Here is a 55879-nt window from a genome sequence, read left to right as displayed (position 1 = left end):
GGGCAGATACAACAGGCCGTTGTTTCCGCGGCTCGGGTGAATACCCTGTTGCGTGAGCCGACGAGCCAAGCGGTCGTCAGCGACGCACAGATAGTTAGCGGCGATCTGCGCCTGCAACATCTGCGATTTGGTTACGATCCTGCACATCCGGTGTTGCATAGTATTGATCTGCATATCCCGGCAGGAAGTTTTTTTGGCATTGTCGGTCACACCGGCAGCGGCAAATCTACCTTACTAAGTTTGCTGCTGCGCTTCTATATTGCGCAGTCAGGCCGTATTGCGATTGATGATCAGGACATTACCAGTTTTAGTGATGCGCACTTCCGCGCCAGCGTCGGGCTGGTTCCGCAAGAGCCGTTTTTGCTTGCCGCAAATGCGAAAGAAAACATCGCCATGGGACGTGATATCAGTGATGCCGACATCATTGCCGCGGCCAAAGCAGCACGGGCGCATGACTTTATTCTGCAACTCGAACAAGGCTATGAAACACCTCTGGGTGAAGGCGGCGCACGCCTGTCCACCGGACAAAAACAACTGATCGCGATTGCCCGTGCGCTGGCAGGAAAGCCGCGTATCTTGTTTCTCGATGAAGCTACCTCACATATCGATAGCGAGACTGAGCAAGTCGTACAAACAGCATTGACCGAATTGCGCGGTAGCGTAACGATCGTTGCGATTGCCCACCGGCTATCGACCATCCGCGATGCGGATCAGATCGTCGTTCTGAATCATGGGAACATCGCTGAGCAAGGTACGCATCAGCAACTGATGGCGCTGGAACTCGGGATTTATCAAAAACTATATTTGCTGCAAACCTTAGAAGAGTAAGAACGACATGAGTGCTTTGATGAAAATGATCGTTGGCGGTATCGCCATCCTGACCGCCTGTTTTCTTGGTGCTCTGATTTACATATTTTTCGGCATCTTGCCCAATCTGCCTTCGCTCGATGCGGTCACTGATTATCAACCCAAAATTCCGCTCCGTATTTATACCGCCGACAATGCGTTGATCGGTGAATTTGGCGATGAGCATCGTGATTTTATCGCGATCAAAGATGTGCCGTTAGTGATGAAAAACGCTTTACTAGCCATCGAAGACAAACGTTTTTATGAACATAGCGGCATTGATTTTCGCAGTGCCTTACGCGCCGTACTGGCAGATTTACGCGGCGGCTTTCATCAGGGTGGCTCGACGATCACCATGCAAATTACGCGCAATATTTTGCTGACACAAGAAAAAACGGTCATGCGTAAGTTCAAGGAAATTGTACTGGCCTACCGGATTGAAGCAGCCTTATCAAAAGACCAGATCCTTGAGCTGTACATCAATCAAATTTATCTTGGACAGAGAACGCACGGCTTCGCCAGCGCAGCGAATACCTATTTCGGCAAATCGCTAAAAGACATTTCTATCGCAGAGGCCGCGATGCTGGCAGGTTTGCCGCAAAATCCGACCCGCCATAATCCCGCAGTCAACCCGCAACGCGCTAAACAACGTCAACTGCTTGTCTTAAAAGCGATGCAAGACGATGGCTATCTTACGCAGGCGCAGTTTGATCAGGCTAGCAAAGAAGAACTGCATATCAGCAGTCATCAGCAGTTTGATGCGCATGCAGACTATGTCGCAGAAATGGTCCGTCAGCAAATCGTCGCCGAATATAAGGACACCGCCTACACCAGCGGCCTCAAGGTTTACACCACGATTTATAAAGCGGAACAGGATGCCGCTTACGAATCCCTGCGCCGCAATGTGTTGGCCTACGATCAGCGTCATGGCTATCGTGGTCCAGAGGCATTTATCGAATTACCATCCGATGAAGATGAGCGGGACGACGCGATTGATGCATTGATGTTAAAGCATCCGGGCAATGATAAATTGCTCTCCGCTGTGGTCATCGAAGCCAGCCCCAAATTAGTCAAAGCAGAAATGGCTTCGGGCGACACCATCACTCTCAGCGGAGAGACCTTACGCTTTGCCGATAAAGCACTGCAGGCGAATGCGAACCGTGATTTAAAAATCCGTCCCGGTGCACTGATACGAGTCATGCAGGATGCAAAAAAGCGTTGGACTATCACCCAATTGCCTGAGGTCGATGCCGCCTTTGTCGCGCTGAATGCGCAAGACGGGTCCTACCGCGCCATGGTTGGCGGCTTTGATTTCAATCGCAAGCAATTCAATCATGTGACCAGTGCATGGCGTCAACCTGGCTCGTCCATCAAGCCATTCATTTATTCAGCTGCTCTAGAAAAAGGCTATTCACCGGCGACCATTGCGAACGACGTGCAATTATCGGAAACCAGTACCGAAGAACTCAAATGGGATCCACGTAATGACGACGGTAAATATGACGGTCCGATCACACTACGCACGGCGCTGGCACAATCAAAGAATGTCGTGTCAGTGCGATTACTGAAAGCCATAGGCGCAGGATATGCACGTGACTTTTTGCCTCGCTTTGGCTTTGACATCTACAAGCAACCACAGAATCTGACGATGGCATTGGGCACCGGCTCAGTCACACCGATACAGCTTGCGGCAGCTTACGGCGTATTCGCTAATGGTGGCTATCAGATTAAACCCTGGCTGATCCAGAAAGTCACGGATGCACGGGGCAAGATCCTGACCGAGAACAAAGCCCCTGCGATCGCACAGGAAGAATCTCGCGTGCTCGATAGCCGTAATGCGTTCGTGATTGACAGCATGCTCAGAGAAGTCGTCAGAACCGGCACGGGAGCGGCAGCAACACAACGCCTTGGCCGCCGTGATCTGGCAGGCAAAACTGGTACAACCAGTGATGCGGTTGATGGCTGGTTTGCCGGTTATGCCGGTGATGTCGTCGCCGTAGCCTGGATGGGATATGACGATCCTAAGTCACTGGGCGGCAGAGAGTTCGGCGCGACTTTATCCTTACCGATCTGGATCGATTACATGCGCCAGGCATTGTCCGGCAAGTCTGAAATCCAGCGGGCCGTACCTGACAATGTCAGCAATGCAGAAGGTGACTGGACATATAACGAGTTTCTGAATGACGCCGGTATCAAAACGCTGGACATCGATCTGCCGGTAATGCCACCGCAATAAGAATACTCTCACAGGGAAATTTCAGGACAAAAAAAGCCCGCTACGGGAGCGGGCAAAAATCCTACCTTTGGAGAGTATTTCAGGATTGGTGCCAGTATATTTCTGAGATATTACGGCGATATGACAAAGATGAATGGTGAAATCATTGCTCGCCATTCTCCCGCTTTCCGTCTGAAATACATTGCTCTTTTCCTTACAATCTCAGCATCGCTGTGTAATCTGTTGCAGCAATGCAAAGCGATACAAATGTAGATGTTTCATCTACCATGAGAAATTTTTCATGAAGCGACAAGATTCATCAAATTACAGGAGACGTAATGGACATTGAAGTCTTATTCCCTACGCTGGTCGGTATCTCACAAGCGGATGACGCGACCAACAATGCGATCAGCGCAGAAGTCTTGCAGCAAAGAGCGCTCATGGAAAGTCTACTTAGTCAGTCCTGGGGAGACAATGTGCTGACCTCATTTAATAAAGAAAAAAACCTCTTCGCCCACGCCAGTCTGCACACACTCCGAAAATTTATTGAAGATAATATTCTCGAATTCGTTAGCAAAACCCGCAAGGATCAAGCCTTTCAATTTGATCATACGTACACGCAGAGCTGGATCAATATCACGAAGAAATTTGGTTTTCAGGAACGTCATAACCACGAGAGAAACGTCGAAGGCCTGCCCATCAGTGGCGCCTATTATTTCAACACCAATCAACACGACGGCGATCTCGCGATTTTCCCGACGGATATGCATTACAAATTGTTTGGTAAATATGTGATTGAACCAGCGATAGGTAAGCTGGTCCTGTTCCGCTCAGATGTGTTTCACCGGGTGAGCGCGAATATGACGGACAACGACAGAGTATCGTTTAGTTTCAATTATTTACTGACTAAGTAAGTAGGTGTTGGGCTGGCGATGCGATGCGACGCCATGTCTTGCAATGCATTACAACTGCAACCCGATCTCACTTCTTTGCCAAATAAAAAAAACCCGCCAGACCACAGCGGGTAAAAGTTCTACTTTTTGGAGAGAGTAGAAATCAGGAATACATAGGGATAGTAAGACTAGTTACGGCTACAGAAGTTCGACAAAGACAAAGTTCCGACAAAACAGATACAAAAGACAGACAATTGAGTAAGGGCAAGATGTCTTTTTTTCTTCAATGTTTCGTCCTCGTTTGAGATTTCACTAAGCGAAGCAATCAAATTATTTTTGAGAAAAACTACGTCAGATTAAGCCGCGATTGCTTCTTCGGCATCTGCGCTAGTCAGCATTCTCAAGGCCTCAAATCCTTGCTTCAGATCGCGTTGTAAGTCATGCACCGACTCTAACCCGATATGCAGTCGTATCATCGGCGACTTCCATTTAGAGGCATTGAGGCTGCGGCAATTCGATGGATTGGTCGGCAGGATCAGGCTCTCGTAGCCACCCCAGCTAAAGCCGATGCCGAACAATTCCGTTCTGTCGATCAAGGCGGCGACTTGTTGTTCCGTGATGTCAGCCTGGAATACAGCCCCCATCAGGCCGCAAGCATAGTCAGGGTGAAAATCACGTTTCCATAATGCATGTCCTGCGGCACCGGGCATCGGCGGGTACAGAACCTCAGCGATCTCGGGTTGCGCTTGCAACCATTGCGCGATCTGCATGGCACTGACACGATGCACCGCTAGGCGTGCAGCCATACTGCGTAAGCCACGTAAGGCTAAGGCAGCATCATCGACACCGATCGACAAGCCAAGCTGTTTGTAGGTATCACGTAAGCGGCCCTGCAACTCGGCAGTAGTCAGGATCACGCCCATCAAAGCATCGGAATGACCGACGATGTATTTAGTGGCTGCATGAATCGAGACATCAATCCCCAATTCAAATGACGACCAGCCTATCGGCGTCGCCCAGGTGCTGTCGGAGACCACGATAGCGCCGCGTGCGTGAGCGACCGCCGCAATCGCCGGAATGTCCTGAATTTCAAACGTCAGTGAGCCAGGAGATTCGACAAAAATCAGCTTGGTATTTAACTGCATCAGGTTGGCGATTCCACGGCCGATCGAGGGATCGTAATACGTGGTGCTGATACCCATTTGCTTCAGCAGTCCATCGCAAAACAAGCGCGTGGGATCATAGGTAGTATCGACCATCAGCAAGTGATCACCGGGTTTGAGAAAAGCCAGCAGCGTCGTGGTGATGGCGGAGAGTCCCGACGGTGTTAGTAGGCAGGCAGCAGCGCCCTCAGCGGCGCACAGCGCCTGCTCCAGCGCATAGGTGGTCTCGTTGCCATGACGGCCATAAATCGCACGCGTGCCGGTCGCCGCCTTCAGTCCGGCGACATTCGGGAACAACATCGTTGACGCACGGATTACCGGCGGATTGACCGGACCGTGATGAGCTTTGCCTTTGCGGCCTGCATGAGTGAGCTTGGTCGCTGTCTGCCAGTGCGATGTGGGATGTGTCATTGTTGTTCTCAGATTGATTTAGATTGCTGTAATTACTGTAATTGCGCTAAAGGCGGAGTTTCTTAAAACAAATTCGCGGCGCCAAAAGCTGGGGCAGTGCATCGTCGTTTTTTAAATCAGGCACAGGCAAATCCTAACAATGCTGAGATGAAATTTTTTACCAAAATTTCAGCTAAATTTCATGTATTTGAGAAAATTTTTCTATAAAATTAAATATATGGATAAAAAAGATATCGAAATTCTTCATATTTTGCAGAAAGATGCCTCTATCGCTCTGACAGACCTGGCGCAGGCGGTACATTTGTCAGTCACCCCCTGCTGGCGGCGGGTGCAGAGACTGCAGGATGATGGTGTAATTCAGCAGCAAGTGGTGTTGTGCGATCCGCGCAAACTCAATTTGGGTCTGACTGTGATGGTGGCGGTCAAGGCAGCGCAACACAACGAAGCCTGGATGCAGCGCTTCGTCAGCGGTGTGCGCGACATACCGGAGATTGTGGAAATTTTTCGCATGAGTGGCGACATTGATTACCTGCTCAAAATGCATGTGCCAGACATGGCGGGTTTTGATATCGCGTATAAAAAGCTGGTTAAAGTTGCTGATTTACAGGATGTGAGTTCTAGCTTTGTGATGGAAGTCATCAAAAGCACCACGGCGCTGCCACTGGATTATGCGGTACTGAAAACGAGTAAATCCTGAAATCATTCACATTAAAAATCAAATTAAAAAAAATCCATTAGTCAACATACTCCTCTAGAGTATTTTCCCAATCCCTATTCAAATATTGCGGAATAAGGCTAGTTTTATACAACAAATGGGGGAGTATGCCTCCGTGATGCAGAAAGTCTGAATGGAATTACTGGAAAGAATTGTCTCGATTATTTTGCCGGTGTTTATCGTGATCGGCCTCGGTTACGCCTATGCGCGCTACAAAGGGGCTGGCGTTAAAGACGATATGGTGGCGGTCAATCGGGTCAGCATGGATGTACTGTGCCCGCTACTGGTCTTTACCGCACTGGCTGGCAAAGATTTTGATGTCGCACACAATGCCTGGCTGATACTGGCGGGCGTTTTGATTGCCCTGGGTTCCGGTCTGTTGTCATGGCCTCTGGCGCGTCTGCTTGGTTACGACGTGCGCACCTTTGTGCCACCGATGATGTATAACAATTGCGGCAATATGGGCCTGCCTCTGGCAGCACTAGCGTTTGGCGCGAACGGACTGTCTGCGGCCGTCGCCTTATTCATGGCATGCAATCTCGTGTACTTCACGGTCGGGATCAAAATCATTCAACGCGGCCATCCTGATCATCAAGGTTCATCATTGAAATTTTTGTTCAGCCCAATGATGCTGTCCATGATGGTGGGCATGGTATTCGCACTGCTGCATCTTCATTTGCCAGACTATTTATTCATCGCTATGAAAATGATGGGCGACGCCTGTATCCCCATCATGTTATTTGCGTTGGGTGTGCGCATGCTGGACATCAGTTTCTCTAGCTGGCGCATCGGCGTCGTGGGTGCATTGATATGCCCTGTGGCAGGTTTGCTGGTTGCGCTGTTACTCGATCCAATCCTGCCTCTCAACTCCGCTCAACGTGGCCAGATGTATCTGTTCGCCGCCCTGCCACCCGCCGTTTTTTGTTTTATGGTGGCAGAGCAGTATCAGCAAGAGCCAGATAAGGTAGCGTCCATCGTCTTACTCGGCAATCTGGCGGCATTGTTGTTTGTGCCGGCAGGCTTATGGCTGGGGTTGCGATAGACAATTACGCAGGCACTTTTATTTTTTGTCGTATAAAAGCTCTGCATCTGCACTGTTAATTTAGTTAAAATTCTTTCTTCTTATTTTTTGACTGTCATCATGAGCGACTACGTCCAGACCTCCATCCGTAACCATATCGGCTTTATTACCTTGGATCGTCCGAAAGCGCTGAACTCGCTATCTCTGGCGATGGTTCGCGCTATTACGGCCACCCTGCTTGCGTGGCGCGACAATGCCGGAATCCGTGCAGTATTCATTCATAGCAGTAGCGAAAAAGCCTTTTGTGCAGGTGGTGATATTCGCTTTTTTTATGATGTCGGCACGGCGACGCCCAAAGGTGACAGCGCATTGCTGGAAGATTTTTTCACCGAAGAATACGCACTCAATCATCTGATTCATTTTTATCCTAAGCCTTATATCGCATTGATGAATGGCGTTGTGATGGGCGGTGGCATGGGCATTGCGCAAGCCGGTGAAGGCTGTCGCTTGCGTATCGTGACAGAGAGTACCAAAATGGCGATGCCAGAAGTGAATATCGGGCTGTTCCCTGACGTTGGCGGGGGTTATTTTTTATCGCGTGTGCCGGGGCAAATAGGCACCTATTTAGGATTGACGGGTGAGGTGATCAATGCCGCCGATGCGCTATATGCAGGGCTGGCAGATGTGTATATCCCGACCACTGAATTGCCTGCCTTGATGGAGATGCTGGCGACCACGACAAGCAGCGATATACGCTTAAGCATTACTGAATTTGCCGAGACTTTTACTGGTCAGGTTAGTGCGGAGCAGAGCCAGCTTGCACAACATCGTGCGATTATTGATCAGCATTTCTCTGGTCATGATGCAAAGGTCATTGCCGCTTCTTTGGTCAGTGATCCGCATCCATTCGCACAGCAAGCAGCGAGCGTCATGCAGAAGCGTTCCCCGTTACTGATGAGTGTCACTCTGGAGCAATTACGCCGCGGGATCACAATGTCTGTTGCCGATTGCCTGCGCATGGAACGCACCATGGTAAGGCATTGCTTTAAGCATGGTGAAGTAATAGAGGGCGTAAGGGCGCTGGTCGTTGATAAGGACAACGCCCCTCAGTGGCAACCAGCCAGCCTGGCGGATGTGACGACAGAAATGGTAGCGTCGTTTTTTGTCGATGCATGGCCAGATTACGCACATCCTCTGCGACATCTGGATGAATCGATTTAGTCTAAGTCTTGTCAATTCGCATTGAGCAATAGAAAAAAGCGCTGGAGAAAAAATTCTTCAGCGCTTTTTTTAATCGAGATGATGAGGCAATTATCTCACTGCGACTTACTTCAGCAAACCAAACACTTTACCAATGATTTTGCTGCCGGCTCCGATAGGATCTTGTCTGATCGCTTTTTCTTCTTCTGCAATCATTAAATATAATCCATCTAAAGTGCGCTGCGTAACATAAGCTTCAACGGTCGCCTCTTGTTCGGAGACTACGCCAAATTTCTGCGCTTGCCCCATGACGGAATTGTACTTAGCAGACAACCCTGCTTTATCCGTTACCCCTTTGACGAGAGGTAAAAATTTTACACTTAAGGGTGCTGACGTTTTTTGTTTGAAAAAATCCGTCACCGAAGTATCGCCGCCAGTCAGGATATTTTTTGCATCGGTGACCGTCATTGATTTAACGGCATTCACCAATAACGGTTTTGCCATTGGCACTGCTTGCTCTGCGGCGCGGTTCATGGACACAACGAGCTCATCCAACTGTTGACCACGACCGGACATTTTCAAAATCGGACGTGCTTTTTCGAGCAGGGATGGCAGTTGAATTTTTACTTTGTCATTGTTTAAAAAACCGTTCTCCGCACCGAGCTTGGCAACTGCGGCAACCGAGCCTTTATCCAGTGCCGCTTTTAATCCTGCACTGGCATCTTGATTACTGAGATCATCAAGCGAGAAGGCAAAGACAGCGGAAGAAACCAGAAGCAAAGTAGATGCCGTCGTCCGGCGAAAAATTGATGTGCGCAACATAGAACACCCCTTAACGGAATACATAATAAAAATGGATGGAAATATTGGATTGGCTTGATCTCGCCACTGATAAATGGTAGTTACTGCGGGACAACGATACTACTCCGTATGAGGCAAGAGTCGCCTAGACTTCGTCCACAGAAAATAGACGGCGATGCTCAAGCATCGCGTATCGATCCGTCATACCCGCAATGTAATCAGCAATTTTACGCGCTTGCTGCGTGCCATGTGTAGCCTGGTCAGTGACAGTTTTTTTGATCTGATAGTCATCTGGTAGCAAAATGGGTTCGTCCATCATGACATTAAATAAATCCGTCACTACCCGGCGCGCCTTGCTGGACATACGGTTAACCATGTAATGACGATATAAATTCGCATGCAAAAACTGTTTGAGTAGTGTTGCCTCTTTTTGCATCGCATCTGAAAATGCAATCATCGGACTCCTGTTACGCACATCATCAAGTGATTGTGGCGCGCAGTCTTTGATGCGTTGCTCCGAGGTCGCAATCAAGTCAACGATGAGTGCGTTGATCATGCGTCGTATGGTTTCAGAAATTGCTCGGCGACCGCTGATACCAGGATAAGTCGTAGCGACTTCTGCACGAAATTTCGCATAAAAATCGAGCTCGTTTAATTGCGCTTCAGTCAGCAAACCTGAACGCAGACCATCATCAATATCATGATTGTTATAAGCGATTTCATCGGCGAGATTCGTGAGCTGCGCTTCCAGACTCGCTTGATTCTTCTGAATGAATCGCTGACCAACATCACCTAGCTTATGTGCATTCGTCAATGAACAATGCTTGAGGATCCCTTCACGCGTTTCAAAGCAAAGATTTAAACCATCAAAGGCACCGTAACGCTCCTCCAGAGTATCAACGACCCTCAGGCTTTGCAGGTTATGCTCGAATCCGCCAAATGCTTTCATACAGACATTTAACGCGTCTTGACCGGCATGACCGAACGGTGTGTGGCCAAGATCATGAGCAAGCGAAATCGCTTCGACCAAATCCTCGTTCAGACGCAAATTCCGTGCAATCGAACGAGCGATTTGAGCAACTTCGAGGCTATGTGTGAGGCGCGTCCGAAATAAATCCCCCTCATGATTAACAAAAACCTGGGTCTTATATTCGAGACGACGAAATGCGGTGCAGTGAATAATGCGATCGCGATCACGCTGATATTCTGATCGCGAACTGGAAGCAGGCTCCGCATGACTGCGCCCGCGTGATGTCGCAGATTGAGCGGCATAAGGGGCGAGATGCGTATCGGAAAACATATTATTGGATGCTAGCGCGCAGCGTTTCAAGCAATTTATCTTTCGGCACTGTGGTAATAAGGGGCGCACCTAGAGGCTTCAGCAGAATGAATTTAATTTGACCGCCTTCATTCTTTTTATCGACTTCCATCAACTCCAGCCAACGCTCCTCACCAAGATCAGGTGCAATTGTCGGCAAACATGCTGCCTCAACCAGCTTAGTGATCCGGACCTTGCTAACATAATCGATCAGACCAAGCCGGAAAGACAAATCTGCCGCCATCACCATGCCACAACCGACTGCCTCACCATGCAACCATTTACCATAACCTAAGCCAGATTCAATCGCATGGCCGAAGGTATGTCCGAAATTAAGAATAGCTCGCAAACCACCCTCGCGCTCATCCTGACGCACAACATCTGCCTTGATCTCACAAGAACGCGAGATTGCATAAGCGAGGCTTTCAGGATCCTTAGCGCGCAGCCGATCCATATTCGCTTCTATCCAGACAAAAAATGGTGCGTCAATAATTGCGCCGTGTTTGATCACTTCGGCTAAGCCTGCCGATAATTCTTTATCAGGCAAAGTAGTCAATGTCGAGGTGTCGGCGATCACTGCCTGTGGCTGGTAAAAAGCACCGATCATGTTTTTACCCAGAGGATGGTTGATACCAGTCTTGCCGCCAACTGAGGAGTCGACCTGCGACAATAAAGTCGTAGGAATCTGAATAAAAGGTATGCCACGCATATAAGAGGAGGCGGCAAAACCTGTCAAATCACCGATCACACCGCCGCCTAACGCAATCATTGTTGTCTTACGATCACATTTCGCCTCTAGCAACGCGTCATACACTGTCATCAGACTATTCCAGGTTTTATGTTCTTCTCCATCAGGCAAAATGATACTGACAATTTGCTTTCCAGAGACACGCAACAACTCCTCGAGGCGGGCCAGATACAAAGGAGCAACAACATCGTTGGTGACGATAGCAACACGCTCGCCTTTGATGTGGGATGCAAGAACGGTTGGGTCCGACAAAAGTGACTGGCCAATCGAAATTGGATAGCTGCGCTCACCCAAATCGACATGCAGAGTGTGATGGTTTTGTTGAAGCATTGTTACGCCTGGGATATTCGAGGAATTAGTACGCTGCTCAAGCTGCGCCAAGATAGATTGGACTAGAAACTGCACGTTAGGGCGACCAGTTTCAATGACCAAATGTGCGACTTCATGATAGAGAGGATCACGCTGTGCCTCGAGTTCTTCGAGCTTTTTGCGCGGATCGGCAGTTCTGAGTAAAGGCCGATTCTTATCATGACGAGTACGCTGCAAAATACTGCTGATACCAGCACGTAGGTAAATTACCGTACCGCGCTCTTGCAGATATTTTCTGCTAGCCTCACTTAGAATCGCTCCACCACCAGTCGCCAGCACAATGCCATCTTGAGAAGTAAGATCACGAATTACATCTGCTTCGCGCTGCCGGAAACTGGTCTCACCTTCAATTTCAAAAATCACAGGAATCGAGACGCCAGTACGCGCCTCGATTTCGTGATCAGAATCAATGAACTGCTTATTGAGCTTTTTTGCCAGGGCCCGGCCAACTGTCGTTTTGCCGGAGCCCATTAGACCTACTAAAAAAATATTACCTTGCATCTACAGCCCAACTTCTTTGATCGATCGCTGATAAAAAAATGCTATGGGGTATAAGTAACATCAACAGGAAAATTACGTGTAACCCCTAATGGTGTTGCGACTTGTACGTAAACATGACCATCATTAGACGCACAAGCATTTGCCGGGGTCAGAGTAATGGTGTGAGGAGTACCTCCTAGTGCCACATCAGCAGGTGCAACAACAGTTGCTGGAAAGATCTTGGCAGTTACATTAGTCGCGTCCTGAACAGTGAGCGTCGTACCGTTGGGCGCTGTGTAACCATTCCTATCAGTGACGACAACAACAAAAGATTGATCTTTACAAGACGCCTTGGAAAAAGTGACAGAACCAGGTAAATTCGTAATTGTTATCCCATTAGATGCACTATTAGTAAACTGTGTGGATCCAGCAATGGTATTTGCACCATCAGTTGCTGTTGCAGTAACAGTAACAACGGATCTATTTGGTGATTGACTGCGCCAAACAACACTGCAAGCACCATTTATCGTAAGGCATCTTGCATTATCCGCTACTCCACCGTCTCCGATGATTGCACCACTGTCTGTAGTAAATACTACTTGCGTGCCATTTGCAACAACACCACCATTTGCATCAGCTAGCAGTACAGTAATTTTATTTTGGATATTGCCAAAATCAAAACCCTCAATATTCACTTTTTCTCGTAACACCGTAAAACTAGTTTGTGTCGGCAATCCTGTAGTTACGGTAACGGTATCTGATAATGCACTGATTGCCGTGCCATTAACCGTTGCAACAACACGCAGTGTAGTTGGTTTTGTTCCAGAACTAACTGCCGCAGTAACCTGCCCAGTTGCATCGGTTGTACCTGAAATAGCAACTAAATTAACAGTTTCTGTACTTTGAGTTGAGAAGTTTACAGTTTTATTTGGAATTCCTACATTTGAACTATCAACCACTTTAAAAGTTAATAACGCTACTTCAGTTCGCCCATTACCTCCGGCGCCCTTAATTACGATTGAATTATTAGCTGGAACTGCCGATACAAAGTTGATCGCCGAAGCTACCGCGTCTGGAGGGGACCCAACCATAAAGTTAGCCTTACTTGATATTGCGGTTGTTCCCACAATTGTTGTAGTAGCAGTAACTGTCCCAGCACCCGTTCCAACTCCCGACTTTAAACTAACCTGAGCAATTCCATTTGCATCGGTCAGGGCTGTTCCGGTTGTTGGAGAAATTATAGCTATCGTGCTATCAAGAGTAAAAGTTACGATAGCGCCAACAACGGGAGCCCCCGTACTACCTTTTACGATTGCTTTTACAGTTAGTACACTGGATCCAGAAATTAAATTACTTGCAATACCGTTCGAGTCTACAAGACTAAGATCAACTCTTCCATTCGGATATTGAGAGGCATTGCTCCCCGAGGAAGTCCCAGCAGAACCACCACCACCACCACAAGCCGAAAGCAGAGAAACCAGCATAAATGAAATGATTAAGCGGAAGAAGTTTGACACGGATGATTCTTTACTAATTTGATTCATAATTTTTCCTAAGACCAAGACCAAAACTAAATCTATTTAGTTGTCAAACGATCTGTAATTATTTTTGGAGTAATAAAAACTAATAACTCAGTTTTGTCATTAGTTCGCCCAGTAGTCTTAAATAAATTGCCAAATAATGGGATATCGCCAAAAAACGGAATCTTTGTCACACTGTCACGCTCATTTTGTTGAAAAATTCCGCCTAAAACAACTGTGCCACCATTTTCAACAAGTACCATCGTTTTAACTTCTTTTGTATCGATTGCATAACCAGCGCGAGTTTCAACTCCAACACTGTCTTTGTGTACGTCGACATCTAATATTACATTCCCATCTGGTGTAATTTGAGGAGTAACCTCCAAACGCAAACTTGCCTTCCTAAAGAAGATTGAAGTTGCACCGCTACTCGTGGCAACTTGATATGGCAATTCCGTCCCTTGCTCAATCGATGCCTTCAACTGATCCGCAGTTACAACTCTTGGACTAGAGATAATTTTGCCTTTGCCATCGGCCTCTAATGCAGACAATTCCAAATTCAAAAATCTATTTGCAGCAGAAGAAAATAAACTTACCGCCAAGCTACCTGGATTTAAACCATTAATACCGGATGCTGGCAAACTTACAAATTGAGTATTAGGGATGTAACTTGAATCTGTAGGTTTAGCCTGACCAGTTTGTTCGCCCACACCGAGATAATTACCAGTCAATGCTACTCTTTGGTTTCCGCTTAATTGATACCCGGCATCACCACCACTCAAGCCTCTCATATCAGCAAATCCAAGCTTCGCTCCGAGATTTTTACTAAATTTATCATCAGCTTCAACAATACGAGCTTCGATTAAAACTTGCTTTGAAGCTACGTCAGTTTTTTGAATTAATTTGCGGATTTCCTCTAGTTTGCTAGCAACATCTGTAACAAATAGTTGATTTGTTCGGGGTTCAATTACAGCACTACCGCGTTTTGACAATATTCTATTTGTGCTAGAACCATCAGAGCCAAAAACTAGCTTAAATGCTTCTGCTTTTTGATAATTTAACTGGAATGCCTCCGTCTTTAAAGGCTCTAAGTCAGCGATTTGAGCTTTCTGTTCCAACTCCAATTTTTCTTTAGTCAAAAGTTCATCTTTTGGAGCAATCCAAAGTACTGTTCCATTTTTACGCATGTCCAAACCTTTGGACTGCATAATAATATCAAGCGCTTGATCCCAGGGTACATCCTTTAACCGCAAAGTTGAGCTTCCAGTAACAGTATCGCTAGCTATAATATTTAATCCACTAAATTCCGCAATGATTTGCAATAATGCTCGCACTTCAATATTCTGAAAATTAAAAGATAACCGTTCCCCACGATAGCCTTGAGTTCCCTGTGTCAGCTTATTTAGATCCTCTTTGATTGGCTTTACTTCAATCACTAATTGAGTGTCGCTCTGATAGGCACTGTGTTCCCATAAACCTTTCGGCTCAATTGTCATACGTACGTTTTCACCAAATAACCCAGTCGTAACGGTTTGTACAGGAGAACCAAAATCAGCCACATCTAGACGTTTTCGAAGAATGTCAGGCAATCCGACTTTCATAAAGTCAACTACAATTTTTTGCCCTTGTTGCCTGACGTCTACTGCAACTTGATTGTTTGGCAAATCAACAACGATGCGACCCTCGCCGTTGACTCCGCGTCTGAAATCAATATCGCGTAAATTCTGTTTGCTAGTTGTTGTTGCTGTTGGTATAACAGGCAATCCCATAGAGTTAACTGGAGTTGCAACCCCACCCGAGCCATCAATTGTAATTATTACAAAATTACCTTCCACACTCGTAGCGTAGTTTAGTGACTTATTCATGTTAAAAACTAATCGGGAACGACCGCCTGCCTCAACTAGATTAATACTACGTAGCTCCCCAATATTTACGTCGATGGCAGATTTACCTGTTGAGTTTGCAGTATCAGAGAAGTCTAATGCGATCCTTGCAGGATTAGTTATAGAAAATCCAATTGGTGACTTAACAATAGGTTTTTTTAGCGATACCTTTACAATTGTATTTACACCTTGCTGATTAGCAACAATTGACTCAATACTATTCGATTGAGCCAATGCAAACTGACAACAAGTAAGCAAACTCAAGATAAATAACTTTGTGAGCATATTGCGCCCCTTGCTTATCGTATTTGTTTTGTTTAGGGCAATCATTTTTTCGCCTCCTGCAGCTCTAATTTTGCTTGGCGTTCAGTCCACTCACCTGCCGCGTCTTGAACGATTTCCTTGATCTCTAATTCATTATCAGTAATTTTCGTAATCATTCCAAAATTTTGCCCTAAGTAGTTGCCCATTTTTACTTGAATAACCTTATTTTCGCCAGAAACTTTAATCAAAGCATATCTCAAGTTTGGCCGCTCTATCGTTCCAACCATTTGTAAAGTATCTAGTGGATATGACTCTAAAGCCTCTTTGCGGCGCTCCATATCCGGCCTCAACCCATTATTGGACTCAGCTTTCATACGTGCCAAGACAACTAATAATTTTGAAGGATTAAAAGGGTCAACATCATTTTTGCCTGCATATGAGAAAGGCACGTATATTTTCGGTTCACTTATCTTCGAAATTATCACGCGGCTGTCTTTTTTTACTTGAACCATCCACTCTTGCACTTCTGATACGCCGTTGTCGCCACAACCGACCAGACCTGAACAAATAGCGAAGGTGAGACAAAAATGTTTAATGAATATTTTCATTTTTTCGTACCTTTTTTCAAGGCGGCCTGAGCAGAAACTTCTTCAGGGTCCAAATAGCGAAATGTCTTTGCAACAACATCAAGTATTAATCCACCCTCTTTTGATGTAGAAACCGCTAAATTATTAAGTGTCACAATTCGAGGTAATTTAGCTATATCACTTACAAACTCACCCATATCGTGATAGCTGCCTGCTAGCCGAATATCAATCGGAAGTTCAGCGTAATAATCTTTGACTACAGCCTGCCCCGGTTTGAACGTTTCAAAAGTTAATCCACGTCCAGTCGCAGCTTGGTTTATGTCAGACAATAAAGCATCCATTTCAGCCTTACTTGGTAACTGTTTCTCCATTGCTGCAACATATTGAAGTACTAATTTACGCTGTTCTTTCAATGCATCTAAGCTAATCGCTTGTTGCATTTTTTGCTTGTAAGAATCTTTAAGTTTTTGCTCTTCTTGTTGACCTGTGTCCAGCTCAAGTAATTGGGAATCCCAGTAAGCAAACCAACCTAAAATGATTAATCCTCCCAACAGTAAGAATGCGGCAAGCAGTCGAGGTGCGAGAGGCCACAGTCCTGGATGCAGCCCATTAAGATCACGAAACTGGGAATTGATAGAGTCAGTGAGTTCATTTAAATTTGCCATAATTGTTTCCTATCCGCTCTCATCAGGGCTTTTTGATTTCGGGGGTTGCAGCAACTCCTGATGCTGCTGTCGAATCTTTTTCGCGCGGACGCTTGATACCAACATTCACAGTGAAATCAAATACTTTTTTCGCATCGCGACCTTGACCTAAACCAGCTGATTTGATTTCAATTAACTCAGGTTTATCCATCCAGGGCGACTTGTTACCCAAACTTCGCAAAAACTCTGACACCCGCTGATTGGACTGAGCGTAACCATTCAAAACAATCCGTTGACCATCTTGTTTAAGCGTTTTTAAAAATACGCCCTCAGGTGTTAATTTAACTAACTCATCCAACATAAATACGGGCTGATTTCTATCGCCCTGCAGATCTTCTACGGCTTGCTGGCGAGCTTTTAATCCGTCGATTTCCTGCTTCAGGCTAGCAACTTCCTTAATTTTTTCGTCTAGCTTGGTATTTTCTGACTTAATAAAATTATTTCTGTCTGCCTGCTGTGAAATTCTCATTGAAAAGAATGTCCCTACTGCAATAATGATTGCAGCAGCAATAATCCCGGAAAACAATAGCAGAGTATAAAAATCATTCTTAAGTTGCTTCCGCTTAGCCTCACGATGAGGAAGGAGGTTAATTTTTATCATTAGCCAAATCTCCGCATTGCGAGGCCACAAGCCACCATATAAGAAGGTGCGTCAGTACGCAAAGCCTTCTCGCTTACATTTGACGATAGTTCCATACCTTTAAACGGACTAACAACGCTAGTGGATATTTTCGTACGCTCTGCAATCATATCTACAAGCCCGGGGATGACTGCGCAACCACCAGCCAGGAAAATCTGATCTACCCTGGTGTAAGGGGTGGAGGTGAAAAAGAATTGGATTGCTCGGGTGACTTCAAGGGCTGCACTCTCTAGAAACGGCTCAAGCAACTCCATTTCGTAACTATCTGGCAAATCCCCTTGTTTTTTCTTGAGTTCCGCTTCTTCAAAGGCCAGGCCATAATTGCGTACAATATCTTGCGTCAGCTGATTACCGCCAAATTGCTGATCGCGCTCGTAGATCACCTCTCCGTTGAGCAAGATAGAGATGTAGGTGACCTTAGCACCGATTTGAAACAAGGCATAAATCTGATCTTGGCCCGCATTTGGTTGCTGCTCAATCAGTCGCAAGACGGATGCGCGTGCAGCATAGGATTCGATATCCATAACCTTAGCCTGTAAGCCAGAGGCCTCAGCGACAGCGACCCTATCTTCAATTTTCTCTTTTCTTGAAGCAGCCAGCATGACTTCAACATCTTCCTCGGCGTTGTTAGCCGCAGGGCCAATGACGCAAAAGTCCAGGCTGACCTCATCCATTGCAAACGGAATATATTGGTTGGCTTCTGACTCAACCTGAAGCTCAAGTGCCTGCTCGCTCAAATTACCAGCCAAGATAATTTTCTTCGTGATCACAGCTGAGGCGGGCATCGCAAGTGCGACATTTTTTGCACTGACTCCGCTTTTTTTTATTACCTTACGAATCGCCTCTGAGACCTGTTCGATATTTTCAATATTTCCGTCTACCACGGCACCTTTAGGCAGCAGTTCGGAGCCATAACGTTCTAGTTTGAACGCCTTATTGCTCCCCTCAGAAATCTCCACAAGCTTGACATCAGACGTGCTGATATCCAAGCCAATTAAAGGCGGATTTTTTCTACCGAGCAATGATGCAAGATCTAAAGCCAAGGATATCCCCTCAAAAAATACTGTTTTATTTGCATTACTTTTAGCCTGCGGCTGTTGCTACAAAATGCCTAAATATTGCGCGCGTCAAATAGAAATTTTCTTTTAAAAACCGCTATTTAGGAGACAATCATCCAAGCTTACATGAAATCCTAGCAATAAGCGCTTCATTGTGTAAAGCATTTTCCACGCAGCATCAACATTATCCGTTGCCAATTCCCCACGCAAAAAATGAGATTCACCCGCAGAAACAACAAATAATCATGTAAATTCCTGTTATTTAATTGCAAAAAAGCAAAATTTTATCAAAAATCCAATCCAATTTGGATTTAGCAACGTTTGGTTACACAAAAAATAAATGCCGGAAAATACAAGCTGGCAAGACCAATTACTTTTGCTTTTATTTATACACTTCACTGCTTTCGCTGGGCTACTTCCCTCAAAGGATATAATGTCAGCCTAAATTCTCAATCGAAACACCACTAAAATCTCCCATGCCAGCGACGCCCACTTCTTCAGATACATCAAAACAACAAGAAACAACGAAGACCCGCCATTGGGCAGTCAAATTACTGCTGGGAACTGGCGGCATTATTCTGGGCTTGTTCATCGCCGGATTGCTGATGATCGGATTCGCCTTAACTATGGCTTATCCGAACTTACCCGAACTAGACTCGATCACCAGCTATCGTCCGAAGATGCCGCTACGCGTGTTCTCTGCCGACAATATGCTGATCGCCGAGTTTGGCGAAGAAAGGCGCAATGTCGTGCATTTCAAGGAAATTCCTGAAATTATGAAAAAAGCTGTACTGGCGATTGAAGATGATCGTTTTTACGAACATGGCGGAGTCGACTATTTGGGTATCACCAGGGCAGCACTGCATAACCTGACCGGTGGCGCCAAGCAGGGTGCCTCAACGATTACGCAACAGGTAGCGCGTAACTTCTTTTTGTCCAGCGAACAGACCTTTAAACGCAAGATTTATGAAATCCTGCTGGCTTGGAAGATTGAACAGAATCTGACCAAAGATCAGATCCTTGAGGTGTATATGAACCAGATTTATCTGGGTCAGCGTGCTTATGGGTTTTCTTCTGCGGCGCAAATCTATTTCGGTAAAAGCCTGAAAGAACTTACCATCGCCGAAGCTGCGATGCTGGCTGGTTTGCCAAAGGCACCGTCTGCCTACAACCCGGTCGCCAATCCCAAACGCGCCACCGTTCGCCAGCAATATATCTTGCAAAGAATGAAGCAACTTGGCTACATCACCGAGGCGCAATATGAGCAAGCCAAAACAGAAGTATTTCATACCAAAACCGATAGTAGCGAATTTGGTATCCACGCCGAATACGTGGCAGAGATGGCGCGCCAACTAGTGTACGAGCAGTTCAAGGAAGAAACATACACCCGAGGATTAAACGTCTACACCACGATCACCAAAGCGGACCAGGATGCCGCCTATCTGGCGCTGCGTCGTGGTGTCATGGATTATGAAAAGCGTCACGGCTACCGCGGCCCTGAGGCCATCATTGACATTCCCAGTAGCAAAGAGGCTGCTGAAGATGCGATTGAAAAAGAACTCGCTCAACATTCGGATAGCGATGACCTGGTGATTGCGATGGTGCTTGATGCCAATCCTAAACAGGTGAAAGCCGTGCTGGCATCTGGCGAAGAGATCCAGATTACCGGGCCAGGACTGACATTTGCCGCCGCAGGAGTGGCGGCAACCGCACCAGCAAACAAAAAAATTCAGCGCGGTGCGGTCATACGTGTCGTGCAAGAAGGCAAAAACTGGAACATTACTCAACTACCTGAAGTGCAGTCCGCCTTTGTCGCTGCCAGCACCACCGACGGTGCAATTCGTGCGTTGGTTGGCGGCTTTGACTACAACATCAATAAATTTAATCACGTGACACAGGCATGGCGTCAGCCAGGCTCCAGCTTCAAACCATTTATTTATTCGTCGTCACTAGAAAAAGGGCTGTCACCGGCAACCATCATTAACGACGCGCCTATCAGTTTTGATGCGGGTCAGACCGGTGGTCAGGCTTGGGAGCCGAAGAACTACGACGGCAAATATGAAGGCCCGATGACCATGCGCAAGGGTTTAACCAAATCCAAAAACATGATCTCGATCCGTATCCTGCATAAAGTTGGCGCGAAATATGGGCAAGAATATACGAATCGTTTTGGCTTCTTACCAGAAAAAAATCCCCCCTACCTGACACTGGCTCTTGGTGCAGGCGCGGTAACGCCGTTGCAAATGGCTGGCGCCTATGCCGTGTTTGCCAACGGTGGATACAAAATCAATCCTTATCTGATTTCAAAAATTACCGATACAACTGGCAAAGTCTTATCGCAGGCAAACCCTGATAAATCCGGCGATGAAGCTAATCGTGTGATCGACGAACGTAATGCGTTTTTGATGGATAGCATGATGAAAGATGTCGTGCGCTTCGGCACGGCGACCAAAGCATTATCCCTGAAGCGTCCTGATATCGCGGGCAAAACCGGTACCACCAATGATTCGTTTGATGCCTGGTTTGCGGGTTATCAGGCCAAGCTGGTCGGAATTGCCTGGATCGGCTTTGACCAGCCGAGGAATCTCGGTAATAAAGAAACTGGCGGCGGGCTGGCGCTACCGATCTGGATAGGCTATATGCAAAGGGCGCTCAAAGATATTCCTATCGAAGAGCGCCCGGTACCGAACGGTATTATCTCTGCCAATGGCGACTTTTATTATGCTGAAAACCCTCCAGGGACTGGCATACAGTCCTTGGAAGCAGAAACAAAAGTCATCGAAGAATAGACCCCGCGATAGATATAGCAGAGTTTGCACCCTCGCCTCAGTCCTCGCGATAACGACGTCTGAGACAATTGCGTGAGCTCTGCAAATTACATCGCGCCCTGCACTTTCGCTATGGCAGACAAGGTGCTGAAAAATTCTGAGCTGTCGCGCGTATTAAGCCAGTGCTGACCGTCGTAGCGATAGTGAAAGCCACCAGAACGCGCTGCCAGCCACATCTCTTGCATCGGCGCCTGACTATTCACAATGATTTTTGAGCCATTGTTGACGAACTCGATTTCCAATACGTTACCGCTTCGCTTGCATTCGACATCCAGTTCATCATTCTCAAACGCCTGTTCAAAAATACTCTCTACCTGACGCAGGCAAGTATCCGCCAGTGTCAAAAATTCGGTTTCGGTCATGCTACACTCCAGCGCAAACTTAAAACGTCATTGTAAGCCTTAATCCCTGATCGGCTCCCAAAGAACCACGGAGCGCAAGGGCAATCAGCTTGCCGGTGTATGCAAACGAACAGACATCAAAATAAAACGGGCAAACGCTCGCATCAACCAGGAATTTGTACGATTATGAAAATCACACGACTGTTCATCAGCGCCGCATTCTTGTTCGCAGTCACTGCCTGCGGCCAAAAAGGTCCTTTGTACATCCCGAATAAATCGGGCGTGACAGCAGCAGCTAACGTTGAACCCGCTACCGCTCAGATAACAGCACCGCAATAAAAATACATACTAGAGGCGAGTATATTTAAAGGTCTAGGAAAAACATGCGGCATAAGGCATGTTTTCACCCATACTCCCCACTATTAGCATTAGTCATCAGGTCTAAGCATGATAGGTGAGGCCAACTCTGGCCGGCATCCCTGCGTATCTTGCAAAACCGCTCGTATCGCCGCCATATCCTTGTCCACGTTGACAGTCAGCGGCAAATAATCGATCAGGCCGATTTCTTTTTTAGCGAAATCGAAATACGCACACCCCACGGGGATCTTGGCGGCCAGCGCAATATGATAAAAACCGCTACGCCAATATGGGCGATGACTGCGCGTCCCCTCGGGCGTGACAGCCAGCCAATACCAGTCAGCGCGGTTGATGCGTTCGGCTAAGCGGGCGATAGCCCCGGTTGATGCCTTGCGCTCAACTGGCTCGCCACCGAGATAGCGCACCAGGCGTCCGATGGTCGCGCCGGTCACTCCCTCGAACAGCGTGGATTTAGCAATAAAGTGAAAAGGCATGCCAATCGCCCACATCGCCAGGACACCAACGACGAAATCCCAGTTTGATGTATGTGGATATACGACGATCACGCCACGCGGTCCGGGCAAAGGTTTATACAATACCCGCCAACCGATCAGTTTCATTGTTATCACAGCAAAACGCTGCAACCCTGTCTCGACATTTTTTGTTGTAAGTAGATGTGCTGTCATAATTTTTCAGTATGATGTGCGGCGATTATGCCAAGGAGCAATTAATGATGCAAAACAAACTGTCGTTTTTGTTCGTGCTAGGTTTGTTTAGCAACACAGCCTTCGCCGCCCACCCGCTGGTGACCGAGGACACAGGCATGCAAGGTCTCGACAAGCAGCAGATCGAACTCAATACGGATCATGTCGACTTCGCAGGCAGACGCACTCAAGTCAGCGGGCTCACCTACACCTATGGACTGCGCGACAGCATTGATCTATATGCAAATCTACCTCTGACCTGGAGTCAGCCGTCTGGCATTAATGACCTCGCGCTCGGAACCAAGATCTTGTTTTTGGAAAAAGAAGAACTGAAACTCGCAGTCAAAGCGGAGTGGCAACTGCCAACAGGTAATGCGAAAAAGGGATTGGGAAGCGATAGTCAGGATGCGAATTTATCGCTAGTCGGTAGCTATGATCTTTCGGACTGGACCGTGCAAAGCAATCTCGCCCTGACGACACATCGCTTTCGCGACACGATCAGCCACAAAGACAGCCGCAGCGTCGTATGGCGTGCCTCAACTGCCGTGCTTTACACCATCCGGCCCGAATGGAAAGTAGTAGCAGATATCAGCATCGCACAAAATGAATTGCTTTCTCGGCGCAATGCGGAAGTCACGAGAGTCATCGGCATCATTGCTGCCCCCACGCCAGATATTGACGTGGATATGGGAGTGCAATTTGTACAGCACAATACCGGTCTGGAAAAACGATGGGGTGCGGGACTTAGCCTGCGCTATTGAGTGCTTCTGTTGAGCACAACTATTGAGTGCCGCTACTGAACACTCTGCTTGTTAATGACGACCGGCCAAAGGCATACGGCTACTTTGCCAGCGCCAGAACAAACGCACAATAAGCAATGCCGCTACGATCAGGCCGAATAAAACTGGCTGAGAAAAATCATGCTTACCGGCCTTCATCCAAAAATAATGCAGAACACCTAAGGGAGCGATCAGGTAGATCAGGCGATGCAGCCATTGCCAGCGCTTACCGCCCAGGCGTTTAATCATGCCATTGGTGCTCGTCACCGCCAGCGGCAGCAACAAGACGAACGCTACAAAACCAACTGTAATAAAAGGCCGCTTCAATACATCCTTCCACATCTCGGCCACATCAAATCCATGATCGAACCAGAGAAATGTCGTGAAGTGCAGCAAGGCATAAAAAAAAGTGAACAAGCCCAACATACGCCGCAATCGTATCAGCCAATGCCACTGAGTCAGTTTGCGCAGCGGTGTCATCGCCAGCGTAATACACAGCAGATACAAGGTCCAGTCACCCGTATTTCTGGTAATGAATTCGACCGGATTTGCACCCAGCTTGTCCAGAAAAGCGAAACTGAACAGACGTAAAAACGGCAACAGCGCGACGATGAACAAAATAACTTTAATCAACGAGAGTTGCTTAGGAGATGGCTGATATGCTGGCAAGCGCATTACATAATCCAAAGTAGGTGGCGTAATTAGGGATAAAACAGATGTGGACAGTTCATTACTATGGTCAAAATCTCCCCTAATTTCGGCAGATTGCGCATTCAACACTGCTTTTACGACATTCATCCGGTGTAATCCAGCATTAATTACAAAGAGACAAACCGGCTGAACCGACCAAAACTCAGTACGGATCAAGCATGCTCAGATCAATAGAATTTTTTCAAATCCATCCCTGTATATAAAGAGGCGACTTCGTTATAACCGTTGAACATCAGCGTCTTGCGCTTTTTGGCAAATAAGCCGTCCTCACCAATACGGCGCTCGGTTGCCTGCGACCAGCGCGGATGATCAACGTCTGGGTTCACATTCGAATAAAAACCGTACTCACTTGGTGCCGCGATATTCCATGCGGTTCTGGGTTGTTCTTTCGTTAAGCGGATTTTGACAATCGACTTCGCTGATTTAAAACCATATTTCCAGGGTAAAACCATGCGTACCGGTGCGCCGTTTTGATTCGGCAACACTTCACCATACATACCCAGACTCAGCAAGGCTAGAGGATGCATCGCCTCATCCATACGCAAACCCTCTACATACGGCCACTCAAGCACCGGACGCCGCAAGCCCGGCATCTGCTTCTTATCATCCAGTGTGATGAATTCGACAAATTTGGCGTTACCGGTCGGCTCAACTTTTTTAATCAGGTTCGATAAAGAATAGCCAATCCACGGGATCACCATCGACCAGCCCTCAACACAGCGCAACCGATATACACGCTCTTCCAGCGGGGCGAGTTTGAGCAAGGCGTCGAGATCCAGCGTCACCGGCTTCTTCACTTCGCCTTCGATTGTGACAGTCCATGGCCTGGGCTTTAGCGTGCCCGCGTTCATCGCTGGCTCTGACTTGTCAGTGCCGAATTCATAGAAATTGTTATAGGTCGTCGCGTCTTTGTACGCTGTTTTTCTCTCGATTAGCGCATAAGCGGGATTCAGCGTCGCAGCAAGTTTTTGCGCGCCCGGCGTCTGGGCAAATGCTTCACGGTTCGCCATCTCAAACAAGGCGCTACCGGCAATCGACCCGACCGCCAACTGACGAATGAAATCCCGGCGCGACTCAAATACCTCACGCGGCGTGATCTCGGATGAAAATGGCAATTCGATACCGTTGGGACTACGTTTGATCAACATGATGACTCCATTTACGGCGACGAAGGGATGAACTTGCTGGATTTATAAGCCAGTCAAGATGACGGCTTACAACTTAGACGACGCAAGTAAGGATTTAGTTTCTCATGAGTCGACATAGTCTGCTGAACCTTACATTTTTTTGATGTTCGCCATAAAAAAAGCACTGCATTTTCAAATGCAGTGCTTTTTTCCGGTCAGTACAAACTTACAGTGCGCCGTAAGAATGCAAACCCGACAAGAACATATTCACGCCGAGGAAAGCAAAGGTGGTCACGATCAGTCCGATCAAAGCCCACCACGCCGCCATCTGGCCTCGCAACCCCTTCATCAGACGCATGTGCAACCATGCAGCATAGTTGAGCCAGACAATCAGAGCCCAGGTCTCTTTAGGATCCCAGGACCAGTAACCACCCCAGGCTTCTGCCGCCCAGAGCGCACCGAGAATGGTCGCAATAGTGAAGAAGGCAAAACCGACTGCAATCGCTTTGTACATCACATCATCGAGCACTTCGAGCGAAGGCAGGCGATCTTGCAAATAACCTTTAGATTTCAGCAAATAGGCGACCGCTACCATCGACGCCAGGGCAAAAGTACCGTAACCAATGAAGTTTGCCGGCACATGGATTTTCATCCACCAGCTTTGCAAGGCCGGTACCAGCGGCTGAATCTCGGACGCATCGCGTTTGACGGTATACCACAGCAAAAAACCGACCGCAGCAGAAATTACAATCAGGACAAACGGACCGAGCTGACGTGTCGCATATTGTTGTTCGTAATACAGATAGAACAGCGCCGTGATCATCGAAAACAGGATAAATACTTCATACAGGTTCGAGACCGGAATATGACCGATATCCGCGCCGATCAGGTAAGACTCATACCAGCGCACCAGCATGCCAGTGAAACCCATAATCACCGCAGACCAGCAAAGGATAGATCCGACCGAAGAACCGAAATCCGAGCGCGCAATCAATCCGCCCCAATAAAACAAGGTGGATAAAAAGAACAATGTGCTCATCCACAAAATTGCCGATTGACTCGACAATAAATACTTCAGGAAAAACTTTTGATTCGCCATTTCCAGCGAACCGTTATACAAATGCACGGCAAAGAAGGTGATTAAAGCAAGGACGAGGAACAGGCGACGTACTGGTTTCCAATGCCATCCAAGCCACGCAAACGCAGGAACTGCGCATACCAGAATACCTTTTTCATACACGTCCATAAAAGTACCAAAGCGACCAAGTGCCAATATCGCGCCAATACTAAGCGCAAACGCATAAAGCCAGTCCAGAGTACCAAGACGTTTAAAGAACCCTTGGTAAGGTGCGTTGTTATGTGTCATTTCCATCATGTTTCCAATCTTAAATCTTACTTTCTGGCGTCAAGCGATATATCTGGGACGAAAGGAGCAAGGATCATCCGCTCACTAAAGTGACCACAGTGTAGTCGATTAGCTCGCTTAGGGTACTTGTCCCGGCGTTGATGCAGATCCAGACTGCGGCGACAAATGCGCGAGCTGGTTCTTCAATTGCTCAAATTCTTTTTCAAAATCCAGCGTCTTGCGTTGCGAACTCAATGCCATCAGGGCAGCGGTAATGTTTTCGCCACTTGCACCAACATCATTGTCTTTTAACCAGATCCATAAGCGACGCTCCCGGATATAAAACATCGAGAATACGCCAATCACCAGGAACAGGCATCCGAGATAGACCACGTTCTTGCCAGGCGAACGCGTTACCTGTAATACCGATGCCTTCACTTCTTCAAACCCGCTAAGCTGCAAATACACTGGCGCACCATAGAAAAAAGAATCAGACAAAGCGTTGATCGATAACTGCATAAACCGGGCGCGTTTCTCTGTCAGTTCTAGTACAGGCAAACCCGCTTGTTCACGTGAGACTTGCCACAGATCCCACATGCTGCCATTGAGTATCTTCATAAAAACATCGGCGGCTTTTCCCTGCTCCGCTGCTGGAATTTGCTCAAGAAAACGGGAGATCGCGACAAAACCGGTGACCTGATTTTTACTGTCTTTAGTATCTCCCGCAAAAATTGCCAGACCTTTTAGTGCAGACAAGCGCAACTGTTCCTGTAATTGTTTTTGCATTTGCTCTGAGCTCTCGGGCAGCGCATGTTTGACATAGCGCTGGGCAGCGATCTCACGCCATGCTGGATTTGCTAGCGCAGCACGCAGCCTCATCCACTCAATGATCGTGTCATCATCGTCAGCCGGGATGCGCAGATAACGAAATTGCTCATTCGGATTGTCACGCGTACCGGCAAGGAACATCGTTGCACCGTCGAGCTCCATCGGCTGCATATAATTATGGAATTCTCTGGCCTGTCCGGTCTTGTCTCGCAGTTTGTACTGCACACTCGGGCCGACGTTTTTTAAGTCTTTGCTGTTCGCATTCTTTGCCGCCGATCCGGTATGTTTGTCCAGATCGAGGCTCAGTTGCTGATTAAAACTCGTATTGGTATTCACCGCACGCAGGTCTTGCCCGGCTTTCATATTTTCCACATTGAATGGCCGGAAGCCCGACCACTCTATCGTGTAATCATTGCCACCCGCCGATTTGAGCAGGGTAGAACCACCAACCTCTCCTGCCAAGGCGAAGCCAGCCGATTGGGCTCCAGTCATAGGGAAGGCTGTCATGGACAAGCGACTACCGCCATCTTCAAAACTTGACTGGTACACTGCCACACCTTTGTAGATCAACGGCTCATTCACTTTGATGGTGGCGGAAAAAGTCTTACCGGTTTCATGATCCTTGACCATGACTTCGCTGGCGAACAACTTCGGCATACCCGTCGAATAATAATCAATGATGAATTTATTCAGTTTGATTGTGAAGGGTAAATCCTGGATCAGCACGCCTTTAGGCTGAGGAATAATCGCCGTGCTGCTTGTCGCGCCTTCCGGGATCATGGTGTTGCCACGAAACGTAGGATTGGACAGAGATAAACGATGTTGTTGCGGAATATTCGCGATGATACCGCTACCATCAAATGCGACCTTACCCATAAACCATTGCTGCATACGGATAGATAAATCCGAGTCCAGCATACCGCCGACGCAGATAATCACAATCGCACTGTGCGCAAAAATATAACCCCATTTGTTAGCAGCACCTTGCTTAGCGCTGATCAGCGTTGCACCGTCCTTTTCAGAAATTTTGAATTTATAGCCAAGTCGTGCAATGTGAGCGCTAATCTGGTTCGCGCTGGCAATCCGCGACCCGGTCATGTGCCAATCCGCTTTATGATGAAAATTACGCAGAGACTGTTCGCGTACGTTGTCACGCCAGCTTCGCATATCCTTCAGCATTTTGGGTGCATTACGGATCAGACACAGGCTGGTCGACAAGACCAGAAACGTCATGATCAGCAAAAACCACCAGGCCGAATACACTGCATACAAACCGAGTTTGGCAAATACATCAAACCAGAACGGACCGAACTGATTCACATAATTTGGCATAGGCTCGTTCTGTTTCAGCACCGTGCCGATGGTCGAGGCAATCGCAATCAGCGCAAGCAGGCTAATCGCAAAACGCATTGATGACAGCAACTCAACCGCATCCGCCAGCCAGCGACGCTCGGTTTTGATCTGTATTCCAGCGGTATTTGTTTCCATAAAATCCTGAAAATAAAAAAGGGGATGGCTTTTGCCACCCCCTCCATTGACTACTTATTTATTTGATCGGCGATTACTTAAGCTTACTTAAGAATACTTATTATCGCTTACCTTCTTACTTCAAGCCTGCGACGTAGTCAGCAACTGCTTTGATTTCATCATCGGACATGCGTTTGGAGATCGTGGTCATCTGTGCGCTGTTTTTACGCACGCCAGTACGGAAATTCGTCAATTGTGCAATCGTGTAATCCTGATGCTGACCCGCGATACGCGGGAATTGCGCCGGAAGACCAGCACCATTTGGGCTATGGCAGCCAGCACATGCTGGAACATTTTTCTCAGCGATACCACCACGGTAAATTTGTTTGCCGATTTCGACGATATCTTTATTTTTTGCAGAACCTGGTTTGGATTTTTGTGTGCTCAGGTAAGCCGCCAGATTTTTCATGTCGTCTTCTGTCATCGCTTTAGCAAATGTCGTCATGACGGCATTGTTACGATCAGGACCAGTAAAATTCGACAATTGTTTAGCAATATAGGCCTCGTGCTGGCCAGCCAGTTTCGGGTTCACAGAGATAGTTGAATTACCAGCCGTACCGTGGCAGGAAGCACAGGCCACGATGCCGCGCGCAGCGTCGCCATTGGTGTACAGAGCTTCGCCTTTGGCCGGATCTGCTTTAGCAGGAGCTTTGTGCTCTTCGTTGGCATAGGCCATTGAGGTGACTGAAGACAACGCCAGAACAGCGATGCTGAGGGACTTCAAGAAAGGAGAAAAAGCACGGTTCATTCAAACACCTTGAGACTAAATGATGGAAATCTGCCCTATTGGCAACGCATAGTTGTGCTGTTGGTAGCGATGCCTGAATTGCATCCGCACGACCCGACAGTACAATAAATACAACAAACATACAAAATGCGGGATCGGAAACATGCAGCCCAATACCTAACCCCTTATTGTACAATAGCTTTTAAGTGAAACACTTTCTTCTGTTGCATTTTCCATGCAATTTCGATGCTCCGGGTTACTTCGTTCTGCCTAGTCCAGTGTAAGTCACAGCTAAATACGGACTTTAGTGCCGGCTTCACCCCGATCATCTTTACTATTATTTAAAGCGCACGCACCTCTTATGTCTATCCTATGGCAAGCCCGTTTCTTTACCACGGTCAATCATCTGCGCGATTTGCCACACACCACCGTACCGGAAATTGCCTTTGCCGGTCGCTCCAATGCGGGCAAATCGACTGCGATTAATATCTTGTGCAATCAAAAGAAATTATGCTTCGCATCCAAAACACCGGGACGCACGCAGCATATTAACTATTTCTCTATCGGCGGCGCTCATGTAGGGCAGCATCGTAAAGATGAAACCCGTGTCGATGAAATCCGCGCACTGCTGGTCGATTTGCCCGGTTACGGCTATGCAGAAGTTCCTGGCGCGGCTAAAACTCACTGGAATCAATTGCTGGGCTCCTATGTGCAAAAGCGCGATCAATTATCTGCACTGGTTCTGATGATGGACGCGCGTCGCCCTTTTACCGATCTCGATACGCAAATGCTCGAATGGTTTGCACCGACGGGCAGACCCATCCACTGCCTGCTGACCAAAGCGGACAAACTGAACCGTAACGATGCGACCAATGCATTACGCCTGACCAATAATATTTTATCCAGCTATACCGATGCGAATGGTGAACCGTTTCCCTTTACGGCCCAGTTATTTTCTTCACTGAAACGCACGGGTATTGAAGAGGCTGACGCAAAGATTCAGAATTTGTTGGGATTGGATATTCCGCTTGCGCCATTGAGCGAGGATGCGGGAGATTCTCACGCCAGTGACGCGACAACCGCTGATACACAAGATTAAAAACAAAAAGCGCAAGCTGATCCGCTCCGGGAAAAAGAGGGGAATAACCGGCAAAGCGCCTATTGGATTATCGCGGCGCAATGTACCACCATAAAAAAACCCCGGCCGATTGCATCGAGCCGGGGGAACAACGCCGATTCGCATAGGGACGAACGGCGCCCGCTCAGGGAGGAGAAGCGGTAGGCTTAAGACACTGGATTTTGAAGACCTGCACTTAACACCTATCCTTCTGAGCTTGCGCTTAGAAAAAAGTTTCATTACTCTGAACAAAAAATTTTTACGGTGATCGTCATGTCTATTACAAAACCCGCCCAATTCCCTGCTATCCGTATGCGCCGTATGCGCCGTGATGTGTTCTCACGTGCGCTGATGCGCGAGAACAGCGTGACCGCATCTGATCTGATTTATCCTGTGTTCGTGATTGATGGCGTCAATCAATGTGAAAAGGTTGCGTCTATGCCCGGTGTAGAGCGCGTCTCGGTGGATGTGCTGCTTGGCGTGGCGGAAGACTGCGTTGCCCTAGGCATTCCTGTGATGGCCTTGTTCCCGGCGATCAATCCTGGGCTGAAAACACCGGACGGCATTGAAGCGACCAATCCAAAAGGTTTAATCCCGCGTGCAATTCGCGAACTCAAAAACCGTTTTCCGGAACTCGGTATTTTGACCGACGTTGCACTCGATCCTTATACCAGTCATGGTCAGGATGGTCTTATCAATGCAGACGGTTATGTCTTGAATGACGAAACCACCGAGATGCTGGTGCGCCAGGCATTGACCCAAGCGGAAGCCGGTGCCGATATCGTCGCACCAAGCGACATGATGGATGGCCGTATCGGTGCGATCCGTCATGCGCTGGAGTCGCACGGCTATATTCATACCCGCATCATGGCTTACTCAGCTAAATATGCGTCCGCGTTTTATGGCCCATTCCGCGATGCCGTTGGTTCAGCAACCAATCTGGGCAAAAGCGATAAAGCGAATTATCAGATGGATCCGGCAAACAGCGATGAAGCGTTGCGCGAAGTCGCCCTTGATCTGGCAGAAGGTGCCGACATGGTCATGGTCAAACCGGGCATGCCGTATCTCGATATCGTACGCCGCGTCAAAGATGAATTCAAAGTACCGACGTTCGCTTATCAGGTCAGTGGCGAGTACGCGATGATCAAAGCCGCTGCGCAAAATGGCTGGCTCGACCATAACAAGACGATGATGGAAACCATGCTGGCATTTAAGCGTGCAGGTGCCGATGGCATCCTGACGTATTTTGCCCGCGACGTTGCACGCTTGCTGAAGCACACTACCTGATCACCTCAGGCGACTACTTATTACGATGATGCTGATCCTATTAATCATCGTCTCCGCTGCGCTGGCGATCGCTGGTGCCGGTGCGCAAGACAATGTGATCTGGCTACACTATGTGTGCAAGCCGCTGACCACCATGTTAATTTTTTATCTCGCCTTCCGCGCCACCAGTGTTAGCCCGCCGTATCGGCGGGCTATGTTGACAGGCATTATCTTTTCTCTATTTGGTGATATTTTTTTGATGCTGCCAGCGAGCGTCGTCAAGCCTGGATTTTTGCTTGGCCTCGGTAGCTTTTTATGCGCGCATATCTGCTTTCTACGCGCACTGACCAGCGATCACCGATTCTTTTCACGTCCGCTAATTTTTCTTGGTATTGGTGCGCTTGGCGCAGCGAATTTATTCGTGCTGTGGCCGGGACTTAACATGGATTTACGTATCCCGGTTGTCATCTATGTCGTCTGCCTGTTGTGCATGACAGCGCAAGCAATCACACGCCATCTGAGCATACAAACCTCAACAAGCAAATGGGCAATGGCTGGCGGCATACTATTTATGCTGTCAGATACGCTGCTGGCTTACAATAAATTTTATACGCCGCTACCGCAAGCGAGCCTGCTGATTCTGGCGACGTATTATGCTGCACTGGGTCTGATTGCGCGTTCGGTGAACCGCTCCTGAATACTAGTTAATTACATCTGAATTCTCTTACCCCGACACCTCAAATCATTTTTATCGCGATCATCATGCAAGAGAAAATCATTACCTTTGCGAGTCCCGTTTTTTTCTTATTGATCGCCATTGAATTTATCGTCGCCCGACGTCGTCAGCGTCATCTTTACCGAATTAATGATGCCATCAATAGTTTGAGTCTGGGCGTGATGAGTCAGATCATTGGTGTGTTTTTAAAAGTCCTGGCGGTCGGTGTTTATACCTGGGTCGTGCAGCATTATGCGATCTTTCATTTATCCGGCGATGATTGGTGGGTCTGGGTGTCCGGCTTGTTGCTGTATGACTTCTTGTATTACTGGCTGCACCGTATGGGGCATGAGACCAATCTTTTGTGGGCGGCGCATGTCGTCCATCATCAGAGTGAAGCATACAACCTGACTACCGCACTACGCCAGACCAGCACCGGCGCTTTGTTTGGCTGGATTTTTTATTTGCCGCTGGCGGTGCTCGGCTATCCTGTGCATGTATTCATCATCGTTGCATTGATCGATTTGCTATATCAGTTCTGGATCCATACCGAACAGATCGACAAGCTCGGCTGGTTTGATCGCGTGTTCGTGTCACCATCTAATCACCGGGTACATCACGGTGTTAATGATCTGTATCTGGACAAAAACTACGGTGGCATTTTAATCTTGTGGGATCGCTTGTTCGGTACCTTTATCGAGGAACAAGATGCACATCCGGTGGTATTCGGCACACGCAGTCCATTACGCAGCTGGAATCCTCTCTGGGCGAATCTGGAAGTGTATAAAGCCGTTGCTGCCGATGCCTGGAGCACACGTAACTGGTGGGATAAATGCCGTATCTGGCTGATGCCGCCAGGATGGCGTCCTGCCGATATTGCGGCAAGCGAACCGGCGAAATCCTTCGATATACTACGTCCCGAATACAATCCGCCACTGAGTGGAACACGAATGTGGTATTGCCTGATCCAGTTCGCAGTGAGCTTGCAAGTTGCCACTCATTTTCTGACAGTTGCACCCGTCGCTCATGCCGCGCAATTGGTGCCGTATGCAATCTGGCTCGTCGCCGGACTATGGATCGTCGGCGGTTTAATGGAACAAAAACGCTGGCATACCGGATATATCGGATTGGAAGCAGTGCGACTAGTAGCCACATTATTGATGGTCGTTGTCAGCGCTAGCTGGTTTCAATTAGTCGCTTTACCAGTGATGGCACAGATGGCAATCGCTACTGCCTGTATTGCCTCACTTATCTCACTCGGACTCATTTTTAAGACTGCTGGGCATGGACATCTTTCACGTTAATGACACACAAGTTGTACTGAATCCGGATGCATCGGTCCAGCCGCAAGGATTTATCTGGCTCGATGCAACACATGATGAGGTGAATCTGAATCCCGAAGCATGGCGCGAAGAGGTCGCACGACTGACAGGTACACAAATTTATGATTTGCATTTAAAAGACGCGGTCAATTTAACTCACCCGTCTTACTTCGATGCGACCCAGGATTATGAGATGGTAGTGTTTCGCAAACTGGCATTGAATGGTGAAGCGAGTGCATTACCAGTCGCAGAACAAAGCGAGCAACAAAAGCGCAAGATTCCTGCTGCCCTAAATAAATTAATGACGGTACCGGTCTCGTTTTTTTTGATGGGTAATGCACTAGTCACTGTCCGTGCAGAAAAAAGCCGCACCATCGATAACGCGCGTACCCGCCTGCTCAACTACAAACACAAAGCAGAGGGTAACGGTCACTCCAGTCGCCTGCCCTGCTCGCCAGAGGATCTGATGTTACGGCTGCTTAACGCGATGGTGGATCAGTATCTGGAATTACGTCAGCCACTGACCCAGCAGCTCGATCGCTGGCAACATGCACTGCTTGATCCGCGTCGGCCTTTTAATAACTGGATGGCGCTGCTCGACTCGCGGCTGGAATTGCGTAAGCTCGATAATCTTTGCGAGGAACAACGTGACGCATTGCAGGAGTTACGTGACCACATCGTCGATGCGCATGACGGTAGCGACAGCAATGATGGCCGCGCCAAGGATTTGCTGCTGATTCGGACCAACGATGTGATGGAGCATATCAGCCGTGTCCTGAACCATGCCCGCCGCCTGGAAGCATCGCTGGAATCGGCAGTGCAAATTCATTTTTCTGCGATGGCACACCGGACCAGCGAGATCATGCGTACGCTGACCGTGATCACCGCGCTGTTTATGCCGCTGACCTTGATTACCGGCGTATTCGGGATGAATTTCGAAGTCATGCCTTTACTCAAAAATGCATCGGGATTCTGGATCACAATGGGTGCCATGCTGCTGATCGTGATTGGATTGTTAATCTACTTCCGCAGTCAACGCTACCTTGAAGATCAGGCAAGCCGCCGTCGCGACTGATATCCGTCTCATATACTGGGGTGGAGTAGAAGAAAAAATAGGCATTCATACGCAATGATTACCTAGGGATTTAAAAATACTCCCCAATATTCAAATAAATATAAAGAAACCATATGCAAGAACTCAGCTTTCTCTGGCACGACTACGAAACCTTCGGCGCACAAGCGCGGCGCGATCGTCCCGCTCAATTCGCCGCGATCCGCACCGACGCTGAACTCAATGAAATCGGCGATCCCATCATGCTGTACTGTCAGCCGGCGAATGATTTTTTACCGGATCCGCAATCGTGCCTGATCACGCATATCACGCCACAAACCTGTCTTGAGTGCGGCATCCCAGAATATGAATTTGCCGCAAAAATTGAACGTGAACTAGCCCAAACCGGCACCATCGGCGTTGGTTACAACACCATCCGCTTTGACGACGAGATTACTCGCTTTATGTTCTGGCGCAATCTCATGGATCCATATGCGCGCGAGTGGCAAAACCAATGCGGCCGCTGGGACATCATGGACATGCTGCGCACCACCTATGCGCTACGCCCGGAAGGCATCAACTGGCCAACCAATGACGAAGGCAAGCCCAGCTTCAGACTTGAGCATCTGACCGCAGCAAATGGCATTGCACATGAGGCGGCGCATGATGCCTTGTCCGACGTGCGTGCCACGATTGCGCTGGCGCGTCTGGTACGGGAAAGGCAGCCGAAGCTCTTTGACTTTTGTCTGGCTTTGCATAAGAAAGATAAGGTCGCTGCAGAAATCGGTTTGCCGATGATGGGTAAAGCGTTTCTGCATGTATCTGGCATGTTCCCGACCGAGCGGGGTTGTCTCGCGCTGATGTGGCCGCTGGCAGTCCATCCCAAAAATAAAAACGAAGTCATCGCCTGGGATCTCGCTCACGATCCGGCAGAACTGGCAACGCTAGACGCCGCAACGGTGCAATTACGCATGTTCAGCAAAACCGGCGATCTGCCTGAAGGCGTTAGTCGCCTGCCCGTGAAGACGATACATTTAAACAAATCACCAATCGTCATCGGCAATCTCAAAACCCTGTCACCGGCAATGGCAGAGCGCTGGAAAATCGATATGAATGTAATACAAGACCATATCGACAAAGCCACCGTATTGATGAGCGATCACGCTGAATCATTACGCGCATTGTGGGAGCAAGTATATGCACCGCGCGATCACGAGACAGCGGATGTCGATGAAGATCTGTATGGCGGCTTTGTGGGTACAGGAGACCGGCGTTTGCTAAACGATCTGCGTACGATGACACCGGAACGTCTGGCACAGGCACAGCCAGATTTTCAGGATGGTCGCTTAAGCGAATTGCTGTTCCGCTACCGCGCAAGGAATTTTCCTGACAGCCTGAATGAAATGGAACAAACGCAATGGGAAGAACATCGCGTTGCCAGACTACTTGATGGTGAGGGCAAGGCACGCAATGTCGATCAGTACTTCAACGAGATTGACCAATTGTCGGAAGACGCAAGTGAAGCTGACGAAGAGATCTTGGGGGCACTATATGACTACGCGGAAATAGTAGTGCCTGCGAGGTAGATGTTGCAGCGTAACTTGCAAATTAGAAAAAGGGCATTTCATCACAATTTACTGCGTCTGGAAATACTGATTATTAATACGAAGAATGATGCAACTCATATATTTTTTAAAATATTCCGCGTCGACATAAATAACTGCCTGCTATCTCTTAGCCAAGCATATACTTGACAAGATATAAGCAATCAACTTCTCTGTCCTTGAATCTATTCTGGTTGCGCTCTATAGTTTTTATCTAAAACTTTTTTGATTGGAGAAAAACATGACTCTGCGTTTAGGTGATATCGCTCCTGATTTTGAACAGGATTCTTCGATAGGCAAATTGAATTTTCATTCTTGGGCAGGCGATTCTTGGGTTGTTTTATTTTCCCATCCTGCCGACTTTACACCTGTCTGTACGACAGAGTTAGGCTTGACGGCCAAGTTAAAACCAGAGTTTGATAAACGCAATGTCAAAGCGATTGCCTTGTCCGTCGATGGCGCAGATTCACATTTGCAATGGATCAAGGATATTGAAGATACGCAAAAAACCATCGTTGGCTTTCCTATTATTGCCGATGCAGATAAAAAGGTCGCCACGCTTTATGACATGATTCATCCTAATCAGTCAGAGACAGTAACGGTACGGTCATTATTCATCATAGATCCAAAGAAAAAAGTACGCCTGATCATCACCTATCCGCTGACGACCGGACGTAACTTCGACGAGGTCTTGCGTGTCATTGACGCACTTCAACTCACCGATGCTTATTCTGTTGCAACGCCCGGTAACTGGCGCGATGGGGATGATGTGATTATTCCTTTATCAATCAAAGATGAAGATGTGATCAAACAAAAGTATCCGAAAGGCTATACCGCCGCTCGTCCTTATTTACGTGTTACCCCCCAGCCGAACAAATAATTAAGTGACATCACTCCATGTGAATCTATACCGACCCACATTAATTGTTGGTATCGTAAATATGACAAAAAAGCCCCGAAAATATCGGGGCTTTTTTGTCGCCAAACCTGACGCAAGCTCAAAAAACTACGCACATCGAAACTCGTTAAGTACCTCAAAAAAAGAGTTGTTGAGGAAGATTTCATTTCTTCCACAGTAACGCCAAAATCCAGACTGGTAAGCGCGTGCTTCATTGTACGAACCACTTCAAGCTCTCAGAAAGCTCCCGGGAAGTTGGTAATATAAGAACGGTCAATCCCAACACGTATTACGGCGGGTCGTTTGAGAACTGACACCGAAAAATCACCATTACCGAATACATCAAACAACAATAACGTCTAAACCTCGGGTTGATAAAACGAATTTGCCACTTTTAACAATGCTATCTAAAAGAATGTTGATCGAGTTAGCTAACTAACACCGTTAGTTAGCGAATAGTTCGGTACTACTCGATATTCGCAGTGCTTAACGATGTTAAAAATTTCTCTGCATTTTGATACCCAATGACACGACCAGCGACGATTTCTTCACCGCGCTTATTGAAGAAAATAATCCCTGGCGGCCCGAACAAGTTAAAGCGTTTTAAGAGTGCCTTATCGTCGGCATTATTGGCGGTCACATCAACCTGCAATAACAGCATTTGCTCCATCTGGGCTTTGACTTTGTCGTCGGTGAAGGTGAGTTTTTCCATTTCTTTACATGACACACACCAGTCTGCGTAGAAATCGAGCACTGCTGTTTTACCTTTAGATTGTGCGATGGCAGCGTCTAGTTCTGCAACCGACCTGACTCGCGTAAAGCTAACACCATGTTTTTGTCCGCCCATCAGATGTGCCAACGGAGCAAAAACATCGCGTCCCCCGGTGAGAATACCGGCCAATTGAGCCGCACCAGCCAAAGCAAAAATAATGGCGAATCCTTTTGAATACAAATTCCCTTTGTGCAAAAACAGCAGATAGATCGCATAGCTGATAAGCAATACAGACCAAGCTACCATTTGTGACCAGACGGGTATCACCGGCGACACCATCCAGATTGCCATCGCGAGCATGAGCACGCCAAAGAAACGCTTGATGCTTTCCATCCAGGCACCCGCGCGCGGTAGCAGGCTGCCCGCAGACAAACCAACTAATAACAAAGGAACACTCATTCCCATTGCCATTGCAAATAAGGCAGAACCGCCAACAACCACATCACGGGTTTGACTGATATAGACCAAAGCACCGGCCAATGGCGCCGCGACACAGGGACCGACAATGAGTGCCGACATCGCCCCCATTAAAAAGACGCCGATTAACTTACCGTTACGCTGACCTTCAGATGCAACCGTCAGTTTTGTTTGCAACGCGGCAGGCACCTGCAACTGATACACACCAAACATGGCAAGAGACAAAATCACCATGAGCAATGCAAACGCGCTCAGCACCCAAGGATTTTGTAATGTTGCCGCCAAGCCCTCACCCAGGAGCCCGGCAGCAACGCCCAATGCGGTGTAAACAAGCGCCATACCAAGCGCATACATCATAGAAAGCAGAAACCCACGACTACGGCGCACAGAGGTGCCTTCACCAACGATAATGAATGACAAAATAGGCACCATAGGTAGTACACAAGGTGTGAACGACAAACCCAATCCGAGTAAGAAAAATAAAGGCAGAATGACGATTAACTTACCACTCTTCAATGCAGCGCTGATGCTGCTGATCTCAGTAGTTGAGGTCTGACCCTGGCTATTGGCGCCATCAGAAACTGGTTTGGTCACGGGGGTGTCCACCTTAGCCGACGCATCGGCACCAGCAAGTGTAAACACCGCCTCTTGGGGCGGATAACACAATCCCTGATCGGCACAACCCTGACTGGTCACTTTCAAATTAAAATTACCAGAAGCTTGTATTGGAACTCTCACTACAATATCGTGGCGATAAGTTTCGACTTCTTTTTGAAAGGTTTCATCAAACTTGACTTTACCTTTAGGGAGCACTGGCTCACCTAATTTGCTATTGGTCGAAACAAACTTCAAACGTTCGCGATATAAATAGTAGCCATCAGCAATGTGAAAACTGACCTCAGCAACACCGGGCTCACTCATTGTGGCGCTGACTTTGAATGCGACCTCAGGGTCTAAAAAATCCTCCGCCTTGATTGAGGTAAATGTCGTTGCTAACGCAATGAATAAACTGAGGAAAGCAGTCCATCTAATATGAAACTTAGACAAGCAGTTTGAAAAGCGAATTTGAGAATACGTCGTAAAAGTTTTCATGCAGATCCTGTTTCATGGAGAACCCATTGCAGATAAGCCGGTAAGCCTTGCGTGATGGGAATGCCGATAATTTCTGGTATTTCGTAAGGATGAATGCTCTGGATAAGAGTTTGTAAAGCCGTATATTTTGCTTCGCTCGTTTTGATCAACAAGGCAATTTCTGTTGCAACCTGAGGTATTTCATTCCAATTATAGAAAGACCTGATTGCTGGCAGTACGTTCACGCAAGCCGCCAATTTATTTTCCAGAGGTGAGTGAATAATCGCCTGAGCAACGGCTTCATCCGGCACATTGGTCATCACGAGCAACACTTTATCCATATTTGCGCACTCATTCTGGAAATAGATAATCCGTGATTCTAACAAGGTCTGACTGATCATGCCCGTCACCTTATGATACGTACGAATGTAAAAAAGCCAGGCAATGCCTGGCTTTTTTCGATGCTTTATACGAACAGGAAATTACTCTGCTGTCGGCGCTGCATCAACATCAGTAACTTCTGGACGATCTAACAGTTCTACGTAGGCCATAGGCGCGTTGTCACCAACACGGAAACCCATTTTCAAAATACGCAGGTAACCGCCGTTACGATTTGCGTAACGTGGACCGAGTTCAGCGAACAGTTTCAAGACCATTTCGCGATCACGCAAACGGGAGAAAGCCAAACGCTTGTTAGCCAATGTGTCTGTTTTACCCAAAGTCAGAATCGGCTCGATAACGCGGCGCAGTTCTTTTGCTTTTGGCAAAGTTGTTTTAATAGCTTCGTGGCGCAACAACGATACTGTCATGTTGCGCAGCATTGCCAGACGGTGGGAAGAGGTACGATTCAGCTTACGTAAGCCGTGACGATGACGCATGATATTTCCTTTCAGATTTTTAAAATAATTCCAGCTCTTCTATCACTGAGTTTTACAGTGCGGGCCGGTAATTGCTTGAGATTACTAATACAACCGCTACTACTTACTACTACCAATTTATGAGCAGCCTAAATACTTTTTGCTATCCAGGCATGACCATAATTTACTTTTCCAGGCCAGCTGGTGGCCAATTTTCCAATTTCATGCCGAGAGACAAGCCACGAGAAGCAAGAACTTCTTTGATCTCGTTCAAAGATTTGCGACCCAGATTTGGTGTCTTCAACAATTCATTCTCGCTACGTTGGATCAGATCACCGATGTAGTAAATGTTTTCTGCTTTCAAACAGTTAGCTGAACGTACTGTCAATTCCAGATCATCGACTGGACGCAACAGAACTGGATCAACCGCTGGTGCGCGTGATGGCGCTTCAGCGGCAGCTTCTGTACCTTCCAGAGCAGCGAAGACATTCAATTGATCAACTAAAACTCGGGCGGACTGGCGAATCGCTTCTTCTGGCGTAATAACGCCATTCGTTTCGATATTAATAACCAGTTTATCCAGATCTGTACGCTGTTCTACACGCGCAGACTCAACGGAGTAGGATACACGGCGCACTGGGGAGAATGACGCATCCAGTATCATGCGACCGATCGTTTTGTTCGCATCTTCGGACAAACGACGAACGTTACCTGGTACATAGCCACGGCCTTTTTCAACCTTAATCTGCATATCCAGCTTACCGCCGGCTGTCAAATTAGCGATAACGTGATCTGGATTAATCAGCTCTACATCATGCGGCAAGTCGATATCAGAAGCCAGTACTGCGCCTTCACCATCTTTCTTTAATGTCAGCGTGACTTCATCACGGTTATGCAACTTGAAGACGATGCCTTTCAAGTTCAACAAAATATCTACAACGTCTTCTTGAACGCCATCTAAGGATGAATATTCATGAACGATACCGGCGATAGTAACTTCTGTCGGCGCATAACCAACCATAGAAGACAACAATACACGACGTAAAGCATTGCCTAATGTATGGCCATAACCACGTTCGAATGGCTCCATCACAACTTTAGCGTGACCAGCACCCAACATTTCCACGTCAATAATACGTGGCTTCAATAAATTGTTTTGCATAACTATGTCCTTTTCAATACCCTCGACTCGTTACGTCGATAAGGCTGATGGCACTAAAGAAAAAAGCCTGCCTATCAAAAACAGGCAGGCGGTGAAACTTAAATATTAACGTGAGTACAATTCAACAATCAGAGACTCATTGACATCGTGAGCGATGTCGCTACGATCTGGCATAGACTTAAAAGTACCTTCCATTTTCTTTGGATCTACTGAGACCCATGAAGGCATACCAGTTTGCTCTGCCAGAGAAAGCGCTTCAACGATACGTACTTGTTTTTTCGATTTTTCACGAACAGCAACAACATCACCAGCCTTAACTTGGTAGGAAGCGATATTCACTACGATGTTATTTACTGTGAATGCTTTGTGACTTACGAGCTGACGTGCTTCAGCGCGTGTGGAACCGAAGCCCATGCGATAGGCAACGTTGTCCAGACGTGATTCCAGCAATTTCAACAGCGTTTCACCTGTGTTGCCTTTTTGACGGTCAGCTTCAGCGAAGTAACGGCGGAACTGACGTTCCAAAACGCCGTACATACGTTTAACTTTTTGCTTTTCGCGCAACTGGTTACCGAAATCAGAGGTACGAGCACCGGAAGTGCGACCATGCTGACCTGGTTTTGCGTCAAGTTTGCATTTTGAATCTAATGAACGACGTGCGCTCTTCAGGAACAGATCCGTGCCTTCGCGACGGGATAATTTTGCTTTTGGTCCGATATAACGTGCCACGATATTTTCCTTGTAAATGACGTAATGTTTTCTACACTACGCTAGTCTGATCTGCCTGCAATCAGACGGTGGTCTTAACAACAAAGACGGTGTCTTTGCCAATTCTAAAACTTCCACAACGCAAAATCCGCCAACGAAATGGCGGGTCTGCATTCTAGCGGAGATTCCCCAAGAACGCCAGCAGAGAATAACTCTGCTTAGATACGACGACGCTTTGGAGGGCGGCAACCGTTGTGCGGAACTGGAGTGACGTCTTGAATCAGGGAAATTTTAATGCCCAGATTGTTCAACGCGCGCACTGAAGATTCGCGACCTGGGCCTGGGCCTTTGATACGAACTTCCAGATTTTTGATGCCGCATTCTACAGCAACTTTACCAGCTGCTTCTGCTGCAACCTGCGCTGCAAACGGTGTAGATTTACGTGAGCCTTTGAAACCCGCACCACCAGCAGTTGCCCATGACAGCGCATTGCCTTGACGATCAGTGATCGTGATGATGGTATTGTTAAATGACGCGTGTACGTGGGCAATACCCTCGGCTACGTTTTTTTTAACTTTTTTACGAGCGCGGGCTGCGGCTGCGTTATTTTGTGCTTTTGCCATAATATTTCCTTGAATCTAGTTACCTAGATTATTTCTTCAAAGATTGCGCTGCTTTACGTGGGCCCTTACGTGTACGAGCATTCGTACGTGTACGTTGACCACGGCAAGGCAAGCCCTTACGATGACGCAGGCCGCGGTAGCAACCTAAGTCCATCAAACGCTTGATGTTCATCGAGAGTTCACGACGCAAGTCACCCTCTACGACGAATTTTGCAATCTCGTCACGGAGTTTTTCCAGTTCGTTGTCGTCCAGATCTTTAACTTTTTTATTAGTTAAAACACCGGTAGCGGCGCAGATGTCTTCTGCGCGTGGGCGGCCAATACCATAGATAGCCGTTAGGCCGATTACGGTATGCTGATGATTTGGGATATTAACCCCTGCGATACGTGCCATTCGTTATTCCTCGTCAATAACCTGAATTAACCTTGACGCTGTTTATGGCGTGGTTCTGTGCAAATTACACGAACTACACCTTTGCGCTTGATGATCTTGCAATTGCGGCAAATCCGCTTAACTGATGCGAGAACTTTCATTTTTTGCCCTCTTCCTTCTTTACTTGGTTACTTAGTACGGAACACTATTCGCGCCCGGCTCAAATCATAAGGCGTCAATTCCACTGTCACCTTATCACCTGGAAGAATGCGAATATAATTCATACGCATTTTTCCAGAAATATGGCCTAGTACAATATGCCCGTTTTCCAACTTAACTCGAAATGTTGCATTTGGAAGATTCTCAAGAATCTCACCCTGCATCTGTATAACGTCGTCTTTTGCCATTCGGTCTGCTGTTCCTCTGAGTGCTACCTTGAAGGTATGCCACCCTTGAAATTTGCTTTACGAAGAAGCGATTCGTATTGCTGTGACATCACATAGTTCTGCACTTGTGCCATGAAGTCCATCGTCACTACCACGATAATCAATAATGATGTACCGCCGAAGTAAAATGGAACCTTCCAGTGTGCCACCAAGAACTCTGGCAACAAACAAACCAAAGTAATGTAAAACGCTCCGGCCAAAGTCAGACGCATCAAAATTTTATCGATATAACGCGCTGTTTGATCACCTGGGCGAATACCTGGTACAAATGCACCGCTCTTTTTCAAGTTATCTGCAGTCTCTTTGCTATTAAAAACTAAAGCAGTGTAGAAAAAACAGAAGAAAATAATTGCAACGGCGTATAACAAAGCATGAATCGGTTCGCCAGGAGCCATCGATGCAGAGAGATCCTTTAAGAAGCGAATAAAACCGCTATCTGAAGACTCCATACCTTTGGTGAACCAACTTGTAATCGTCGCAGGAAACAAAATAATAGAAGAAGCAAAAATCGGAGGAATTACACCAGCCATATTCAGCTTCAACGGCAAGTGACTGCTTTGTCCACCGTATACTTTATTTCCTACCTGACGCTTCGCATAATTGACCAGGATTTTACGCTGACCACGCTCTACGAATACTACAAAGAAGGTTACTGCAGCGGCAATCAAGCAAATCAATAATGCAGAGAAAGCATTCATAGAACCTGTACGAACTAGTTCAAACAGACTAGCCAAACCATTGGGCAAACCTGCTGCAATACCTGCAAAAATGATGATCGAAATACCGTTCCCTAATCCACGCTCAGTAATTTGCTCACCTAACCACATTAAAAACATGGTGCCGGTAACCAAAGTGACTGTCGTAGTGAAGCGGAATGCCACGCCAGGATCAATCACCAGTCCGGGCTGAGCTTCAAGACCGAAGGCAATGAAATAAGCCTGTAAAGTTGCGAGCACCAAGGTTCCATAACGCGTATATTGTGTAATCTTACGACGACCAGATTCGCCTTCTTTTTTTAAGGCTTCTAATTGAGGCGAGACTATCGACATCAACTGCATGATAATAGATGCAGAGATATACGGTGTGATCCCTAATGCAAGCACAGCGAATCGTGACAATGCACCACCGGAAAACATATTAAACATCCCCAAAATACCACCTTGGTTTTGCTTAAATAACTCGGCCAATGCATTAGGATCAATGCCTGGAACCGGTATGTGCGCACCTATCCTATATACAACTAATGCCCCCAGTAAGAACCATAGTCTTCCCCAGGGAAAACCACTGGCGGCACTTTTAGCTTGTTGTGGAGATGTTGCCAATTATTGCTCCAGTGTCAGCACTGATTAAGCGACTGAGCCGCCAGCAGCTTCGATTGCAGCTTTAGCGCCTTTTGTAGCGATCAAACCGTTCAAAGTTACTTTTTTAGTGATTGTACCTGCCAGGATCACGCGAACAACGCGAGCCAATTCAGACACTACACCAGCTTGTTTCAAGGCCAGAATATCGATTTCAGTCACTGGTAAATTTTCCAGATCTGTCAGACGAACTTCTGCTTTATATGGCGCTGCCAAAGATTTAAAACCACGCTTAGGCAAACGACGTTGCAAAGGCATTTGACCGCCTTCAAAACCGACTTTGTGAAAACCACCTGAACGAGACTTTTGACCTTTATGACCACGGCCTGCTGTCTTACCTAAACCAGAACCGATACCGCGACCAACACGACGTTTGTAGTGTTTTGCGCCATCTGCTGGCTGGATTGTATTTAATTCCATAATTTGCTCCGATCGCAAACCTAACGGCTTACGATACAACCTTCACAAGATACGAGACTTTGTTGATCATGCCACGTACGGATGGTGTGTCTTGCAATTCAGAAACTGAATTCACACGACGCAAACCCAACCCACGGACCGTAGCGCGATGAGACTCACGAGTCCCGATCAAGCCTTTGACCAAAGTTACTTTTACTGTCTTTGTCATTTCGCTCACCTTAGCCCAGAATTTCTTCAACGGACTTGCCACGTTTCGCAGCGATTTCCGATGGCGTACTCATTTTGGACAAACCATCCAAAGTTGCACGAACCATATTGTATGGATTAGTAGAGCCGTTGGATTTAGCAACGACGTTAACCACACCCAATACTTCGAAAATAGCGCGCATTGGTCCGCCCGCAATAACGCCAGTACCCTCTTTAGCTGGCATGATCATCACTTTGGATGCACCATGACGACCTGTAACGGCGTGCTGCAACGTACCGTTGTTTAAAGTCACCTTGATCATCTTGCGACGTGCTTCTTCCATTGCTTTTTGTACGGCGACAGGAACTTCTTTCGATTTTCCCTTACCCATACCGATGCGGCCATCGCCGTCACCAACGACTGTCAGTGCTGCGAAACCCATGATACGACCACCTTTAACCACTTTGGTTACACGGTTGATCGCGATCATTTTTTCGCGCATGCCATCATCTGGCTTGTCGGCTGCCGTTTTCGCTTGCATTTTTGCCATGACGAATTTTCCTTAGAACTTCAGACCGGCTTCACGCGCGGCTTCTGCCAACGCCTTGATGCGGCCGTGGTAACGGAAACCGGAGCGATCAAACGCGACCTCGGTAACCCCTGCTTTCAATGCTTTCTCTGCAACGCGCTTGCCGATCAATGTTGCTGCGGCTGCATTGCCACCATTGCCAGACGCTGCTGCCAACTCTGCACGAACTTCTGCCTCTAGGGTAGAAGCCGACGCTAACACTTTGGCATCTGGGCCAATGATGTTTGCGTAGATATGCAGATTCGTACGGTGCACCGCCAAGCGGTTCACCTTGAGTTCTGCGATCTTGGCACGGGTTTTAGTCGCGCGGCGCAGACGTGATTGTTTCTTGTCCATCGTCAACCCCTATTACTTCTTCTTGGTTTCTTTAATCACAACCACTTCGTCCGCGTAGCGGACACCCTTGCCTTTATACGGCTCTGGGCTGCGGTATGCACGGACTTCAGCTGCTACCTGACCTACTTGCTGCTTGTTGATCCCTTTAATCAGGATCTCAGTAGGTGTTGGTGTAGCGCACGTTACGCCTTCCGGCATTTGGTGCACAACTGGATGTGAAAAACCCAAGGACAAATTTAATTTGTCGCCTTGTGCTTGCGCTTTATAACCAACGCCAACCAACGTGAGTTTTCTTTCGAAGCCTTTAGTAACGCCGTTAACCATGTTATTGACCAGAGCACGTAATGTGCCTGTCATTGCATTGGCTTCACGACCATCATTGGCTGGTGAAAAACTCAAAGTACCGTTATCGTTCGCTATTGTGACCAAGCCATTTAAGCCTTGAGTCATCGCGCCCATTGGGCCTTTTACTGAAATCGCTTCTGCCGAGATATTAACTTCTGCACCTGCTGGCAAAGCGATTGGCATTTTACCTACTCGTGACATCTTGCACTCCTTAGGCGACGTAGCAAATAACTTCGCCACCGACACCGGTTGCGCGTGCTTTGCGGTCAGTCATGACGCCTTTTGGTGTGGAAACAATCGCCACCCCCAAACCGTTCATCACACTTGGGATTTCGTCTTTACCTTTGTAAATACGAAGACCAGGACGTGAAACACGTTCCAAGCGCTCAATAACAGGACGTCCTGCATAATATTTCAAACCGATTTTCAATTCGGATTTACCTGCAGCTTCAACAACTGCGAAATCCTCAATGTAACCTTCATCTTTAAGTACGCTTGCGATTGCAATCTTTACTTTGGAAGATGGCATCGCAACAGCAGTCTTTTGAACAACTTGCGCGTTACGGATGCGGGTCAGCATATCGGCGATAGGATCGCTCATACTCATTGCATATTCTCCTATTACCAGCTGGCTTTAGTCATACCCGGAACTTCACCACGCATGGCGACTTCACGGAGTTTAATACGGCCCAAACCGAATTTACGGAATGTTCCACGTGGACGACCTGTCAAGGCGCAGCGATTGCGCTGACGAGTCGGATTGGAATTACGTGGCAATGCCTGCAATTTGAGGCGAGCTTCATAACGCTCCTCCTCAGATTTTGATTGGTCATCAATGATGGCCTTCAATTCGGCGCGTTTGCCAGCGAATTTCTTCACCAGATCTGCACGCTTTTGCTCACGATTAATCAGTGCCAATTTTGCCATGGCGACCTCAGTTTCTGAACGGGAATTTAAATGCGGCGAGAAGGGCTTTCGCTTCTTCGTCGGTCTTTGCTGTCGTCGTGATACTGATATTCATACCACGCAGCGCGTCAATCTTGTCGTACTCGATTTCAGGGAAAATGATCTGTTCCTTGACGCCGATATTGTAGTTACCACGACCATCAAACGCACGACCAGACACACCACGGAAGTCACGCACACGCGGCAAAGCCACTGTAATGAAACGATCCAGGAATTCATACATTTGAGCGCCACGCAAAGTTACCATACACCCAATTGGATAACCTTCACGAATTTTGAAGCCAGCAATCGCTTTACGCGCCTTAGTGACAACAGGCTTTTGACCAGCAATCTTCGTCAAATCACCAACAGCGTGCTCAATGATCTTTTTATCAGCAACTGCTTCTGACAAACCCATGTTCAGGGTGATTTTCAAGATACGAGGCACTTCCATTGAAGATTTGTAAGAGAATTTCTCTGTCAAATCAGCAACAACTTTTTCTTTATAAAATGCTTGTAGACGGGCCATGATGTTATGCCTTCACAACTTCGCCAGTCGACTTATAGGTGCGGACTTTCTTACCATCCACAACCTTTAAGCCTACACGGTCTGCTTTACCAGATGCGGCGTTAAACAACGCGACATTGGAAACATGAATCGGCATCAATTTATCAACGATGCCACCAACTGCGCCAGTCATTGGGTTAGGCTTAGTCGCTTTTTTAGCAACATTAACACCTGCGACAACAACGTAATCAGCTCCAACGCATTGCTGAACTTGACCACGCTTACCTTTGTCTTTACCCGTCAAGACGATGACTTCGTCGTTTTTACGAATTTTGCTCATGACGTTCCCTTACAGCACTTCTGGAGCAAGCGAAACGATTTTCATGAAACGCTCAGTACGCAGTTCGCGTGTCACTGGGCCGAAAATACGAGTTCCGATAGGCTCAAGCTTTGCATTTAACAAAACTGCAGCATTGCTGTCGAACTTTACCAAAGAGCCATCTTGACGACGAACACCTTTAGCAGTGCGAACTACAACTGCATTGTAAATCTCACCTTTTTTTACACGACCGCGAGGAGCAGCAGATTTCACAGTGACCTTAATTACATCACCGATACCCGCATAACGACGCTTAGAGCCGCCCAACACTTTAATGCACAACACTTCACGCGCACCAGTATTGTCAGCCACTTCTAGCCGGCTTTCTGTTTGAATCATAATGTTCTCTTTCCCAACTTAATCCACACAATCCGCACGATGCAAATCTGTAGTCAGTCTTGGTCCCGCCAGCCAACCCAATACACAACAAACAATGCACGAGCCAACTGATTAGGTGGACGAATTTTTAATTACTTTCACAACGTATTTACTGTCGCGAAAGGCATTTAGGCTGTCACTTACAAGTTTTGCAAATGACAGCCAACTATTATTACATCAAAAAACGATTTGTGCAATAACTTTATAAAACTTGAGCAACTTGAACCACACGTGTCACTGTCCAAGCTTTAGTCTTGGAGATTGGACGACCTTCTTGAATCTCGACAGTGTCGCCAGCCTTTGCCTGGTTTGCTTCATCGTGTGCATGGTACTTGTTAGTACGGACGATGATTTTGCCATACAAAGGGTGCTTGACGTGACGTTCAACGACCACTGTTACGGTCTTGTCCATCTTGTCAGAAACAACCTTGCCAATCAATGTGCGCTTCAATGCCACCTTAACTTGATCGTTCATTATTTGGCATCCTTCTGATTCATGACAGTTTTTACGCGTGCGATGTCGCGACGAACCTTCTTCAATTGAGAAGTATTATTCAGCTGTTGCGTAGCAATTTGCATACGCAGGCTAAACTGAGCCTTCAACAATTCATTCAGTTCTTTCGTCAAAGCCGCCTGATCCTTACCTTGGAGTTCAGATACTTTCATTTACAACTCCTATTATTGGCCGACTTGACGCACGACGAACGTAGTCAATAACGGCAGTTTAGCTGCAGCCAAGCGGAACGCTTCGCGTGCCAGCGCTTCATCAACGCCATCCATCTCATACAACATTTTGCCTGGTTGAATCTCAGCAACGTAGTACTCAGGATTACCTTTACCATTACCCATACGAACTTCCGCTGGCTTTTGGGAGATTGGCTTATCCGGAAAAATACGAATCCAGATACGGCCACCACGTTTGATATGACGAGTCATAGCACGACGTGCCGCTTCGATTTGACGCGCAGTAATACGACCACGGCCAACCGCCTTCAGACCAAATTCACCAAAAGAAACAGCTGTGCCGCGAGTATGTGAAATACCCTTATTACGGCCCTTTTGCTCTTTACGATACTTTCTGCGTGCTGGTTGCAGCATGATTATTCTCCTGCTTTCTCAGCCGGTGCTGCTGCTACGCCATCCGCCTTAGTGCGAGCACGTTTGGCTGCTGGAGCTGCTGCTGTACCGGGTGTGTTTTGTCCTTCTGGGCGCTTAGTGCGAGGACGGCTATTTGGCTTGCCATCATCACGACGCGGACCACGACGTTTTTTATCGTCTTCTGGAGTGGATTCAATCACCGGTGCGTCGCCATTAGCTAAACGGTCACCTTTGTAAACCCATACCTTAACGCCAATAATGCCGTAGGTTGTCGATGCTTCGCCGAAGCCGTAATCGATATCAGCACGCAATGTATGCAGAGGCACGCGTCCTTCGCGATACCATTCTTTACGTGCGATCTCAATACCATTCAAACGACCACCAGACATGATCTTGATACCCTTAGCACCCAGACGCATTGCGTTTTGCATCGCACGCTTCATAGCGCGACGGAACATAATACGTTTTTCCAGTTGCTGAGCAATGGAATCAGCGATCAATTGGGCATCGATTTCTGGCTTGCGAATTTCTTCGATATTGACATGCACAGGCACGCCCATCAACTTCGCCAGATCAGCCTTCAATACTTCAATGTCTTCGCCTTTTTTACCGATTACAACACCCGGACGGGAGCTATAAATAGTAATACGAGCATTTTTTGCCGGACGCTCAATAGTGATACGACCTACGGATGCGTTTTTCAGTTTTTTCTTCAGATATGCACGTACTTTCAGGTCTTCACCAAGCATAGAGGCAAAGTTACCATTGCCTGCATACCAGCGTGATGACCAGTTACGCGTTACCGCAAGACGAAAACCGGTTGGATGTATCTTCTGTCCCATCGTGACTCCTTAATTACCGACAGTCACGTAAATGTGACAGGATTGTTTAGAGATACGATCACCACGACCCTTAGCGCGTGCTGTGAAACGCTTCAGGATCGCACCTTTTTCAACATAGATAGTCTTCACTTTCAACTCATCGATGTCGGCGCCATCATTGTGCTCAGCGTTTGCAATTGCAGACTCCAACACTTTCTTGATGATTGTTGCGCCTTTTTTCGGGCTGAAGGCCAAGATATTCAATGCTTGATCTACTTTTTTACCGCGAATCAGATCAGCCACCAGGCGACCTTTTTGCTCAGACAGACGCACACCGCGCAGAATTGCTTTAGTTTCCATCATTGCACCTATCTCTTAGCCTTTTTATCGGCGGCGTGACCCTTGAACGTACGAGTCAACGCGAATTCGCCAAGTTTGTGACCAACCATGTTTTCGGATACATATACTGGCACATGCTGCTTACCATTATGTACCGCGATCGTCAGGCCAATGAAGTCCGGCATAATTGTCGAACGGCGTGACCATGTCTTGATTGGTTTTTTGTCTTTAGTTGCTTGCGCAGTTTCGACTTTTTTCACCAAGTGGGCGTCGCAAAACGGCCCTTTTTTCGCTGAACGTGTCATGTGTTATCCCTTATTTCTTACCACGGCGTGAGACGATCATCGAAGTAGTACGCTTATTGCGACGTGTCTTCTTACCCTTGGTCTGTTGACCCCATGGCGATACTGGATGACGGCCGGCTGCAGTTTTACCTTCACCACCACCGTGCGGGTGATCGACCGGATTCATTACCACACCGCGAACGGTAGGACGAACACCGCGCCAACGCATCGCACCAGCTTTACCAATCTTACGCAGATTGTGCTCGCCGTTACCGACTTCACCGATCGTTGCACGACATTCTATGTGAATGCGGCGAACTTCACCGGAGCGCAAACGAACCTGTGCGTAAGTACCATCACGAGCCATCAACACAACACCAGCACCGGCTGTACGCGCAATCTGAGCACCTTTACCTGGCAGCATTTCGACGCAATGCATCGTAGTACCAACTGGAATATTGCGAATAGGCAAGCAATTACCAGATTTGATCGACGCTTGCGAGCCATTCATTACCTGATCACCGACAGCCATACCTTTAGTTGCAATGATGTATTGACGCTCACCATCCGCATAGCACAACAAAGCGATGTGCGCAGTACGGTTAGGATCGTATTCAATACGCTCAACTTTTGCAGGGATACCGTCTTTAGTACGCTTAAAGTCCACCAGACGATAATGCTGCTTGTGACCACCACCAATATGACGGGTAGTGATGTGACCGTTATTATTACGGCCAGCAGTTTTTGATTTCTTCTCCAACAGAGCAGCAAACGGACGGCCTTTATACAGACCCTCAGTTACCACTTTCACCATACCGCGACGACCTGGTGAGGTTGGCTTCATCTTAACGAGTGCCATGCTTATGCCCCCTCAGTGAAGTTGATTTCCTGACCCGGCTTCAAGCATACAAAAGCACGTTTTGTATGATTGCGACGGCCATTAAATCTACCGGTACGTTTTTGTTTACCTTGGCGATTTGCAACTTGAACAGATTCAACTTGAACCTTGAACAGCAATTCCACGGCGGCTTTAATTTCTGGCTTGGTTGCATCTGGCATTACCAGAAAAACCACTTGCTCATTCTTTTCAGCAACCATAGTTGCCTTCTCAGAAATCACAGGAGCCAGCAACACCTTCATCAGGCGCTCTTCGCTATGCTTAACTAATGCGTTCATGCCAGCATCTCCTCAATCTTTGCCAATGCAGGCTTAGTGATCAACACTTTCTTGTAGAACACCAAAGAAACTGGATCAGCGTAGCGTGGCTCAACGACCAAAACATTTACCAGATTGCGAGCAGCCAACATTAGATTTTCGTTGAATTCTTCAGTAATAATCAAAACCGAATCCAAGCAACCCATTGCCTTCAACTTATCAGACAATAATTTTGTCTTTGGAGCATCAACAGCCAGAGTATCAACGACATTCAAACGACCTTCACGAGCCAACTGAGACAAAATCGAGCAAATACCTGCGCGATACATCTTCTTGTTAACTTTGTGAGAGAAATTCTCATCAGGCGAGTTCGGGAATATACGACCACCTCCGCGCCACAGCGGGGAAGAGGACATACCAGCACGAGCGCGACCAGTACCTTTTTGACGCCAAGGCTTCTTGGTTGTGTGATGAACTTCTTCACGATCCTTTTGCTTACGATTGCCACTACGAGCATTCGCTTGAAAAGCAACAACAACTTGATGAATCAAAGCTTCGTTGTAATCACGACCAAAAATAGTATCAGGAGCAGCAACATTAGATGCAGCTTGACCTTGTTCGTTTAGGAGCTTCAGTTCCATAGATTAAGCCCCCTTCTTTGCTTTAACTTTAATAGCAGGAGATACAATCACCTGACCATTTTTCGCACCAGGCACAGCACCCTTCACCAGCAACAACTGACGCTCAGCATCAATGCGAGCGATTTCCAGATTTTGCACAGTACGATTCACATCACCCAAGTGACCGGTCATACGCTTACCAGGAAAAACACGACCTGGATCCTGCGCCATACCGATAGAACCTGGCACGTTATGTGAGCGAGAGTTACCATGAGTTGCACGACCAGAAGAGAAATGATGGCGCTTGATAGTACCGGCATAGCCCTTACCAATCGTAACACCCTGCACGTCTACTTTTTGACCAGCTTCGAACAAACCAACAGGCACAACATCACCCGCCTTGAGTTCAGCAGCTTTAGCAGCATCGACACGGAATTCTTTTAAGACAGTACCAGCTTCAACACCTGCTTTTGCGAGGTGACCTGCAGCCGCTTTTGTTACGCGGGATGCACGGCGCTGACCGAAAGTTACCTGAACAGCGGAATAACCGTCTGTATCAGGAGTTTTGATTTGTGTCACGCGATTGTTAGATACATCTAAAACTGTGACTGGAATTGAATCACCGTCATCAGTAAAGATACGCATCATACCAACCTTGCGACCAACAAGGCCCAAGCTCATTGTTTTCTCCATTCCCACCTACGATTGGGTGGGGCTGACTGTTTAAAAAACTTAAACGAATAGGTCAGCACAAGCCGACCCACATCTAAGCCTTCGATTATAGCCTGCAAAATTTAATTTCACAAGACTAATTATTTGAAAATACCAAAAATTGTGGTATGTGGCATTTTCAGAAAAATTTATTGCAATTTAATTTCAACATCCACACCAGCTGGCAAATCCAACTTCATCAACGCATCGACAGTTTTATCTGTCGGATCAACGATATCCATCAGACGCTGATGAGTGCGAATTTCGAATTGATCGCGGGAAGTTTTATTCACATGCGGGGAACGCAGAACGTCAAAACGCTGAATACGCGTTGGCAAAGGAACCGGTCCTTTAACAACCGCACCAGTGCGCTTAGCCGTTTCAACGATTTCCAGTGCAGACTGGTCGATCAACTTGTAATCAAACGCTTTCAAGCGGATGCGGATTTTTTGATTTGTAGACATAACAATCCTATAAAGAACGAGCCGACACCTAACTTGGGACGGCATTTTAAACAAAGAACGAATATTAAAAAGTCGGCTGTCATACCAAAAAGTATGACAGCCGACTAGTGTACTACAAAATTAAAGCAAACCAACAAACAAATCACCTAAATTAGGTGATTTGCTCGGCAAGTTTATTACTCAATAATTTTAGCAACGACACCAGCACCAACAGTACGACCACCTTCACGGATCGCGAAGCGGAGACCTTCTTCCATCGCGATCGGGTTGATCAGCTTGACTGTGATGGAGACGTTGTCACCCGGCATGACCATTTCTTTGTCTTTCGGCAACTCGATCGAACCAGTCACGTCCGTTGTACGGAAGTAGAATTGTGGACGGTAGTTGTTGAAGAATGGTGTATGACGACCGCCTTCGTCCTTGGACAGGA

General features: G+C 47.3%; 64 protein-coding genes and 1 pseudogene (1 of these 65 cut by a window edge). 16 read left to right on the top strand and 49 right to left on the bottom strand.

Annotated features, from left to right (window positions below; translation table 11 throughout):
- From ACO0LE_RS10105 to ACO0LE_RS10095, 3 genes are all read left to right on the top strand, one after another.
- Positions 1-828, top strand: partial view of an ABC transporter ATP-binding protein gene (locus ACO0LE_RS10105; RefSeq protein ID WP_422960242.1) — the final stretch only. The gene continues 918 nt to the left of window position 1, outside the view; the window shows 828 of its 1746 coding nt (coding positions 919-1746); its start codon lies beyond the left edge, outside the window; its stop codon occupies positions 826-828.
- A 7-nt stretch (positions 829-835) separates the two neighbouring features.
- Positions 836-3082, top strand: coding sequence for a penicillin-binding protein 1A (locus tag ACO0LE_RS10100; protein ID WP_422960241.1), 2247 nt, complete (start codon positions 836-838; stop codon positions 3080-3082).
- Positions 3083-3399: 317 nt separating this feature from the next.
- Positions 3400-3975 (top strand): putative 2OG-Fe(II) oxygenase, encoded by a 576-nt coding sequence (locus tag ACO0LE_RS10095; protein ID WP_422960240.1) that lies wholly within the window; start codon positions 3400-3402, stop codon positions 3973-3975.
- Positions 3976-4310: 335 nt separating this feature from the next.
- Here ACO0LE_RS10095 and metC read toward each other — a convergent pair whose 3' ends face one another.
- Positions 4311-5528 (bottom strand): cystathionine beta-lyase, encoded by a 1218-nt coding sequence (metC, locus tag ACO0LE_RS10090; protein ID WP_422960239.1) that lies wholly within the window; start codon positions 5526-5528, stop codon positions 4311-4313.
- A gap of 217 nt (positions 5529-5745) precedes the next feature.
- On the opposite strand from metC, the gene ACO0LE_RS10085 reads away from it, so the two are divergent.
- The 3 genes from ACO0LE_RS10085 to ACO0LE_RS10075 all read left to right on the top strand — a co-directional run bounded on the left by ACO0LE_RS10085 (position 5746) and on the right by ACO0LE_RS10075 (position 8485).
- A complete protein-coding gene (locus tag ACO0LE_RS10085) occupies positions 5746-6225 on the top strand; it encodes an Lrp/AsnC family transcriptional regulator (protein WP_422960238.1) in 480 nt (159 codons plus the stop codon).
- A 151-nt stretch (positions 6226-6376) separates the two neighbouring features.
- Entirely contained in the window at positions 6377-7285 is a 909-nt protein-coding gene (locus ACO0LE_RS10080) for an AEC family transporter (protein ID WP_422960237.1), read from the top strand.
- 99 nt (positions 7286-7384) lie between these two features.
- Positions 7385-8485, top strand: a complete 1101-nt coding sequence (locus tag ACO0LE_RS10075; protein WP_422960236.1) for an enoyl-CoA hydratase/isomerase family protein — start codon at positions 7385-7387, stop codon at positions 8483-8485.
- Between the two features lie 105 nt (positions 8486-8590).
- On the opposite strand, the gene ACO0LE_RS10070 is transcribed toward ACO0LE_RS10075, so the two are convergent.
- The 9 genes from ACO0LE_RS10070 to ACO0LE_RS10030 all read right to left on the bottom strand — a co-directional run bounded on the left by ACO0LE_RS10070 (position 8591) and on the right by ACO0LE_RS10030 (position 18821).
- Positions 8591-9286: a DUF4197 domain-containing protein gene (locus ACO0LE_RS10070; RefSeq protein WP_422960235.1), complete on the bottom strand. Its 696-nt coding sequence runs from the start codon at positions 9284-9286 to the stop codon at positions 8591-8593.
- Between the two features lie 124 nt (positions 9287-9410).
- Complete coding sequence (locus tag ACO0LE_RS10065) at positions 9411-10565, bottom strand: deoxyguanosinetriphosphate triphosphohydrolase (protein ID WP_422960234.1); 1155 nt, start codon at positions 10563-10565, stop codon at positions 9411-9413.
- Between the two features lies 1 nt (position 10566).
- Positions 10567-12201 (bottom strand): bifunctional shikimate kinase/3-dehydroquinate synthase AroKB, encoded by a 1635-nt coding sequence (gene aroKB / locus ACO0LE_RS10060; protein ID WP_422960233.1) that lies wholly within the window; start codon positions 12199-12201, stop codon positions 10567-10569.
- Between the two features lie 41 nt (positions 12202-12242).
- Positions 12243-13724 carry an Ig-like domain-containing protein gene (locus tag ACO0LE_RS10055; RefSeq protein WP_422960232.1) on the bottom strand — a complete coding sequence of 494 codons (1482 nt, stop codon included), beginning with the start codon at positions 13722-13724 and terminating at the stop codon, positions 12243-12245.
- A 32-nt stretch (positions 13725-13756) separates the two neighbouring features.
- Positions 13757-15868, bottom strand: a complete 2112-nt coding sequence (gene pilQ, locus ACO0LE_RS10050) for a type IV pilus secretin PilQ (protein WP_422960334.1) — start codon at positions 15866-15868, stop codon at positions 13757-13759.
- Positions 15869-15909: 41 nt separating this feature from the next.
- Positions 15910-16455, bottom strand: a complete 546-nt coding sequence (locus ACO0LE_RS10045) for a pilus assembly protein PilP (RefSeq protein ID WP_422960231.1) — start codon at positions 16453-16455, stop codon at positions 15910-15912.
- The gene (locus ACO0LE_RS10040) at positions 16452-17099 is read right to left on the bottom strand and encodes a type 4a pilus biogenesis protein PilO (RefSeq protein WP_422960230.1); all 648 of its coding nucleotides are present in this window, start codon (positions 17097-17099) and stop codon (positions 16452-16454) included. Before ACO0LE_RS10040 ends, ACO0LE_RS10045 begins: the two co-directional genes overlap by 4 nt.
- A 22-nt stretch (positions 17100-17121) precedes the next feature.
- Positions 17122-17739, bottom strand: a complete 618-nt coding sequence (locus ACO0LE_RS10035) for a PilN domain-containing protein (protein ID WP_422960229.1) — start codon at positions 17737-17739, stop codon at positions 17122-17124.
- The gene (locus tag ACO0LE_RS10030; RefSeq protein ID WP_422954694.1) at positions 17739-18821 is read right to left on the bottom strand and encodes a pilus assembly protein PilM; all 1083 of its coding nucleotides are present in this window, start codon (positions 18819-18821) and stop codon (positions 17739-17741) included. The genes ACO0LE_RS10035 and ACO0LE_RS10030 overlap by 1 nt, the downstream gene beginning before the upstream one ends.
- 491 nt (positions 18822-19312) lie before the next feature.
- Here ACO0LE_RS10030 and ACO0LE_RS10025 point away from each other — a divergent pair, with 491 nt between their 5' ends.
- A complete protein-coding gene (locus ACO0LE_RS10025) occupies positions 19313-21625 on the top strand; it encodes a penicillin-binding protein 1A (protein ID WP_422960228.1) in 2313 nt (770 codons plus the stop codon).
- An 86-nt stretch (positions 21626-21711) separates the two neighbouring features.
- On the opposite strand, the gene cyaY is transcribed toward ACO0LE_RS10025, so the two are convergent.
- Complete coding sequence (gene cyaY / locus ACO0LE_RS10020; RefSeq protein WP_422960227.1) at positions 21712-22026, bottom strand: iron donor protein CyaY; 315 nt, start codon at positions 22024-22026, stop codon at positions 21712-21714.
- Between the two features lie 165 nt (positions 22027-22191).
- On the opposite strand from cyaY, the gene lptM reads away from it, so the two are divergent.
- Entirely contained in the window at positions 22192-22344 is a 153-nt protein-coding gene (gene lptM, locus ACO0LE_RS10015; RefSeq protein WP_422960226.1) for an LPS translocon maturation chaperone LptM, read from the top strand.
- A gap of 89 nt (positions 22345-22433) precedes the next feature.
- On the opposite strand, the gene ACO0LE_RS10010 is transcribed toward lptM, so the two are convergent.
- Complete coding sequence (locus tag ACO0LE_RS10010) at positions 22434-23048, bottom strand: 1-acyl-sn-glycerol-3-phosphate acyltransferase (protein WP_422960225.1); 615 nt, start codon at positions 23046-23048, stop codon at positions 22434-22436.
- A gap of 44 nt (positions 23049-23092) precedes the next feature.
- On the opposite strand from ACO0LE_RS10010, the gene ACO0LE_RS10005 reads away from it, so the two are divergent.
- Positions 23093-23827, top strand: coding sequence for a transporter (locus ACO0LE_RS10005; protein WP_422960224.1), 735 nt, complete (start codon positions 23093-23095; stop codon positions 23825-23827).
- A gap of 51 nt (positions 23828-23878) precedes the next feature.
- Here the strand turns inward: ACO0LE_RS10005 and ACO0LE_RS10000 are convergent, their stop codons facing one another.
- The 5 genes from ACO0LE_RS10000 to ACO0LE_RS09980 form a co-directional block, all read right to left on the bottom strand.
- Complete coding sequence (locus tag ACO0LE_RS10000) at positions 23879-24520, bottom strand: sulfite oxidase heme-binding subunit YedZ (RefSeq protein ID WP_422960223.1); 642 nt, start codon at positions 24518-24520, stop codon at positions 23879-23881.
- Positions 24521-24723: 203 nt separating this feature from the next.
- Entirely contained in the window at positions 24724-25704 is a 981-nt protein-coding gene (gene msrP / locus ACO0LE_RS09995; protein WP_422960222.1) for a protein-methionine-sulfoxide reductase catalytic subunit MsrP, read from the bottom strand.
- Positions 25705-25909: 205 nt separating this feature from the next.
- Positions 25910-27055: a c-type cytochrome biogenesis protein CcsB gene (ccsB, locus tag ACO0LE_RS09990; protein ID WP_422960221.1), complete on the bottom strand. Its 1146-nt coding sequence runs from the start codon at positions 27053-27055 to the stop codon at positions 25910-25912.
- Between the two features lie 111 nt (positions 27056-27166).
- Entirely contained in the window at positions 27167-29344 is a 2178-nt protein-coding gene (locus tag ACO0LE_RS09985) for a cytochrome c biogenesis protein ResB (protein ID WP_422960220.1), read from the bottom strand.
- Between the two features lie 115 nt (positions 29345-29459).
- Positions 29460-30131, bottom strand: a complete 672-nt coding sequence (locus ACO0LE_RS09980) for a c-type cytochrome (RefSeq protein WP_422960219.1) — start codon at positions 30129-30131, stop codon at positions 29460-29462.
- 340 nt (positions 30132-30471) lie between these two features.
- Here ACO0LE_RS09980 and yihA point away from each other — a divergent pair, with 340 nt between their 5' ends.
- From yihA to ACO0LE_RS09945, 7 genes are all read left to right on the top strand, one after another.
- Positions 30472-31209, top strand: coding sequence for a ribosome biogenesis GTP-binding protein YihA/YsxC (gene yihA / locus ACO0LE_RS09975; RefSeq protein ID WP_422960218.1), 738 nt, complete (start codon positions 30472-30474; stop codon positions 31207-31209).
- Between the two features lie 291 nt (positions 31210-31500).
- Complete coding sequence (hemB, locus tag ACO0LE_RS09970) at positions 31501-32514, top strand: porphobilinogen synthase (protein ID WP_422960217.1); 1014 nt, start codon at positions 31501-31503, stop codon at positions 32512-32514.
- A gap of 28 nt (positions 32515-32542) precedes the next feature.
- A complete protein-coding gene (locus ACO0LE_RS09965; protein ID WP_422960216.1) occupies positions 32543-33190 on the top strand; it encodes a lysoplasmalogenase in 648 nt (215 codons plus the stop codon).
- Between the two features lie 65 nt (positions 33191-33255).
- Positions 33256-34512 carry a sterol desaturase family protein gene (locus ACO0LE_RS09960; protein WP_422960215.1) on the top strand — a complete coding sequence of 419 codons (1257 nt, stop codon included), beginning with the start codon at positions 33256-33258 and terminating at the stop codon, positions 34510-34512.
- On the top strand, positions 34493-35605 hold the full coding sequence (locus tag ACO0LE_RS09955) for a magnesium transporter CorA family protein (RefSeq protein ID WP_422960214.1): 1113 nt from the start codon (positions 34493-34495) through the stop codon (positions 35603-35605). Before ACO0LE_RS09960 ends, ACO0LE_RS09955 begins: the two co-directional genes overlap by 20 nt.
- Positions 35606-35718: 113 nt before the next feature.
- Complete coding sequence (sbcB, locus tag ACO0LE_RS09950; RefSeq protein ID WP_422960213.1) at positions 35719-37167, top strand: exodeoxyribonuclease I; 1449 nt, start codon at positions 35719-35721, stop codon at positions 37165-37167.
- A 259-nt stretch (positions 37168-37426) separates the two neighbouring features.
- Positions 37427-38065, top strand: coding sequence for a peroxiredoxin (locus ACO0LE_RS09945; RefSeq protein ID WP_422960212.1), 639 nt, complete (start codon positions 37427-37429; stop codon positions 38063-38065).
- 484 nt (positions 38066-38549) lie between these two features.
- On the opposite strand, the gene dsbD is transcribed toward ACO0LE_RS09945, so the two are convergent.
- The 32 genes and pseudogenes from dsbD to tuf all read right to left on the bottom strand — a co-directional run.
- A complete protein-coding gene (gene dsbD / locus ACO0LE_RS09940; protein ID WP_422960211.1) occupies positions 38550-40364 on the bottom strand; it encodes a protein-disulfide reductase DsbD in 1815 nt (604 codons plus the stop codon).
- Positions 40361-40744, bottom strand: a complete 384-nt coding sequence (gene cutA, locus ACO0LE_RS09935) for a divalent-cation tolerance protein CutA (protein ID WP_422960210.1) — start codon at positions 40742-40744, stop codon at positions 40361-40363. The genes dsbD and cutA overlap by 4 nt, the downstream gene beginning before the upstream one ends.
- A gap of 81 nt (positions 40745-40825) precedes the next feature.
- Entirely contained in the window at positions 40826-41221 is a 396-nt protein-coding gene (gene rplQ, locus ACO0LE_RS09930) for a 50S ribosomal protein L17 (RefSeq protein WP_262835016.1), read from the bottom strand.
- 163 nt (positions 41222-41384) lie between these two features.
- Positions 41385-42362, bottom strand: a complete 978-nt coding sequence (locus ACO0LE_RS09925; protein WP_262835015.1) for a DNA-directed RNA polymerase subunit alpha — start codon at positions 42360-42362, stop codon at positions 41385-41387.
- A gap of 105 nt (positions 42363-42467) precedes the next feature.
- Entirely contained in the window at positions 42468-43091 is a 624-nt protein-coding gene (rpsD, locus tag ACO0LE_RS09920) for a 30S ribosomal protein S4 (protein ID WP_422954715.1), read from the bottom strand.
- 197 nt (positions 43092-43288) lie between these two features.
- Positions 43289-43693, bottom strand: a complete 405-nt coding sequence (gene rpsK, locus ACO0LE_RS09915; protein WP_110255932.1) for a 30S ribosomal protein S11 — start codon at positions 43691-43693, stop codon at positions 43289-43291.
- Positions 43694-43721: 28 nt separating this feature from the next.
- The gene (rpsM, locus tag ACO0LE_RS09910) at positions 43722-44087 is read right to left on the bottom strand and encodes a 30S ribosomal protein S13 (RefSeq protein WP_262835013.1); all 366 of its coding nucleotides are present in this window, start codon (positions 44085-44087) and stop codon (positions 43722-43724) included.
- 26 nt (positions 44088-44113) lie between these two features.
- The gene (rpmJ, locus tag ACO0LE_RS09905; protein WP_014004415.1) at positions 44114-44227 is read right to left on the bottom strand and encodes a 50S ribosomal protein L36; all 114 of its coding nucleotides are present in this window, start codon (positions 44225-44227) and stop codon (positions 44114-44116) included.
- A 27-nt stretch (positions 44228-44254) separates the two neighbouring features.
- Positions 44255-44473 (bottom strand): translation initiation factor IF-1, encoded by a 219-nt coding sequence (gene infA, locus ACO0LE_RS09900; protein ID WP_014004414.1) that lies wholly within the window; start codon positions 44471-44473, stop codon positions 44255-44257.
- 23 nt (positions 44474-44496) lie between these two features.
- Positions 44497-45834, bottom strand: coding sequence for a preprotein translocase subunit SecY (gene secY, locus ACO0LE_RS09895; protein WP_422960209.1), 1338 nt, complete (start codon positions 45832-45834; stop codon positions 44497-44499).
- A gap of 24 nt (positions 45835-45858) precedes the next feature.
- A complete protein-coding gene (gene rplO, locus ACO0LE_RS09890; protein ID WP_422960208.1) occupies positions 45859-46290 on the bottom strand; it encodes a 50S ribosomal protein L15 in 432 nt (143 codons plus the stop codon).
- Between the two features lie 28 nt (positions 46291-46318).
- Positions 46319-46498 carry a 50S ribosomal protein L30 gene (gene rpmD / locus ACO0LE_RS09885; RefSeq protein ID WP_126771746.1) on the bottom strand — a complete coding sequence of 60 codons (180 nt, stop codon included), beginning with the start codon at positions 46496-46498 and terminating at the stop codon, positions 46319-46321.
- Between the two features lie 10 nt (positions 46499-46508).
- Positions 46509-47027, bottom strand: coding sequence for a 30S ribosomal protein S5 (rpsE, locus tag ACO0LE_RS09880; RefSeq protein WP_262835004.1), 519 nt, complete (start codon positions 47025-47027; stop codon positions 46509-46511).
- A gap of 12 nt (positions 47028-47039) precedes the next feature.
- Entirely contained in the window at positions 47040-47402 is a 363-nt protein-coding gene (gene rplR, locus ACO0LE_RS09875) for a 50S ribosomal protein L18 (RefSeq protein ID WP_422960207.1), read from the bottom strand.
- A 12-nt stretch (positions 47403-47414) separates the two neighbouring features.
- On the bottom strand, positions 47415-47948 hold the full coding sequence (gene rplF / locus ACO0LE_RS09870) for a 50S ribosomal protein L6 (RefSeq protein ID WP_422960206.1): 534 nt from the start codon (positions 47946-47948) through the stop codon (positions 47415-47417).
- A 10-nt stretch (positions 47949-47958) separates the two neighbouring features.
- A complete protein-coding gene (gene rpsH / locus ACO0LE_RS09865; protein ID WP_422960205.1) occupies positions 47959-48354 on the bottom strand; it encodes a 30S ribosomal protein S8 in 396 nt (131 codons plus the stop codon).
- A gap of 14 nt (positions 48355-48368) precedes the next feature.
- Positions 48369-48674, bottom strand: coding sequence for a 30S ribosomal protein S14 (rpsN, locus tag ACO0LE_RS09860; RefSeq protein ID WP_153236341.1), 306 nt, complete (start codon positions 48672-48674; stop codon positions 48369-48371).
- 7 nt (positions 48675-48681) lie between these two features.
- Positions 48682-49221, bottom strand: coding sequence for a 50S ribosomal protein L5 (gene rplE, locus ACO0LE_RS09855; RefSeq protein ID WP_422954720.1), 540 nt, complete (start codon positions 49219-49221; stop codon positions 48682-48684).
- A 4-nt stretch (positions 49222-49225) separates the two neighbouring features.
- Entirely contained in the window at positions 49226-49540 is a 315-nt protein-coding gene (gene rplX, locus ACO0LE_RS09850; protein WP_422954721.1) for a 50S ribosomal protein L24, read from the bottom strand.
- Between the two features lie 9 nt (positions 49541-49549).
- Positions 49550-49918, bottom strand: coding sequence for a 50S ribosomal protein L14 (rplN, locus tag ACO0LE_RS09845; protein WP_016836029.1), 369 nt, complete (start codon positions 49916-49918; stop codon positions 49550-49552).
- Between the two features lie 241 nt (positions 49919-50159).
- A complete protein-coding gene (gene rpsQ, locus ACO0LE_RS09840) occupies positions 50160-50432 on the bottom strand; it encodes a 30S ribosomal protein S17 (RefSeq protein ID WP_422954722.1) in 273 nt (90 codons plus the stop codon).
- The gene (gene rpmC, locus ACO0LE_RS09835) at positions 50432-50623 is read right to left on the bottom strand and encodes a 50S ribosomal protein L29 (protein WP_186917408.1); all 192 of its coding nucleotides are present in this window, start codon (positions 50621-50623) and stop codon (positions 50432-50434) included. Before rpmC ends, rpsQ begins: the two co-directional genes overlap by 1 nt.
- Before the next feature lie 12 nt (positions 50624-50635).
- Positions 50636-51055, bottom strand: a complete 420-nt coding sequence (gene rplP, locus ACO0LE_RS09830; protein WP_188566869.1) for a 50S ribosomal protein L16 — start codon at positions 51053-51055, stop codon at positions 50636-50638.
- A gap of 2 nt (positions 51056-51057) precedes the next feature.
- Positions 51058-51897, bottom strand: coding sequence for a 30S ribosomal protein S3 (gene rpsC, locus ACO0LE_RS09825; RefSeq protein ID WP_422960204.1), 840 nt, complete (start codon positions 51895-51897; stop codon positions 51058-51060).
- A 9-nt stretch (positions 51898-51906) separates the two neighbouring features.
- Positions 51907-52239, bottom strand: a complete 333-nt coding sequence (gene rplV, locus ACO0LE_RS09820; protein ID WP_188566867.1) for a 50S ribosomal protein L22 — start codon at positions 52237-52239, stop codon at positions 51907-51909.
- A 5-nt stretch (positions 52240-52244) separates the two neighbouring features.
- Complete coding sequence (gene rpsS / locus ACO0LE_RS09815) at positions 52245-52520, bottom strand: 30S ribosomal protein S19 (protein ID WP_262834994.1); 276 nt, start codon at positions 52518-52520, stop codon at positions 52245-52247.
- Positions 52521-52530: 10 nt separating this feature from the next.
- Positions 52531-53358 (bottom strand): 50S ribosomal protein L2, encoded by an 828-nt coding sequence (rplB, locus tag ACO0LE_RS09810; protein WP_422954724.1) that lies wholly within the window; start codon positions 53356-53358, stop codon positions 52531-52533.
- A gap of 2 nt (positions 53359-53360) precedes the next feature.
- Entirely contained in the window at positions 53361-53675 is a 315-nt protein-coding gene (gene rplW / locus ACO0LE_RS09805) for a 50S ribosomal protein L23 (protein WP_354330054.1), read from the bottom strand.
- Positions 53672-54295: a 50S ribosomal protein L4 gene (rplD, locus tag ACO0LE_RS09800; protein ID WP_262834991.1), complete on the bottom strand. Its 624-nt coding sequence runs from the start codon at positions 54293-54295 to the stop codon at positions 53672-53674. Before rplD ends, rplW begins: the two co-directional genes overlap by 4 nt.
- A 3-nt stretch (positions 54296-54298) precedes the next feature.
- The gene (gene rplC, locus ACO0LE_RS09795; protein WP_422954726.1) at positions 54299-54955 is read right to left on the bottom strand and encodes a 50S ribosomal protein L3; all 657 of its coding nucleotides are present in this window, start codon (positions 54953-54955) and stop codon (positions 54299-54301) included.
- Positions 54956-55134: 179 nt separating this feature from the next.
- The gene (rpsJ, locus tag ACO0LE_RS09790; protein WP_262834989.1) at positions 55135-55449 is read right to left on the bottom strand and encodes a 30S ribosomal protein S10; all 315 of its coding nucleotides are present in this window, start codon (positions 55447-55449) and stop codon (positions 55135-55137) included.
- Positions 55450-55625: 176 nt separating this feature from the next.
- Positions 55626-55879, bottom strand: a pseudogene (gene tuf / locus ACO0LE_RS09785) (elongation factor Tu); the annotation flags it as partial.

Source organism: Undibacterium sp. Xuan67W (assembly GCF_049340165.1).
Classification (GTDB): Bacteria; Pseudomonadota; Gammaproteobacteria; order Burkholderiales; family Burkholderiaceae_D; genus Undibacterium.
The sequence above is the reverse complement of the archived record's forward strand: the minus strand, read 5'-3'. Positions and strand labels throughout refer to the sequence as shown.

What these genes read in the sequence shown, in the direction of transcription:
- ACO0LE_RS10100 (WP_422960241.1), top strand. Translation starts at nt 836, where the DNA reads ATGAGTGCTTTGATGAAAATGATCGTTGGCGGTATCGCCATCCTGACC.
- ACO0LE_RS10095 (WP_422960240.1), top strand. Translation starts at nt 3,400, where the DNA reads ATGGACATTGAAGTCTTATTCCCTACGCTGGTCGGTATCTCACAAGCG.
- metC (WP_422960239.1), bottom strand. Translation starts at nt 5,528, where the DNA reads ATGACACATCCCACATCGCACTGGCAGACAGCGACCAAGCTCACTCAT.
- ACO0LE_RS10085 (WP_422960238.1), top strand. Translation starts at nt 5,746, where the DNA reads ATGGATAAAAAAGATATCGAAATTCTTCATATTTTGCAGAAAGATGCC.
- ACO0LE_RS10080 (WP_422960237.1), top strand. Translation starts at nt 6,377, where the DNA reads ATGGAATTACTGGAAAGAATTGTCTCGATTATTTTGCCGGTGTTTATC.
- ACO0LE_RS10075 (WP_422960236.1), top strand. Translation starts at nt 7,385, where the DNA reads ATGAGCGACTACGTCCAGACCTCCATCCGTAACCATATCGGCTTTATT.
- ACO0LE_RS10070 (WP_422960235.1), bottom strand. Translation starts at nt 9,286, where the DNA reads ATGTTGCGCACATCAATTTTTCGCCGGACGACGGCATCTACTTTGCTT.
- ACO0LE_RS10065 (WP_422960234.1), bottom strand. Translation starts at nt 10,565, where the DNA reads ATGTTTTCCGATACGCATCTCGCCCCTTATGCCGCTCAATCTGCGACA.
- aroKB (WP_422960233.1), bottom strand. Translation starts at nt 12,201, where the DNA reads ATGCAAGGTAATATTTTTTTAGTAGGTCTAATGGGCTCCGGCAAAACG.
- ACO0LE_RS10055 (WP_422960232.1), bottom strand. Translation starts at nt 13,724, where the DNA reads ATGAATCAAATTAGTAAAGAATCATCCGTGTCAAACTTCTTCCGCTTA.
- pilQ (WP_422960334.1), bottom strand. Translation starts at nt 15,868, where the DNA reads ATGCTCACAAAGTTATTTATCTTGAGTTTGCTTACTTGTTGTCAGTTT.
- ACO0LE_RS10045 (WP_422960231.1), bottom strand. Translation starts at nt 16,455, where the DNA reads ATGAAAATATTCATTAAACATTTTTGTCTCACCTTCGCTATTTGTTCA.
- ACO0LE_RS10040 (WP_422960230.1), bottom strand. Translation starts at nt 17,099, where the DNA reads ATGGCAAATTTAAATGAACTCACTGACTCTATCAATTCCCAGTTTCGT.
- ACO0LE_RS10035 (WP_422960229.1), bottom strand. Translation starts at nt 17,739, where the DNA reads ATGATAAAAATTAACCTCCTTCCTCATCGTGAGGCTAAGCGGAAGCAA.
- ACO0LE_RS10025 (WP_422960228.1), top strand. Translation starts at nt 19,313, where the DNA reads ATGCCAGCGACGCCCACTTCTTCAGATACATCAAAACAACAAGAAACA.
- cyaY (WP_422960227.1), bottom strand. Translation starts at nt 22,026, where the DNA reads ATGACCGAAACCGAATTTTTGACACTGGCGGATACTTGCCTGCGTCAG.
- lptM (WP_422960226.1), top strand. Translation starts at nt 22,192, where the DNA reads ATGAAAATCACACGACTGTTCATCAGCGCCGCATTCTTGTTCGCAGTC.
- ACO0LE_RS10010 (WP_422960225.1), bottom strand. Translation starts at nt 23,048, where the DNA reads ATGACAGCACATCTACTTACAACAAAAAATGTCGAGACAGGGTTGCAG.
- ACO0LE_RS10005 (WP_422960224.1), top strand. Translation starts at nt 23,093, where the DNA reads ATGATGCAAAACAAACTGTCGTTTTTGTTCGTGCTAGGTTTGTTTAGC.
- ACO0LE_RS10000 (WP_422960223.1), bottom strand. Translation starts at nt 24,520, where the DNA reads ATGCGCTTGCCAGCATATCAGCCATCTCCTAAGCAACTCTCGTTGATT.
- msrP (WP_422960222.1), bottom strand. Translation starts at nt 25,704, where the DNA reads ATGTTGATCAAACGTAGTCCCAACGGTATCGAATTGCCATTTTCATCC.
- ccsB (WP_422960221.1), bottom strand. Translation starts at nt 27,055, where the DNA reads ATGGAAATGACACATAACAACGCACCTTACCAAGGGTTCTTTAAACGT.
- ACO0LE_RS09985 (WP_422960220.1), bottom strand. Translation starts at nt 29,344, where the DNA reads ATGGAAACAAATACCGCTGGAATACAGATCAAAACCGAGCGTCGCTGG.
- ACO0LE_RS09980 (WP_422960219.1), bottom strand. Translation starts at nt 30,131, where the DNA reads ATGAACCGTGCTTTTTCTCCTTTCTTGAAGTCCCTCAGCATCGCTGTT.
- yihA (WP_422960218.1), top strand. Translation starts at nt 30,472, where the DNA reads ATGTCTATCCTATGGCAAGCCCGTTTCTTTACCACGGTCAATCATCTG.
- hemB (WP_422960217.1), top strand. Translation starts at nt 31,501, where the DNA reads ATGTCTATTACAAAACCCGCCCAATTCCCTGCTATCCGTATGCGCCGT.
- ACO0LE_RS09965 (WP_422960216.1), top strand. Translation starts at nt 32,543, where the DNA reads ATGCTGATCCTATTAATCATCGTCTCCGCTGCGCTGGCGATCGCTGGT.
- ACO0LE_RS09960 (WP_422960215.1), top strand. Translation starts at nt 33,256, where the DNA reads ATGCAAGAGAAAATCATTACCTTTGCGAGTCCCGTTTTTTTCTTATTG.
- ACO0LE_RS09955 (WP_422960214.1), top strand. Translation starts at nt 34,493, where the DNA reads ATGGACATCTTTCACGTTAATGACACACAAGTTGTACTGAATCCGGAT.
- sbcB (WP_422960213.1), top strand. Translation starts at nt 35,719, where the DNA reads ATGCAAGAACTCAGCTTTCTCTGGCACGACTACGAAACCTTCGGCGCA.
- ACO0LE_RS09945 (WP_422960212.1), top strand. Translation starts at nt 37,427, where the DNA reads ATGACTCTGCGTTTAGGTGATATCGCTCCTGATTTTGAACAGGATTCT.
- dsbD (WP_422960211.1), bottom strand. Translation starts at nt 40,364, where the DNA reads ATGAAAACTTTTACGACGTATTCTCAAATTCGCTTTTCAAACTGCTTG.
- cutA (WP_422960210.1), bottom strand. Translation starts at nt 40,744, where the DNA reads ATGATCAGTCAGACCTTGTTAGAATCACGGATTATCTATTTCCAGAAT.
- rplQ (WP_262835016.1), bottom strand. Translation starts at nt 41,221, where the DNA reads ATGCGTCATCGTCACGGCTTACGTAAGCTGAATCGTACCTCTTCCCAC.
- ACO0LE_RS09925 (WP_262835015.1), bottom strand. Translation starts at nt 42,362, where the DNA reads ATGCAAAACAATTTATTGAAGCCACGTATTATTGACGTGGAAATGTTG.
- rpsK (WP_110255932.1), bottom strand. Translation starts at nt 43,693, where the DNA reads ATGGCAAAAGCACAAAATAACGCAGCCGCAGCCCGCGCTCGTAAAAAA.
- rpsM (WP_262835013.1), bottom strand. Translation starts at nt 44,087, where the DNA reads ATGGCACGTATCGCAGGGGTTAATATCCCAAATCATCAGCATACCGTA.
- rpmJ (WP_014004415.1), bottom strand. Translation starts at nt 44,227, where the DNA reads ATGAAAGTTCTCGCATCAGTTAAGCGGATTTGCCGCAATTGCAAGATC.
- infA (WP_014004414.1), bottom strand. Translation starts at nt 44,473, where the DNA reads ATGGCAAAAGACGACGTTATACAGATGCAGGGTGAGATTCTTGAGAAT.
- rplO (WP_422960208.1), bottom strand. Translation starts at nt 46,290, where the DNA reads ATGGAATTAAATACAATCCAGCCAGCAGATGGCGCAAAACACTACAAA.
- rpmD (WP_126771746.1), bottom strand. Translation starts at nt 46,498, where the DNA reads ATGACAAAGACAGTAAAAGTAACTTTGGTCAAAGGCTTGATCGGGACT.
- rpsE (WP_262835004.1), bottom strand. Translation starts at nt 47,027, where the DNA reads ATGGCAAAAATGCAAGCGAAAACGGCAGCCGACAAGCCAGATGATGGC.
- rplR (WP_422960207.1), bottom strand. Translation starts at nt 47,402, where the DNA reads ATGGACAAGAAACAATCACGTCTGCGCCGCGCGACTAAAACCCGTGCC.
- rplF (WP_422960206.1), bottom strand. Translation starts at nt 47,948, where the DNA reads ATGTCACGAGTAGGTAAAATGCCAATCGCTTTGCCAGCAGGTGCAGAA.
- rpsH (WP_422960205.1), bottom strand. Translation starts at nt 48,354, where the DNA reads ATGAGTATGAGCGATCCTATCGCCGATATGCTGACCCGCATCCGTAAC.
- rpsN (WP_153236341.1), bottom strand. Translation starts at nt 48,674, where the DNA reads ATGGCAAAATTGGCACTGATTAATCGTGAGCAAAAGCGTGCAGATCTG.
- rplE (WP_422954720.1), bottom strand. Translation starts at nt 49,221, where the DNA reads ATGGCCCGTCTACAAGCATTTTATAAAGAAAAAGTTGTTGCTGATTTG.
- rplX (WP_422954721.1), bottom strand. Translation starts at nt 49,540, where the DNA reads ATGAGCAAAATTCGTAAAAACGACGAAGTCATCGTCTTGACGGGTAAA.
- rplN (WP_016836029.1), bottom strand. Translation starts at nt 49,918, where the DNA reads ATGATTCAAACAGAAAGCCGGCTAGAAGTGGCTGACAATACTGGTGCG.
- rpsQ (WP_422954722.1), bottom strand. Translation starts at nt 50,432, where the DNA reads ATGAACGATCAAGTTAAGGTGGCATTGAAGCGCACATTGATTGGCAAG.
- rpmC (WP_186917408.1), bottom strand. Translation starts at nt 50,623, where the DNA reads ATGAAAGTATCTGAACTCCAAGGTAAGGATCAGGCGGCTTTGACGAAA.
- rplP (WP_188566869.1), bottom strand. Translation starts at nt 51,055, where the DNA reads ATGCTGCAACCAGCACGCAGAAAGTATCGTAAAGAGCAAAAGGGCCGT.
- rpsC (WP_422960204.1), bottom strand. Translation starts at nt 51,897, where the DNA reads ATGGGACAGAAGATACATCCAACCGGTTTTCGTCTTGCGGTAACGCGT.
- rplV (WP_188566867.1), bottom strand. Translation starts at nt 52,239, where the DNA reads ATGATGGAAACTAAAGCAATTCTGCGCGGTGTGCGTCTGTCTGAGCAA.
- rpsS (WP_262834994.1), bottom strand. Translation starts at nt 52,520, where the DNA reads ATGACACGTTCAGCGAAAAAAGGGCCGTTTTGCGACGCCCACTTGGTG.
- rplB (WP_422954724.1), bottom strand. Translation starts at nt 53,358, where the DNA reads ATGGCACTCGTTAAGATGAAGCCAACCTCACCAGGTCGTCGCGGTATG.
- rplW (WP_354330054.1), bottom strand. Translation starts at nt 53,675, where the DNA reads ATGAACGCATTAGTTAAGCATAGCGAAGAGCGCCTGATGAAGGTGTTG.
- rplD (WP_262834991.1), bottom strand. Translation starts at nt 54,295, where the DNA reads ATGGAACTGAAGCTCCTAAACGAACAAGGTCAAGCTGCATCTAATGTT.
- rplC (WP_422954726.1), bottom strand. Translation starts at nt 54,955, where the DNA reads ATGAGCTTGGGCCTTGTTGGTCGCAAGGTTGGTATGATGCGTATCTTT.
- rpsJ (WP_262834989.1), bottom strand. Translation starts at nt 55,449, where the DNA reads ATGTCTACAAATCAAAAAATCCGCATCCGCTTGAAAGCGTTTGATTAC.